Annotated in this window: 36 protein-coding genes and 1 pseudogene; 22 read left to right on the forward strand and 15 right to left on the reverse strand. The window is 45.7% G+C overall.

Going from position 1 to position 48,518, the window contains the following annotated elements; translation table 11 throughout:
- Both BIZ37_RS09390 and BIZ37_RS09395 read right to left on the reverse strand, forming a co-directional pair.
- Positions 1-334 (reverse strand): annotated as a pseudogene (locus tag BIZ37_RS09390) (calcium:proton antiporter); the annotation flags it as partial.
- 279 nt (positions 335-613) lie between these two features.
- Positions 614-1,066: a nuclear transport factor 2 family protein gene (locus BIZ37_RS09395; protein WP_222939630.1), complete on the reverse strand. Its 453-nt coding sequence runs from the start codon at positions 1,064-1,066 to the stop codon at positions 614-616.
- 62 nt (positions 1,067-1,128) lie between these two features.
- Here BIZ37_RS09395 and BIZ37_RS09400 point away from each other — a divergent pair, with 62 nt between their 5' ends.
- On the forward strand, positions 1,129-2,022 hold the full coding sequence (locus tag BIZ37_RS09400; protein ID WP_187461281.1) for a LysR family transcriptional regulator: 894 nt from the start codon (positions 1,129-1,131) through the stop codon (positions 2,020-2,022).
- A gap of 10 nt (positions 2,023-2,032) precedes the next feature.
- Here BIZ37_RS09400 and BIZ37_RS09405 read toward each other — a convergent pair whose 3' ends face one another.
- A complete protein-coding gene (locus BIZ37_RS09405) occupies positions 2,033-2,662 on the reverse strand; it encodes an SOS response-associated peptidase (RefSeq protein WP_187461282.1) in 630 nt (209 codons plus the stop codon).
- 131 nt (positions 2,663-2,793) lie between these two features.
- On the opposite strand from BIZ37_RS09405, the gene umuD reads away from it, so the two are divergent.
- The 4 genes from umuD to BIZ37_RS09425 all read left to right on the forward strand — a co-directional run bounded on the left by umuD (position 2,794) and on the right by BIZ37_RS09425 (position 6,148).
- On the forward strand, positions 2,794-3,201 hold the full coding sequence (gene umuD, locus BIZ37_RS09410) for a translesion error-prone DNA polymerase V autoproteolytic subunit (RefSeq protein ID WP_187461283.1): 408 nt from the start codon (positions 2,794-2,796) through the stop codon (positions 3,199-3,201).
- A 51-nt stretch (positions 3,202-3,252) separates the two neighbouring features.
- The gene (locus BIZ37_RS09415) at positions 3,253-4,509 is read left to right on the forward strand and encodes a Y-family DNA polymerase (protein ID WP_187461284.1); all 1,257 of its coding nucleotides are present in this window, start codon (positions 3,253-3,255) and stop codon (positions 4,507-4,509) included.
- 112 nt (positions 4,510-4,621) lie between these two features.
- On the forward strand, positions 4,622-5,152 hold the full coding sequence (locus tag BIZ37_RS09420) for a chorismate mutase (protein ID WP_187461285.1): 531 nt from the start codon (positions 4,622-4,624) through the stop codon (positions 5,150-5,152).
- Positions 5,153-5,233: 81 nt separating this feature from the next.
- Positions 5,234-6,148: a LysR family transcriptional regulator gene (locus BIZ37_RS09425; RefSeq protein ID WP_187461286.1), complete on the forward strand. Its 915-nt coding sequence runs from the start codon at positions 5,234-5,236 to the stop codon at positions 6,146-6,148.
- 52 nt (positions 6,149-6,200) lie between these two features.
- Here the strand turns inward: BIZ37_RS09425 and BIZ37_RS09430 are convergent, their stop codons facing one another.
- The 6 genes from BIZ37_RS09430 to BIZ37_RS09455 all read right to left on the reverse strand — a co-directional run bounded on the left by BIZ37_RS09430 (position 6,201) and on the right by BIZ37_RS09455 (position 13,129).
- Complete coding sequence (locus BIZ37_RS09430; RefSeq protein WP_187461287.1) at positions 6,201-7,073, reverse strand: radical SAM protein; 873 nt, start codon at positions 7,071-7,073, stop codon at positions 6,201-6,203.
- Between the two features lie 231 nt (positions 7,074-7,304).
- Entirely contained in the window at positions 7,305-8,111 is an 807-nt protein-coding gene (locus tag BIZ37_RS09435; RefSeq protein WP_187461288.1) for an SDR family NAD(P)-dependent oxidoreductase, read from the reverse strand.
- Between the two features lie 233 nt (positions 8,112-8,344).
- On the reverse strand, positions 8,345-9,358 hold the full coding sequence (locus BIZ37_RS09440; RefSeq protein WP_187461289.1) for a DUF2860 family protein: 1,014 nt from the start codon (positions 9,356-9,358) through the stop codon (positions 8,345-8,347).
- A gap of 211 nt (positions 9,359-9,569) precedes the next feature.
- Positions 9,570-12,035, reverse strand: coding sequence for an ATP-binding protein (locus tag BIZ37_RS09445; protein WP_187461290.1), 2,466 nt, complete (start codon positions 12,033-12,035; stop codon positions 9,570-9,572).
- A 221-nt stretch (positions 12,036-12,256) separates the two neighbouring features.
- Positions 12,257-12,466: a cold-shock protein gene (locus BIZ37_RS09450; protein WP_036830632.1), complete on the reverse strand. Its 210-nt coding sequence runs from the start codon at positions 12,464-12,466 to the stop codon at positions 12,257-12,259.
- Between the two features lie 453 nt (positions 12,467-12,919).
- Complete coding sequence (locus BIZ37_RS09455; protein ID WP_039461130.1) at positions 12,920-13,129, reverse strand: cold-shock protein; 210 nt, start codon at positions 13,127-13,129, stop codon at positions 12,920-12,922.
- A 510-nt stretch (positions 13,130-13,639) separates the two neighbouring features.
- Here BIZ37_RS09455 and BIZ37_RS09460 point away from each other — a divergent pair.
- Positions 13,640-13,948 (forward strand): DUF496 family protein, encoded by a 309-nt coding sequence (locus BIZ37_RS09460; protein WP_039461131.1) that lies wholly within the window; start codon positions 13,640-13,642, stop codon positions 13,946-13,948.
- 248 nt (positions 13,949-14,196) lie between these two features.
- Complete coding sequence (locus BIZ37_RS09465; RefSeq protein WP_370577325.1) at positions 14,197-15,456, forward strand: MipA/OmpV family protein; 1,260 nt, start codon at positions 14,197-14,199, stop codon at positions 15,454-15,456.
- Positions 15,457-15,587: 131 nt separating this feature from the next.
- Here the strand turns inward: BIZ37_RS09465 and BIZ37_RS09470 are convergent, their stop codons facing one another.
- Positions 15,588-16,175 (reverse strand): FMN-dependent NADH-azoreductase, encoded by a 588-nt coding sequence (locus BIZ37_RS09470; RefSeq protein ID WP_187461291.1) that lies wholly within the window; start codon positions 16,173-16,175, stop codon positions 15,588-15,590.
- A 10-nt stretch (positions 16,176-16,185) separates the two neighbouring features.
- On the opposite strand from BIZ37_RS09470, the gene BIZ37_RS09475 reads away from it, so the two are divergent.
- Complete coding sequence (locus BIZ37_RS09475) at positions 16,186-16,410, forward strand: hypothetical protein (protein ID WP_187461292.1); 225 nt, start codon at positions 16,186-16,188, stop codon at positions 16,408-16,410.
- A gap of 261 nt (positions 16,411-16,671) precedes the next feature.
- Here the strand turns inward: BIZ37_RS09475 and rsmF are convergent, their stop codons facing one another.
- From rsmF to BIZ37_RS09495, 4 genes are all read right to left on the reverse strand, one after another.
- On the reverse strand, positions 16,672-18,102 hold the full coding sequence (rsmF, locus tag BIZ37_RS09480; RefSeq protein WP_187461293.1) for a 16S rRNA (cytosine(1407)-C(5))-methyltransferase RsmF: 1,431 nt from the start codon (positions 18,100-18,102) through the stop codon (positions 16,672-16,674).
- A 198-nt stretch (positions 18,103-18,300) separates the two neighbouring features.
- The gene (locus BIZ37_RS09485; RefSeq protein ID WP_187461294.1) at positions 18,301-20,928 is read right to left on the reverse strand and encodes an MlaD family protein; all 2,628 of its coding nucleotides are present in this window, start codon (positions 20,926-20,928) and stop codon (positions 18,301-18,303) included.
- Entirely contained in the window at positions 20,909-22,105 is a 1,197-nt protein-coding gene (locus tag BIZ37_RS09490) for a paraquat-inducible protein A (protein ID WP_107298193.1), read from the reverse strand. The genes BIZ37_RS09485 and BIZ37_RS09490 overlap by 20 nt, the downstream gene beginning before the upstream one ends.
- Positions 22,106-22,151: 46 nt before the next feature.
- Entirely contained in the window at positions 22,152-23,981 is a 1,830-nt protein-coding gene (locus BIZ37_RS09495; RefSeq protein ID WP_187461307.1) for an ABC transporter ATP-binding protein, read from the reverse strand.
- Between the two features lie 88 nt (positions 23,982-24,069).
- On the opposite strand from BIZ37_RS09495, the gene BIZ37_RS09500 reads away from it, so the two are divergent.
- The 4 genes from BIZ37_RS09500 (at position 24,070) to BIZ37_RS09515 (ending at position 28,181) form a co-directional block, all read left to right on the forward strand.
- The gene (locus tag BIZ37_RS09500) at positions 24,070-24,522 is read left to right on the forward strand and encodes a GAF domain-containing protein (protein ID WP_370577326.1); all 453 of its coding nucleotides are present in this window, start codon (positions 24,070-24,072) and stop codon (positions 24,520-24,522) included.
- Positions 24,523-24,630: 108 nt separating this feature from the next.
- Positions 24,631-25,275: an RNA chaperone ProQ gene (gene proQ, locus BIZ37_RS09505; RefSeq protein ID WP_107298191.1), complete on the forward strand. Its 645-nt coding sequence runs from the start codon at positions 24,631-24,633 to the stop codon at positions 25,273-25,275.
- 17 nt (positions 25,276-25,292) lie between these two features.
- Positions 25,293-27,293 carry a carboxy terminal-processing peptidase gene (gene prc, locus BIZ37_RS09510; RefSeq protein ID WP_187461296.1) on the forward strand — a complete coding sequence of 667 codons (2,001 nt, stop codon included), beginning with the start codon at positions 25,293-25,295 and terminating at the stop codon, positions 27,291-27,293.
- Positions 27,294-27,518: 225 nt separating this feature from the next.
- Positions 27,519-28,181 (forward strand): lipocalin family protein, encoded by a 663-nt coding sequence (locus BIZ37_RS09515; protein WP_187461297.1) that lies wholly within the window; start codon positions 27,519-27,521, stop codon positions 28,179-28,181.
- Between the two features lie 73 nt (positions 28,182-28,254).
- On the opposite strand, the gene pncB is transcribed toward BIZ37_RS09515, so the two are convergent.
- Positions 28,255-29,454 (reverse strand): nicotinate phosphoribosyltransferase, encoded by a 1,200-nt coding sequence (gene pncB / locus BIZ37_RS09520; protein WP_187461298.1) that lies wholly within the window; start codon positions 29,452-29,454, stop codon positions 28,255-28,257.
- A 433-nt stretch (positions 29,455-29,887) separates the two neighbouring features.
- Between pncB and pepN the strand changes: the two genes are divergently transcribed.
- From pepN to rmf, 10 genes are all read left to right on the forward strand, one after another.
- Positions 29,888-32,509 (forward strand): aminopeptidase N, encoded by a 2,622-nt coding sequence (pepN, locus tag BIZ37_RS09525; protein ID WP_187461299.1) that lies wholly within the window; start codon positions 29,888-29,890, stop codon positions 32,507-32,509.
- Between the two features lie 96 nt (positions 32,510-32,605).
- The gene (locus BIZ37_RS09530; protein ID WP_187461300.1) at positions 32,606-32,827 is read left to right on the forward strand and encodes a DUF2835 domain-containing protein; all 222 of its coding nucleotides are present in this window, start codon (positions 32,606-32,608) and stop codon (positions 32,825-32,827) included.
- Between the two features lie 416 nt (positions 32,828-33,243).
- Positions 33,244-38,073 (forward strand): NAD-glutamate dehydrogenase, encoded by a 4,830-nt coding sequence (locus BIZ37_RS09535; protein WP_187461301.1) that lies wholly within the window; start codon positions 33,244-33,246, stop codon positions 38,071-38,073.
- Positions 38,074-38,366: 293 nt separating this feature from the next.
- The gene (pyrD, locus tag BIZ37_RS09540) at positions 38,367-39,377 is read left to right on the forward strand and encodes a quinone-dependent dihydroorotate dehydrogenase (protein WP_107298184.1); all 1,011 of its coding nucleotides are present in this window, start codon (positions 38,367-38,369) and stop codon (positions 39,375-39,377) included.
- Positions 39,378-39,631: 254 nt separating this feature from the next.
- Positions 39,632-40,177, forward strand: coding sequence for a cell division protein ZapC (locus BIZ37_RS09545; RefSeq protein WP_187461302.1), 546 nt, complete (start codon positions 39,632-39,634; stop codon positions 40,175-40,177).
- Positions 40,178-41,378: 1,201 nt separating this feature from the next.
- The gene (gene rlmKL, locus BIZ37_RS09550) at positions 41,379-43,517 is read left to right on the forward strand and encodes a bifunctional 23S rRNA (guanine(2069)-N(7))-methyltransferase RlmK/23S rRNA (guanine(2445)-N(2))-methyltransferase RlmL (protein WP_187461303.1); all 2,139 of its coding nucleotides are present in this window, start codon (positions 41,379-41,381) and stop codon (positions 43,515-43,517) included.
- Positions 43,518-43,775: a glutaredoxin family protein gene (locus BIZ37_RS09555; RefSeq protein ID WP_107298180.1), complete on the forward strand. Its 258-nt coding sequence runs from the start codon at positions 43,518-43,520 to the stop codon at positions 43,773-43,775. It begins immediately after the preceding gene.
- A complete protein-coding gene (locus BIZ37_RS09560; RefSeq protein ID WP_187461304.1) occupies positions 43,762-45,684 on the forward strand; it encodes an ABC transporter ATP-binding protein in 1,923 nt (640 codons plus the stop codon). Before BIZ37_RS09555 ends, BIZ37_RS09560 begins: the two co-directional genes overlap by 14 nt.
- Positions 45,684-47,747 carry a DUF3466 family protein gene (locus tag BIZ37_RS09565; RefSeq protein WP_187461305.1) on the forward strand — a complete coding sequence of 688 codons (2,064 nt, stop codon included), beginning with the start codon at positions 45,684-45,686 and terminating at the stop codon, positions 47,745-47,747. The genes BIZ37_RS09560 and BIZ37_RS09565 overlap by 1 nt, the downstream gene beginning before the upstream one ends.
- A gap of 170 nt (positions 47,748-47,917) precedes the next feature.
- Positions 47,918-48,091, forward strand: a complete 174-nt coding sequence (gene rmf / locus BIZ37_RS09570) for a ribosome modulation factor (RefSeq protein WP_082008520.1) — start codon at positions 47,918-47,920, stop codon at positions 48,089-48,091.
- Positions 48,092-48,518 lie beyond the last annotated feature (427 nt).

Genomic DNA, 48,518 nt, shown 5'->3' on the forward strand with positions numbered 1-48,518 from the left:
CCATTATCAAGGCAAACAAGGTATCCCTTGCCAATACTGGGTTCGAGTCACCTGTGAGCATCAATGATGAAAGCATAATGACTTTAAGTACGACGACAGATAGCGTCAAAATAAGCGTGCCGTAGGGATCACCGAGCCGAATTGCCATGGCATCGGAGTGGCGAACAACGGCAAAAATAGCGGTCATTACCACGTAAAATAATATGCCTGTGGTGAGCAAGTATAAAATAGGGGAGTTATTTCCACCTAGCAGGGTATTGCCAGCCATTTTAAAAAATAAAATGGCAAGCATACCGACAACCAGAGTGTATTCTTGTTTTAGTATTTTTAACATATCAGCCTTTCGAAGGTATCCCTACCGCGCGTTACCATCCTTTAGCGAGGTAATAGGGCTGGAAAGCTACTGATTCCATTCCAGTAGTACTTAAGGCGTACATTAGAGAGGTTGGGGGAGTGAGGCGATGAATTAGTGAAATTCATTCATGACGCTACTGCAGGTTGGAAAAATACAGTTCGTTACTATTATCTTGCTGTGCTCAAATAGGTTTTTATATCCAAAACGGTACAGACCACCGTTGTGAACGGCGGTCTTCTGATAACCTACCCAGCCATTTTAGGCTTCAGATAGTGGGCGAAGAAAGATCTGCTCTCGAAGAACTTGCCAGCGATCCTCTTCAAATCGTAATTCGATATTGCAGAGTAACTTCATTTCTTCACCGTTCATTCCACTGTGTTTACGACTCAATACGCATACAGCCGAGTCACCTAAAATGTGAAAATCATGCCATTCCGCCCAAGTGTTAAGCTGCTGGCTGCCTTCTTGTGCTTGCTTGGCAAAGTGTGCTTTGAACTCTGCCTTATTGAAGGTCTGAACTGTGCTATCAGGCATGATTAAAGTGGTGTGAAAATCTTTGTGATAGATGGTCTCGAGCGCTTCAATATCAAAATTTGTTGCGCGGTCGATAAGATGATCCATTGCTTCACGAATTGCTTGTTTAGTATGGGTGGGTTTCATGCTGTTTCTCTCTTCATATTCGATGTTGTTGACGAAGAGAATCATAACCATGATGGTTTTGTTATAGAAGTAAGATAAAATGAACAGTATCTATTCCAAAATCGAATGATAGTATGGATCAACTTGGTGCAATGCGTGTTTTTCTACGCGTTATACAGACCGGAAGCTTCTCGGCTGCAGCGAGAGAGCAAAACAGCTCTCAAGCTACGGTGAGTAAAAAAATTGCAGCTTTGGAAGAGCGGTTAGGGGTTAAGCTCATAACACGTACCAGCCGTGAATTATCACTCACTCAAGCGGGTCAGGAATATTATGACCATTGTGTCAGTATTTTGCAGGAAATCGATGAGGTTGAGGCAAATGTGCGCTCTCAAGTATCTTTACCCAAAGGCACTCTTCGTATCGCAGCCCCAGCACCGCTTGCGCGAATATTGTTAGCGCCACTAATCGCCGAGTTTTTGCATGAGTATCCAGACATTGAGGTGGATATGGTGATTGGAGAGCGGCCTATAGATCTCGTCGCCGAGGGCATTGATATTGCAATTCGAGCTAAAAAACTGGAGGACTCATCGTTAATAGCAAGGCCTCTGTTCGACAACCCGCTACAGTTGGTGGCATCACCAAAGTACCTGGATAAACATGGCATACCAGCCACACCTAACGATCTAAAAAATCACCACTGTATCGTTTATACCTATAACCGCTCACTCAATAACTGGCATTTCAAAGAGAACGACAAAGAGGTTTCTGTTTCAGTTCAGGGTGCCTTTCGAAGTAACAGCGGTGAAACCAATTTGGAAATGGCGCTCGCAGGATTAGGTATCACCCAACTACCCATTTGGATGACAGAGCAACACCTGGAAACGGGAGCACTAGTTCAAGTATTGGAGGGCTTCCCCAGTGATACTGTGCCAATTAACGTAATCTATCCCCATAGCCGCCATATCCCTTTAAAAGTGCGCTGCTTTGTCGATTATGTACAGAGTAGGCTACGGGCTAAGTATCCGTGATATAACGATTTCATGCTGGCACATTGGTTGGGTTAATTGACAAAAGAGTATGGTTGCTAGCTCGGTTTTGAGCTTGGCTTAATTGATCCAGTAGCAACTCAATCGGTTTCTGGTTTCCTAGCCAGTCTTCAATTTCGTTAACGCTAACCAACAACGGCATCCGGTGGTGGTAAGGTTGGCAAACTGTATTCGCCGCAGTGGTTAGGGTGACCAGTTCGGGCTGCTCTCCCTCGCTTGGTTCGAACCATAGCCCAGCCATGTACAAGGGCTTGCTTTCGGCATGGCTGAAAAGGTATTTCTGCTTACTGAGCCCGCCTTCATCCCGCCATTCAAACCAGCCAGAGCATGGGACAATACAACGCCTGTGCTGCATTGCGTTGCGCCAGGTGGGTTTTTCCATTGCGGTTTCAACTTGTGCGTTGATCAGTAGTTTTTTCGCCCATGCAGGTTTTATCCCCCATGTCATTTCATATTGCTGCAGGCCGTTGGTACTAGAGCGGGGGCTAAAATTTTTGCAGAGTGTGGTAACGATTTGGCTAGGGCAGAGATCAGGATTGTCGGTGGTGTTGTAGCGCACTCGTAATTCATCAGATACCTGATTATTCAGTATGTTAGCGAGAATGTTTAACCTTCCACACATGATCTTACTTCCTATCGTTCGCTTCGAAAGCCGTGGTGCTTATAAAAGCAGCTATTGATCAAGGTGCATCTTGACCGCTGCTGAGTCTAGGATAACAATAATACTGTATAAATAAACAGTACTCGTGAATTATGAACTTTATTCCATTTTATGCCAGTGCGGGGATCACCGGATTCGAGAGCCCTGCCGCTGATTATCTGCAGCTTCCTTTGTCGTTGGATGAGTTGCTGGTGGAGCACCCCAGTGCCACATATATTGGTTTGGCCCAAGGTAGAAGTATGGAAGGAGTTGGCATCTACGATGGTGATGTGCTGATTGTAGACCGCCATATCGAGGTGAAAGATCACGATGTGGTAGTGGCGAACCTTAACGGGGAGTTTGTCTGCAAGTTGATCGATACCAAGCAGCGACGGCTATTGTCGGCAGCGTCGGGTTATATGCCGGTGTTTGTTTCGCAGCACGATCAGTTCACATTAGAAGGGGTGGTGACGCGTTCAATTCGTTGCCATCGCAAGAGCCTGATCTTTGGTGAAAGTTGATGACTGTCTTTATGAGAGACAATGCTCACGGAAGTATAAGCCGGAGGTGCCATGTACGCGTTGGTAGATGCTAATTCATTCTACTGCTCGGCAGAGCAGGTGTTTAGGCCGGATTGGCGCGGCAAGCCTATGGTTGTGTTGTCGAATAACGATGGGTGTATTGTCGCCGCTAATCGGCAGGCCAGAGAGGCTGGGGTAGAAAAATTCAAAGCCTATTTTGAAATGCGTGGCCTGTGTGAGGCGAAAGGTGTGATCGCCTGCTCGTCGAACTATGAGCTATACGGCGATCTCTCCAGCAAAATGATGGAGGTGATTGGCCGTTTTGCACCTGAGCAGCATGTGTATTCCATTGATGAATCTTTCCTGGCATTTCACCAATGCCGACAAGCTATTCCAGACTTATCCCACCATGCTCAGCGTTTACGAAGAGCGGTCTGGCGAGAGTGCCGGTTGCCTGTTTGCGTGGGAATGGGCCCGACGCTAACGCTTGCCAAGGTAGCTAACCATGCCGCTAAGAAAGTACAGGGCTACCAAGGTGTCTGTGTTATAGATTCCGAGCCTCGGCGCCTAGAAATATTGGCCCAACTGAAAACCTCGGATGTGTGGGGGATTGGCCGCCGGATTGCCAAGCGCTTGGAGTTCATGGGGGTCAATACAGCATTGCAGTTAGCGGCAATGAAGCCGGGGCTAACGAGGAAGTCATTCAACGTTGAGGTCGAGCGGACAGTCCGTGAACTTAATGGCGAGGCGTGCAAAGGCTGGGATCAGACTCGGGCTGATAAGAAGCAGATCTTCTCGACCCGTAGCGTTGGAGAGCGTATTACCTGCCCTGATAGCCTACGCCAAGCCTTATGTAAGCATGTGGGCGTTGCTGCTGAGAAGTTGAGAAAACAACGTTCTCTTGTCCGTGTGATGATGGTGTTTGCCTCGAACTCGCCTTATGACGAAAGGCCGCAGGGCTTCAAGCAAGTTTATCGTTTTGCGTACCCTACCGATGACAGTACCCAGATCACTGCTGCCGTTGCCTCAATGCTTGATCAAATCTATGCGCCGGGAGTGCGATATTACAAAATCGGGGTCGGTTTGATTGATTTGGTTTGTGGGGAACATGCTCAAGGGGACCTTTTCGATGAATCCGCATCCAACCCGGCATTGATGAAGGTATTTGATAGCCTCAACCAGCGCTATGGTAGGGATAGCTTGTTCCTTGCTGCGCAGGGGATTAATCCGAAATGGGCGATGCGGCGGGAACTCCTTTCACCACAATATACTACCCGGTGGCGGGATATTCCTCGGGTCAAATGCTAGCTCAGAGATTCATTGTTATATCCGGCAAGAGGCTCAATAAGCATTGAAATGCATAGTTGCGGCGAATACCATTGGTTTGATGTGTTACTCATTGAACATTAAAGGAATAGTGATGGTTAAAGCAATATTGGTGGGTTTGTTATGTATGGTGTCCGTTCAAGCATTGGCAGCACCTTCTGCCAGTGGGTTGTTTAGTGCAATCGCCCAGCGGTTAAGTTACATGGAAGATGTGGGTCTTTATAAAGCGAATCACAATTTACCCATTGAAGATATTGCACGTGAAGAAGTCGTTATCAGCAAAGCGTCAGAGTCAGCAGCAGAAGTAGGGCTGGATAGCCAGAGTGTTAAAGGCTTCTTCCGGGCCCAGATTTCAGCGGCTAAAGCGATTCAGTATCGTTATCGGGCTGATTTGCTTAATACGCCAACAAACCGTGAACCGAGAGATCTGAAAACGGTTGTGAGGCCAGCGCTAATTACCTTGGGAGAGCAAATCAATCAAGAGGTCCTTGCATATTTGAATGCGGGTGGGCAGTTGTCAGAAAAGGATTGGAATGCCTTCTCTCAGACTCTTGAGCTTAAATACCTCTCCGAAGCCGATAAACGCGCTCTGTTTGATGCGCTTTCGGCGATTAGTTTGAAATAGCGTGTCTTGCCTTTACCCGCTTTGGGGTTGATAATTGATAGTTAATTATCGCAATTATTCGAAATACATTGATAATACCCAATGAATATTGAACATTTGAAATTGTTTGTAAGGCTGGCGACGACCCATAACATCAGTATGGCCGGACAGGAGCTAGGGCTGTCTCCGGCAGTTTCAAGCGCCCATATTAATAAGCTTGAAGAAGGGCTTGGGGTTAGGTTGGTTCACCGCACGACACGTAAAGTATCATTGACTGAAGAAGGACAAGCCTTTTTGCCACATGCCGAAGAAGTCTTGGCAAGTGTTGAAGCGGCAAGGGCTTCTGTTGGTGCAGGGAGTGCATTGCCTGTCGGAACATTACGCGTTACAGCGCCTGCTTCGTTCGGTCGTATGCATCTTATTCCTGCTCTGAAAGGCTTTCTAGCTCGTTACCCTGATTTAACCGTCGATTTTCGCTTTAGCGACACTATCGTCGATATGGTTGAAGGTGGTTTTGATATTGCTATTCGTGATGCAGAGCTACAAGATTCTACACTTATCGCCCGCAAGCTCGCGCCAGATAATCGTATTATCTGTGCCTCTCCAGAATATCTCGAGGCACATGGTGAACCTAAGACACCACACGAGTTGAACGATCATCAATGTGTGAATTTGGCCGGGCTAACTACTTGGGTGTTCGATAGCAAAGACGGCCCGATCAGCGTGAAAACCAAAGGTAGCTTTCGAACGGATAACGGCGATGCGATGCGTGATGCTTGTACCGATGGGCTGGGTATTGCCATTAATTCAACTTGGAGTGTCTACAAGCAATTGGAGCGCGGTGAGTTGGTTCAGATCTTAAAAGACTACCCATTGGTTTCCGACACGGCAATTTGGGCCGTGTATCCAAGTTCTCGTCTACTTGCCCCGAAAGTCAGAGCCTTTATCGATTATTTCAACGACTATTACGGCAGCCCACCATATTGGGATATAGGTTGGGATACAGATGTGATCTAAAGCTTCCTGATTAAACCGGCATTGGGGGGCAATACCCAGTGCCGGTTTTTGCTTACCAAGAAAAGGTTTGAATAACGTTTTCTTGGATGATTGGGTTGGTGGCAATCGCATTGTTAACCTGTCCAAGGAATTGTTTTTGGTAGGTTGGCAGCATGCCTTTTAGAGATACGATGTTGTTACCGTGATCGCCCCAGTACATCGTTTCGAAATCCAGGTTCTCAAGCAGGTACCTTTCTTCTTCGAGGATCTGCAATGGGGTCGGTAATATAAACTCTCCACGGTTTACTTCTTGTTCCAATTCCGTACCCGGTTGAATAGCCAAGGCCATAGGGGCAATTTGTTCTGGCTGCATTAGGTTGAGCAACTTTGTGGTTTCTACGATGTGCTCTTTTGAGCGCTCACGCCCGCCTAAACCAAAGATAAACGATAGCAGCATTTCAATACCGGCTTCTTTAGCCAGCGCCATACCTTCAAGTGCTTGCTCAGGAGTCATGCGTTTTTTGATCCGCTCCAGAACCACTCTGTCACCAGACTCTAATCCCGCATAAGCCATACTTAACCCTGCATGTTTTAACTCTTTGAGTTCCGATGGGGATTTACGTCTGAGATCGTTCAACCCACTGTACAAGGATATCTTTTGGCACTCGGGAAAGGTTGCTTTGATTTTCTCAAAAATTTTGAGCAGAAAATCGGTGCGTGCCGCCATGACATTGCCGTCGATAAGAAAGATAGATTCGACATGGGGGTAGAAGCGCCTAGCAGATTCTATATCTTGGAATATATCGTCGATATCCCGAATCCGGAAGCGCTTGTCGCTGAACATATTACAGAAGGTACAGTGGTTCATGCTGCAGCCTAAAGTCGTCTGGATCAATACGCTGTTTGCTTCAGTCCAAGGACGATAGATTTTGCCCTCGTAGTGCATAGGGAGTCTCCAACTTGCTTTGGGTTAGCACCCCTCACAGGTGAGTGCTGTATTGTGGAAGCAGGATAACAACCTATGTTAACGATGATAATTGGCGTAAGTGGTGAATCAGTTTATAGATAATTTTGATAATTGCTTGGAAATAACAGACAAACAAAAAGCCCATGACCTAATTAGATCATGGGCTTGGCTTTTTAGAGAGCTCAAGCGAATAGCGAAAGCTCAAGGAGATTACTGAAAGCTCGCCAGTGCAGAGTCCATCGCTGTCATTACGGCTTGAACTTTTTGATCGTTCAATGCATCGGGATGCGGTTGACCGAACTGGCCGATGTCGTTGTCGAAGTACAGACCGTGGGCATTAGCAAATTCATCGGACAGTGCACCGCGCACCAAAATATCTGCACCGACACTAAGATCACTACCAGCAATACCAAATGCACTTTTTACCATTTTACTGCCAAGCAGTGACTTGGGATTGACTGACGCGATCATCGGGCCAGATTCTTTCAACGCAAGCCCCATGCTGCGAGACCACATAGTGATAGCCAATTTACTTTGGGCATAAGCGTCACCGGCAGAGAGTGGTTTGTCGCCAGCAAGCGCTGATAGGTCAACAGGTGCTTGGGCCGCAGAGGAGAGGTTAATCACCCGACTATTTTGTCCCAGCAGTGGTAGCAACGCTTTTGTCAGTAGGTATGGGGCAAAGGTGTTCACTGCGTAGCGTACATCAAAACCATCACCGGTGGTTGCAACAGGTGCATTGTAGACACCGGCGTTGTTAATCAAAGCATCTAAGTGGTTATGTTTTGCTGTGATTTCTCTCGCCAGCACGTCAACTTCTGACAGTTTGGACAAATCAGCCACATAGGTTTCTATTTTTGCGTTACCTTGTAACTGCTTGAGCTGTGCTTCCACATCGTTAAGCTTGGCAGGGTTACGGCCATGCAGAAGAACATTGTGGCCTTGAGATACGAGCATTTTCGCTGTTTCAAATCCGATGCCGTCGGTTGAGCCGGTAACAAGAATCACTTTTTGCATTGCTGTATTCCTTGGTGAAGTAATCACATGCTGGATGGATGAATGCGTGGTATCCAGCAGAGCAGTTCGGTAACGCTATGAATAATAGCAGCTTTAAAAAAATTGATAATGATATTGGCTAGCGAAACAGTTTAAACAAAATATTGATAATAGGGGCTAAAGATAATGCCGGATAACTCGACTTAAATGAGGTTATCCGGCAATTAAATAAGGCAGTTTTTGAAACAATGAAATCAGAAGCGATAGAGCAAGCCAACACTGAATAAGCCTACCGAGGAGTCATAGAAGTTAACATCACTGTCTTGATCAAACCAAGCCACCGACCCGTTTGCCAGCCAATTTTTCCAGCCAAATGGACTGGCGTAAAAAGCCGTGAAGCTTGCACCAAATTGGCTGCTGTCTATCTTCCTATCATCAAACAATGGATGCCCTTCGTCAAAGGACAGTTCTGAAATGTAGACGTTTGTTACTAGACGCCAACGATTTACCGAGTAGATATAGTTTGCGCCGAGTGAGTAACCGTCATAAGCCATCGCATCACCGTCGGCATCCAGATCGATGACAGAGAAGAGAGGTACTAGTCGATGTCTAGGTGAGTCCCACGTGAAAGTGTATTGTGCAGTGAAGCGATGAAGATCACCATTACGGTTAAGTAAGGTTACGTCTTCAGACTCTAAGCCTTGCGAAACACCGCTTAGTTCGTCATCGATATCAACATCACGGTATGAGTATCTGAGCTCTAAGCCTGTGCCGTACATCCGATCCCAGATTAATCGATAGCCGTTAGCCGTACGATCCGTTTTTGTTCTCGGGGACCCGGTAAGGAAAGGGTCTGACCATACTTCTGTTGCCAGCGGGGTATATAGAAAGCTCGCACCTAACACACCGGCTTTACCTATTTCCTGCCGGATACCAGCAAGCGTCGAGAAGTCAAACCGGATATAGTCTTCGAGTTGGTTACCGATAAAGACTTGTGTGCGAGAGTTGGCGAAAGTATAGGCAATTTCAGCAGCGATAATCGGTATTGCAGAATCCTCACTACTAGCAGAGCCATCGATTGAGTTAATTGTGCTGTTACTTAAATCAACAGAGCCAAATTGGGCTAAGGTATTCGATTCAACACTCATTCCGCCGACACCGACATTTACAAAGCCAGAAAACCCACTCTCTGTGGGAATAGGCTCTATCGCATAAGCATTGGAGATAAAAGCGGTTGTCATAACTAATGGCAGTACCGGCCGAATCATATTGAAGCTCCAATTAAGTTTTAGAGATAGTGTTAAAAAATTAGGAGAATTTCTCAAAGTTGTAAAATGTAGGGAGTGTAGTTCTTATATTTAATAAAGCTGACTCAAAATTGAGTTCGGAATAAGTTGGAGGGATTTACTGCTGGTGGCTTTGCTTTATCCGTTTACTGGTGAGAAAAAAGCAGGCCAGCGCCTGCTTTTATAGGTTGTATTAGTCCGTGATAAGAGTGGGTGACGAACTTAAGTTGACCTGTTTTTTCAGCTTCTCTAAAAGGACATCTCGTTTGAATGGTTTTGGCAGGTAATCATCCATGCCACAATCAAAGCACTGCTGGATATCATCATCAAGAATAGAAGCGGTGAGCGCGATGATGTGCGTGTTTTTCAAACCATGTTCTTGTTCCCATTCCCGTATTGCTTGCGTGGCCTCAAAGCCGTTCATAACAGGCATCATGCAGTCCATCAAAATTAGCCCAATATCGCCATGGTGTTGTTGGTAGAGGGAAACAGCTTCTTGACCATTATTTGCAATCAGGTAGTCAAAGCCAATGCGCTTTAAATTAATACAGACAACTTGCTGGTTAACTTTATTGTCCTCGACGATAAGAATGGATTGCTTGCCACTTGTAGTGGGCTCGGGAGCATTGATGGCTATGCTCGAAGAGTTTTCAATCGCTTCGGGGGCATGGTTATGAGTAACAAAAGCGGTTTTCAGCATATTGTTTAGACGCATACCAAACAGAGGAGCAGTAACAAGGGCAACAACATTACTCGCCGTATCATTTACTATCTCATTGTTCTGGCGAACATAAACAATGTTGAAGTTTACCAATGTGCTACTTGCTTGTGGTAACAAGCAAGGTTTATCGATAATCACGATGGCATTGGGCCTATTAGCAGCAAGAACCTCATCGACAGTGTGGCAATGCGTTAGTTGATAACCAAAGCGAAGTATTTCACTGACCAGTAAAGCATTGTGCTCTTCTGCCAAATACAGCACTGGCAGGCTAGAGACTTGATCAATAGTCTGCTCGTCATGTAGAAATGACAGTGTAAATGAGAAAGTGCTGCCTACGTGCTTTTGCGATTCAAGTTGGATTTCTCCACCCATCATTTCAACTATCTTGGCGGAGATAGCTAAGCCAAGACCTGTTCCGCCATACTGAGAGGATGTTTGGCTTGTCTCTTGTTTAAACTCCTCAAAGATGTGGGTCTGTTTGTCACTATCAATGCCGATCCCTGAATCTTGGACAGAGAAGAACACCTCTGTGTGTGATGGGGAGTGACTGACTTGCTTGGCTGTAAAAGTAATCGCGCCTGAGTCCGTAAACTTAATGGCATTGGAGGCAAGGTTCATTAATACTTGGCGGACCTTTTGTTCATCTGCTTTTATGTAGTCGGGCAGGGATGTTTCCATGTCGACGACCAAGTCAATGCTCTTTTGTTGGGCCTTGGGTGCGATAAGGGCCGCTGTGTCAAAAATCACTTCTTTAAGGGCACAGGTATGCGGGGCTATCTCCAAATGGCCTGATTCGATTTTGGATAAATCCAAAATATCATTAATAAGCATCAGCAGGGTTTGTGAGGAAGCATTGATCGTTGATAGGTAGTCTTTTTGAACGGCGCTGAGTTTCGAATCCGATAATATTTCCGTCATGCCGAGAATGCCGTTGAGCGGCGTTCGAATTTCATGAGACATATTTGCCAAGAAAGCACTCTTGGCCTTATTTGCTTGTTTTTCATGCTCACGGGCGTTTATCAAGTCCTGCTCTAAACGATGGGTTTGCCGGATGACATAAAGTAGAACGAGAACAATAGCAATACATAGGGCCAGAGCGACCATTTTCTTGTAACTTTCGTATTGGTGCATGGTTATGGCGATCTGTTTCGGTGTCTCGGTAAACAGGTTATTTAAGGTGTCTTCAAGGGAGTGAATGGTATTACGAAGTTCGCCATGCATGCCGTCGTTATGGGAGTAGCCGAATGTTTCGTATGTACGCTGTAATACATAAAAGGCCTGGCTAAATTCCACGAAGCTGGTGGTTGAGAAACGTAACTCAGGTGCCGCTTCAAGTGCCTTTTGAATTTCAGTGAGGTTATTGTCGATATCTGGCAGCAGATTACTGTCAAAGTCATTGAAGAACTGATACATCAAATCCTTTGTTGTGAGGGTGAGGGCATCAATCTCTGGCGCGTTTATACCAATCAGATTTTGCTCGAAAGCAAGGGCGGTATCTTTTAATTGATCGATTAAACTTATCGAGCCATTTTCCCCGAATATATTTTGTACGGTATGACTCATCGCTGAAAATTGCTGGTAATAGCTATCCACATCAGCAATAGCTTGCTGGTTTGAATAGCTAGTTGTAATGTCATGTTCATTGAGCGATTGATTAATGCTTAACAACTCTGATTTCAGTTGAGAGTAAGCACCTTCCATCTTTGATAAATAGCTTGAATCTACTCTGGCGAGGTAATCTTTTTCATGCCGGCGTATCATCAGCATGCTATTTGAGGCTTTTATAATTTTGTGCTGCAAAGACTGAAGCTGGGTGTATTTATTATGAATAACATGATCGGTGATAAAAAAAGCGAGTAGAAGAGACAGTATGCCGATTGCCCCAGTAATAAGCAGGCGCCGGATAGACTGTGTTTGAAGAGTTTGACGTTCTTCCATGTACTTGGATCCCTGAAAACAGAACAACTTAGCTTCAGTGTATGGTTAAAGGGAAGTAAAAGCGTGCTTGATTGAATTTTGTTATCTGATTTATGTCAAAAATGTTACATCTGACAGATTTCGGAAAGTAAGGTGAGCGCAGAAGATAAGAGGTTGAAAAGGATTGAATTAAAAAAGGGCGCCCTAGGGCACCCTTTTGGAATTCTTCACGTTAACGCGAATTAGATGCGCTCAACGTTAGCAGCTTGAGGACCTTTCTGACCTTGTTCGATGTCGAAAGATACTTTCTGGCCTTCAGCTAGAGATTTGAAGCCTTCACCAGCGATAGCACGGAAGTGAACGAATACGTCAGCACCGCCGTTGTCTTGAGTGATGAAACCGAAACCTTTCTCGTCGTTGAACCACTTAACGATACCAGTTGCTTTAGACATGTGATGTCTCCTGAATAAAATAATTAATAAACGCTTGTTGCGTACTTAAGCCATCATAATGAATTACTTATGGACAAAAGAATGTTGAGCTCTTCAGGACAACGTCGCTCGATGAAGCGGTGTAACGAAGTTTTCTATTTCAATTTGTTGCATAAATAGGTCTGCATTTCAGGCCAAGCACATTAGGCCACACGAGAGGGTAGGTGGCAAGCAATTACTTTAAAATTTAATTATTTATATCGAAAAATGTGATTTGTATTGTACTGAAGCCATTGTTTTACTGAGGGTATACAAGAGCTTATCACTGTTTTGGCGGATTTAGCATCAAATTAGAGTGAAAGGTCGAAAATAAAGCGAGAAATTGTATGTGGGTGATATGTGTGCAACTAAGAGGTTAATTTAAAACGTAAAAAAGGGCTTTAACAGCCCTTTTGTCCAAGTGAAAACGAGAAATTAAATCTTTTCTACGTTTGCAGCTTGTAAGCCTTTTGGACCTTGCTCTGTTTCAAAGCTAACTTTTTGACCTTCCGCTAGCGTTTTGAAGCCGTCGCCAGTGATCGCACGGAAGTGAACGAATACATCAGCACCGCCGTTGTCCTGTGTGATGAAACCGAAACCCTTTTCTTCATTGAACCACTTAACGGTACCTGTTGCTTTAGACATGTTGTCTCCTGAATAACTTACATCTGTACATATGCCAATACTATTTAACCGAGGTAACAATTGAATCTTTTTTGCTCCAGTTGGACTTGCAAAATAGTATTGCTAGATGAAGCGATTCAGAAGTCAATGTTGTATCAACGCCAAACATTACTGGTCAATTCAAAGATTAGGCAGCATTGGGCTAATTGCAAATAAAAAAATAAGAAAATTGTGGCGACTTTCACAGGATTTCTAATAACCTGAATCCCCACTGAAATAGTCTCACAAGTTTAACTAAATCTTACTTTCTACTTTCATCAATTTGTGATGTATCAAGTGTATACCTAAGGGATGAGCCGCGTTAAGCCGATGGCGACTCGAAGCCACCAGCGGATACCTTTACCGAAACTGAAATATGTCAAGGAAGCAGCCTGTTTTGGTTTAACTGCTCAAAATGTGACTTGAGTGGCAATACAAGTTTCTGCTATAACGGGGGCAGTTAGGTTTTGTAGATTCATATAAGGACAAACAATGAACACTATCCTAGAGCTAGTTCGTCAAACTCGTCGTAAGAACAAGCTAAAGCGTGAGATCCTAGATAACGACCGTAAAATTCGTGACAACCGTAAGCGTGTTGAATTGCTTGAAAACCTACTTGATTACATCAAAGCTGATATGACTCATGATCAGATCGTTGAAATCGTTGAGAACATGAAAGGCGATTACGAAGATCGTGTAGATGACCACATCATCATCAGCGCTGAGCTTTCTAAAGAGCGTCGCGAAGTGAGCAAGAGCGTTAAAGAATTGAAGAAAGCAGAGATCGCTTCTCACCAGTAATTCTTAAACTGTTTTACAAAAGCCCGATCAATATCGGGCTTTTTTTATGCTTTTTTTACCATGAGACGACAATGATATGGTTAAAAATAGGTATAAACTTAAATAACAATAATTACAGTTCCTGTTATTTTGAGGGTTATTGATTGTCTAAACATTTTGCATTCATCGCTTGCTTGCCATTGGTTGCTATAGCGGCAGAGACAGAGCAGCAAAATCCAGCGAATGAAAATGAAAAACCACTCGGTTTTATCTCGGTTGATGATTTGAGGCAAAAAAGAGATGAGGAAAAGAAGTGGGGGCTAGCTGCTGTGATGCGCAGCGCTTCGATCCCCTATGCGACAGAGTCTGTTGTTGAGGACTCTACGGTCTCCACCTTCGTGCCCATGATGTTCTACCAGGGGAACCGTTTGTTCCTCAATGGAACTGAAGGCGGCCTCAATCTATACCGTGAACAAGACTGGGAAGTGAACGCCCTCGTTCGAATGCACTTTATCGATATTCCTTCTTCTTTTCAGAATGAGATAGGCGGCGACACGGCTGATTACGGTCTGCAATACAAATATCATTGGGACGAAAACTATCATACTGATTTCGAATTACTGTCTGACCCTGATGGCAGGTTCAGCTCACAACTCTCTATCGGTGGGGACTATCAATATAATGATTGGCGTTTCCTTCCCAAAGCCTCTTTGATTTGGAAAGACAGCGATTACAACAGCTATTACTATGGCTTAGACTTTGAAGATATTGATTCTGGCGTCGATGTAAAATTGGGATCTGCTTTCACTTACCACGTCACATCGAACTTGTATATTGTTGGTGGGGCATATGCCCGCTACTTTGATAGCAATACCCGCGATGCTGAATTGATCAGTGATAACTGGCAAGGGGAAGGCTATCTTGGCTTTGGTTTCTTCAATGATGCCAAGAAGCCAAGAAAGGCTACTATTGGCAACAAGCCATATTTGCGAGTGGCTCATGGCTGGGCAACCCCATCGAATATGGGCGATATCTTCACGGGCAAAGGTGAAAAGGATGAGTTTAATAATCAACTGACTTCTGTGTTCTATGGCCACCCGCTAACGGACGAGTTGTTTGGTTTGCCGCTAGATATCTACCTAACCCCAGGTTTTGTTTGGCACTGGCACTCCGACGTTCAAAGCTCAAGCCAAGAATATATCATGGCGATAAAAGCCTACTATACCTTTACCTGGCCAGTTGAGTGGCGGTTTGGTGTCGCGGAAGGCTTGTCGTATGTTAACCGAATTACATACATAGAGCAGGCTGAAATGGACCGTAAAGGTTATGAGCCAAGTAAATTGCTCAACTACCTCGATTTCTCTTTTGATGTGAATTTGGGAGATGTGTTTAACCATAAGCCATTGGATGGAGTATGGTTGGGGTACAGCTTGCACCATCGCTCAGCAATCTTTGAGAACGCATCCCAGTTTGGGCGTATCAAAGGTGGAAGTAACTATAACACCGTGTATCTGCAGTTTGATTTCTAGAGTGAGATAAGCTGTTTCGACATTCAAGAATAAAAAAGCCTTACCCATCAGTTAAACACAGTAGCGAGAATGGGTAAGGCAAGATGTGGGGCAGTGCCGCGAGAAGACACTGCCTGACTCTTCTAAATTGATTATTGAGCTAGGCTCTCTAGCTCTAACTTCGCTTGGGCAATACCTTTCGCTGCCATTTCATCACCCATTGCCAGTGCTTCGCTGTATACCACTTCCACATCGGTTAGGCCTACAAAACCGAGGAAGGTTTTTAGGTAAGGCACCATGATGTCAGTGTCACCACCTTTGTGCATACCGCCACGAGTCGTTACGACAATCACTTTTTTACCTGTTAGTAGGCCAACAGGACCATTTTCTGTGTAGCTAAAAGTTACGCCAGCACGGGCAATCAAGTCGAACCAGTTCTTAAGCTGAGTCGGGATAGAAAAGTTATACATTGGCGCACCGATAACCAAGGTATCGCTGGCTTTGATCTCATCGATTAGCTGATCAGAAAGTGCAATGGCTTTAAGCTGCTTCTCGCTGAGGTTGTCACCACCGCGAAGACCGCCAGCAATTTCACCATCCAGAACCGGCAATGGCTGAGCGGCTAGGTCACGCTCAATAATAGAGCTGGTGTTCATCGAATTTACCAAGTGGTCGATAAGACCGTTTGATTGTGAGTAGTCACCGAGAATGCTTGATTTTAGTACTAGAACGTTTGACATAGTGTGCTCCTTGAAATGCATTGCCGTTTGGCTTGGAACTAACTATACGAATGGACAGCATAAGAAGATAGCGGAAAAAATCGGTGAAGATATTCGAAAAAATCGAATAGGGGATTTGTGGTATAAGGTGCTGATTTTATGTGTTTTTATTTTTGGTGGTAATTTGATGGATGAATTTTGCTTGGGGTTTGAACAAAAACATCAACAAGTTGATGCTGATACTTGTCTAAAGTGAGATAGACAAAAAATAGCCCGAAACGACTCCTGTTTCGGGCTTAGGGGAATGGCTCGTGAGAGCCTTGCGCTAACTGGTTAGTAAATGGAGATCAATTACACTTTCAATGTTAGTTCAAGCAGTATGATTTGCCAGTTTTACCACTAAGAATGTTATTCATCTCTGATACTTAACAAAAATGTCCTGTTCTCTGAGCAATTATGTTGCAGTTACTTAATGCTAGTAGTAACAGCGATAAAATACTTGCTCATAAACTGGAAATTAGATGTCAAATAAGTTGGTATCTCTTACCAGTTCGCGAGGCAATCCATTTTTAATGCGGTTACCGACCCATTTGCCAATACCGATCGGGTAGTCACGGTAAGTAACAATGACCTCACCTTTACCGGATAGGTCTTCTGGACGAATATCTCGTCCCATAAACCATTCTTTGGCTTGCGCAGCATTTAGTGCTATGGCGGTTTTCTCTTGACCCGTGGCCAAGGTCATAATGGCCTCGTGTTGCCAGCGGTAACCTTTCTTGTGCTGCTCGGCAAGCTTGATGCCGATACGCTGGAAGCGAATCTCACTAAGAAGCTTGTGAAGTTTTGCCGGGAACAGCCAGACTTCTTTGTCACGTAGCCAGATTTCACTGTCAGCAGGAATATCCAAGTCAATGTCTTGTTTGAATGCTTGGGTAATGGCTTGGCTATCTTTGCTACTTGCTAGGCTGAATGGGAATTTACCTTTGCGCTTTTTGACCGCCGGTGATTCAACGCTAGCCAGTTTGCGGATACGAGCGACAAAGAAGCCTTCACTGTCGAAGATCTGCGGGTAGACATGCAGGAAGCCTTCTTCAGTCAGGGCCTTATCTGCACCATCGAACAAATCAGACAGTGATTCAAACTCAACAGCATCACCAAAAGTGTCTTTCAAATGCTGGCAGACTTTTTGGTTTTCACTGAGGTTCAACGTACAGGTGGAGTAAACCATTACGCCGCCGGGTTTCAGGGCTTGGAAACCGCTAATGATCAGGTCACGCTGAACAGCGGCAATCTCTTCCACAGATGCCAAGCTCCAGTTAGCCATTGCATCATCATCTTTGCGAATTGCGCCTTCTCCTGAGCACGGAGCATCTAGGAGGATAGAATCGAAAGACTCTGGGGCCCAACCACCAAATACGCAGCCGTCGAAGTGGGTAAGGGCGGCATTGAATACGCCACAGCGTTGAAGGTTAGAGTGGAGTACTTTGATTCGGCTTGCTGCCAACTCATTGGCAACCAAAGCCCCTTCATTTTTCATTGCACAGGCAATCTGAGTCGTCTTTGAACCGGGTGCAGAGGCCATATCAAGGACGCAATCAAGCTTGTCGTTATCTTTCAAAAGCGCGACAACAGGCATCATAGAGCTGGCTTCTTGAATATAGAACAGGCCAGCCATGTGCTCTGCGGTATTGCCTAGCGAGACCGACTCTTCATCTTCACGCTCAATCCAGAATCCAGTATCACACCAAGGAACAGGCGTGAGGGTCCAACCTTTGTCAGCAACACGGTTGAGAAAGTCTTCCACACTGATCTTTAGGGTGTTTACGCGAATACTACGACGCAGAGGGGTTTTACAAATAGCAATGAATTCATCCATGCTCAGGTGTTCTGGCATGATTTGGCGAATTTGCTCGATGAATGCGTCTGGGATATGAATATTAGGATGCAAGGGAATGTCTCGATTATCTAGCAGTTGGGCGGGAGTCTACCATTTGTGGGTAGATAGGTAAAAGGAGGATGCTTGGCGATGGGCGATGGGCGATGGGCGATGGGCGATGGGCGATGGGCTTGTGGTTAAGTCTGAGTTCATCAGATCAGATTTCAAGATAAAAAAGGAGCATTGCTGCTCCTTTTCTATCATATGGGGTTAGTGTTTCGGGATGGCGGTGCGCCAGGTCTTCCACTCTGGTTTGGCTGTATCGTGCAGCAAGAAGTGGCTGTCGCTCTTGGCAATTGGCGAGAGTGGTTGGCTTTCCGGTGTGGCGAAAGCAATGCCACCACGGATCAGGCTGTCCACCGTACCGCTCTGTAAAGTTGCACCTGTCAGGCCAATGGTGACGTCGATACCGGAGACATTCCAAAACACACTGTCTGTGCGGACTAGGTGGCTGTAGCTCTGTTCAACTTGGGCTTCGATAATGACCCTGTCTGCCAGTTCACCCAGGCTCACTTTCACCACTTCGCCTACCTGGATATCGCGGTATAGCAACGGCGTGCCTTCGCTGATCGAGTTGCGTTTTTCGGTTTCCAAAATCACGCTCAAGCCTTTGTTCTGCAATTGGGCATTGCCAAGTGTGAAGCTTTGTGAGTAATGACCCTTACCCGGCGTGACAGCAATATAACTGCTAAGCAGTGTATCTAGGTTCTTGGCCCCAGTGATGCTGATTTTCGGGCTGACAATCCAGAATTGGCTATCAACTTTTGCCAGCAGCTCGGCGTATTTCGGGAACAGGCGAGCTTTGACGATAACCTTACCAGTATTGAAGTCGGGTTCGATTTCAACCACTTTACCGACATTGACGCCTTGGTAGCGGATATCAGTACTGACCTTAATGGTTTTTGCATCAGCTGCAATCATGGTTACTAGCAGGCCGTAATCTTTGGCTTCTTTATAACTCTTATAAAGCTTATAACGGTTGCCATTGCGGTTGGTAACACCTTCAAGCTCATCAAAAGCGATACCACCTTTGATTAGGGTGCTGATTGGGTCCGCCTTGACATGCACGCCATCCAACCCAGCTTCTACCTCTACGCCAGAGCGGTTCCAGAATACCGTGTTTGCTGAAATAAGGTGGCGGTATTTATTATCGACCTTTAGCTTTATCGTGACGCCGTCACGTGTTAATTCATAGCTAGCCACTTCACCCACTTCCATGTTGCGGTATAGGACAGGGCTGCCCTCTGAAATAGGTGGAAGCTCATCGGCATACAAACTAATCGCTGCAAACCCTTTGGCTTTTTCTGCGGCTAGGGTGGCAAGTTGACGGCTCTTGTAAAGCGGGTATTGGCTGAGCACTTTGCTAGAGCCCCCACTAGTAAAGCTGATGCTTTGACTGATCAGCTGATCAGCCGGTGGGACAGAGACATCAAGCCCTTGGCTGCTCAGATTGGCTTGAATACCGCCATCAATATAGAAGCGGCTACCAGAGCGAACTAACTTGGTATATTGAGGCTGAACAATAACATTGAAGCGAACTTTAGAGCCATCAAGCCTGACCGATTTAACACGGCCAACTTCCAAGCCTCGGTGTTTGAGTTTAGTTCCTCGTTTGATGCCGTAGCTATCATCTGCATAGAGGGCAAAAGAGGCAACGCCAGGCTGCTGCTCCTGAAGTTCATCTTGGTTAATCGCAACAAATTGACGGCTAGTTTCGCCATTACCCGGGATCAGGGTCAGGAAGTTACCACGCAGAAGGTTGCCTATGTTCTTCACACCATTGAGAGAGAGTTCGGCTTCTTCAAGCAGCATCTTTGAACCTGTGGTTAGCAGATCACTCATCATAGGCTCAATGGCCGCATGAGCGACAATGGTCCCTCGCTCTTTATCAAGCCGTATATCGGAAATCTGACCAATCTGCAGGCCGCGATACACAATCGGTGCGCCACTTGCACTAATGTTACTGTTCTCTGGCAGGTCGATAGTAATGGCGATCCCTCGACCCGCAGTGTTCAGATCAGGATAAAGGCGGAAGAGGTGATCAGGTTCAATAGGTAATCCTTTATCGGGGGAGTCAAAAGCTATCGCGCCACTGATCATGGCTGATAGGCTTTCAAACTGAACATCAACACCGTTGAAGCCAATGTTGGCACTCATGCCACTGACATTCCAAAAACGACTTTTGTTCGTCACCAAGTTGGCGTATTGCGGCTTGATCAAGACATCAATAATGACTTGTTTGTTGTTCTGGCTGAGGCTGTGGTTGTATACCTCACCGACAGGGATTTTCTTGTAGAGAACCTGCGAGCCAATATTGATTGAGCCTAAATGGGGTGCACGCAGTTGGATCTTTAAGCCTTCGCCAACAGGCGTATCGGCAGGTTGGTTATCAAGGGCGTCGAATTCATTGGCAAATTTCCCTTCACCCGGCTGCAATGCAATGTAGTTACCGGAGACGAGGGCATCAAGGCCTGAGATACCTGTGATAGAGGCTTTAGGTTTGACTAACCAAAAGCGTGTCCCTGAACGAAGGGTTTGTACGGCTTCGGGGTAGATATCCGCTTCGACATAAATACTCTTAAGATCGTCTGATAGGTTCACGTCACGGACGATACCCACTTCTAACCCTTGGTAACGGATTGTCGTCCGTCCTGCCACTAAGCCTGCAGCATCGTTGAAGTGAATTTTGATCCGTTCACCGGCCTCATTGACGGCTTTGAAAACCAGCCATCCTGCGAGAACCAAGGCTAGCACGGGGAGAATCCATAGCGGGGAAATCCCGCGATCGCGCTTTATATTGACCGGTGTAGGTTGTTGATTATTTGGTCCGTTGTTCATAGTTGTCCCATATCAGACGAGAATCCAAGCTTTCAGCGGCAAGCATTGTCAGCACCACCACGACACCAAAGGCAATAGCACCAGGGCCTGGGGTGAAGTCGAGCAATTGATCACGGTCGATTAACGTTACCATGATCGAAATAACGAAGAGATCCATCATTGACCATTTGCCGATCCATTGGATAAAGCGGTATAGCTTCATGCGCTGAAGGTGATTAACACTGCGCTTGAACTGGATGGTCAATAGGATGAAGGCCAATCCAAGGATTTTGGCAACTGGCACAACAATACTGGCAATGAAAATAATGATGGCAATGCCGAGCATATCTGAGTTCACCAACGAGGCGACTCCGGAGAAGATGGTATCTTCAACCCGCTTGCCATTATTAAGAAAGATCGAAATCGGATACAGGTTCGCAGGGAAGATGAAGACCGTCGCTGCGATGAGGTATGCCCAGGTTTTCTGGATAGACTGGGGCATGCGCTTGTGAAGCGGGAAGTCGCATCGCACACAGTTTTCATGCTCATCTTGCGTCATGTGGCAATGATGGCAGTGCCTCGCATGGCTGTACTTCTTGTGCTCGGTTTCTGGTTGCCATGCTTCCCAGTAGCGGTTGATACTGATACGGGTTAGGAGCAGGGCTGTTAGCAGTTGTAGTAGCACCAATGAATATAAACCGGGGCCGACAAAGATGTCCGCATAGTCTTGAACTTTAAAGCAAGAAATTCCTAGGCTAACAAGGAAGACATCGAACATCGCCCAGTGCTTGAGGTGTTCAATAATCCAAAGTGAGCGGCGAAACAATTTGATTCGGCGGAACCGCAAACCAAGTTGCGCACCTAAAACTGAACCACAAACCAGTAAAGGGGCAATAGAACTACAAAATAGGATAAGTAAGGCGACGGCTGGAAAGTTAGGCGCAAGAGAGAAAGTGCCAGAAGTCAGCGTTGCCGGGATCATGACCCCGAATAGGCGGATAGTGATCAGGGGAAAAATATGCGCTGGGATAAAAAGGATAAGACAGGCTAGGGCAATCGCTAGTTCACTGGAAAAACGAAAATGACCACCTCGGTACAACCGGGTGTTACAGCGTGGGCAATACGCACTTTGTCCCTGTTCAGCGACCTGCGGAAGCAAAGGTAAATCGCAACCGGGGCATAGTCTCGCTGTGGTCATTAACGTTTATTCCTTTAAAGTATTAATCTAAATGAACGGTATTTTATTATTTTAGGTTCATTCTGGCTACAGGTACTTGTGTCATCGAATCATTTTGATTTTCAGCAGATTGTACAGAACCATACAATGTTTGGTACAAGCCTTCTTCGTTCACTAACTCGTGGTGCGTACCACTTTGGCTAACCTGCCCATCTTCGAGCACGTAGATTACATCAGCTTGTTTAACCGCAGATAAACGGTGAGCAACAATCAGCGTTGTTCTATTTGCAAGAAATTGATTTAGGGCCGTATGCAATGCCGCTTCTGTTGCGGTATCTAATGCTGAGGTCGCCTCATCCAGAATAACAAACTCAGGGTTGGTCAGCACCATACGGGCAATAGCAAGTCTTTGTCGTTGTCCCCCGGACAATTTAATTCCTTGTCGGCCTATTTCTGTGTCCAATCCTTCAGTTAAGCGCTGGGTGACATCGGTCATTTGGGCGATCTCAAGTGCCTGCCATAACTGCTCGTCAGTGTATTCACCACCTAACGTCAGGTTGTGGCGCATAGTATCATTAAATAATACAGGCTGTTGTAGGACCACTGCCATTTTGTTGCGTAGTGCCTCGTAGCTCACATCTTCTATCGGGTATCCATTAACCAGTATGTCACCTGCGTCTTTTTGATAGATGCCAAGTAGGAGCTGGATTAGGGTTGATTTGCCGCCACCGGAAGAGCCGACCAATGCAACACGTTTACCCGCAGGAATACTCAAACTCATCCCACGTAAGACTTCTTTATCTTCATCATAGGCAAAATGGATGTTTTTTATTTCAATATCAAGGCTATGGTCACCATTGAACGGATTAACTTTTTGTACTGGGCGCATTTCTTCTTCGATAGCGATAAGGCCATTAAGGCGCTGCATAGCCGCAGATGCGCTGTACCAAGCAAACTGGATGCCTAATAGTTCCTGTACAGGGCCGAGCATGAACCATAGGTAGCCGAATACTGCGAACATCTGACCGACACTGAGATCAGTAAACAGCACCATAATCATGGCCATGGCACGAAAGAGCTCGAAGCCGACGAGAAACAGTAAGAAAGAAATGCGGCCTGCCGCTTCAGATTGCCACGCATATTTGTCGGCATCATGACGGATATCGTCGGCATTTGACTTTAGCTGGGTCAGGAAATCACGCTCACGGTTTGCGGCACGCAGTTGGTAAATACCGTCTAGCGTTTCCACTAAGCGTTGCTGGAAGCGTTCAAAGGCTTGGTTTTCTTTTTTCTTTAGGGTTTTTACTCGGTTACCCATCAGTTTGGACGCATAAACCACAATAGGGTTCACTAATAAAATGAACAAACCAAGTTGCCAGTTCAGCCATAACAGGATGGCTGCTGTACCAATTACGGTAAGGAAACCCACCAAGAAGCGGCTTAGGGTATCACCGACAAACTTATCGATGGTTTCGACATCAGTAATAAGGTGGGAAGTGATACCGCCGCTGCCACGTTCCTCATACTGACGCATGCTGATACGGCCTAATTTGTCGATCAGGTGTTGCCGCATGTTGAAGGTAATATCTTTGGCAACCAAGGTGAACTGACGGCTTTGCAGGATGTTTAGTGCTTGGCTAGCGACACGCATCAAAACAACAAAGAGCAGTACCAGCAAAATATAAGCAGTAGGCTGTTTCAGGGAATCAGGTAAAAAGTGGTTTAGGAATTCGATGCCGCCGGCAGGCTTGTCGAGCAAGATTTCATCGACCATTAAAGGCATTAACAGTGGAATAGGGACACTGATAAGGGTCGCAATGAGCGCAATAATATTGGCTGCAATTAAGCGGGGACGATGATTTTTCGCTTGCTTTAGCAGCCAAGACCAGTTAATCATTTGGTTTGAATCGTTTTTCACAATGATAATGATTCCCATTATTGATAAAAAGCCATTTTAGCGGCTATAAAAGGAGTAAGCCATGGAAATTGGATCAGTGAATTACCAAACGCTGACGAAACAATCGATCGCACTGGTTGAGGGTGAGACTGATCTCATTGCTAATATGTCTAATATTAGTGCCTTACTGGCCATGGAGTTAGAAGAGATTAACTGGGTTGGGTTTTATATCTTAAAAGGAGACCAACTTGTCCTGGGTCCATTCCAGGGTAAACCGGCTTGCGTAAGGATTCCTGTAGGGCGTGGTGTATGCGGTACGGCGATTGCCGAGAACCGTGTTCAGCGTGTTGAGGATGTCCATCAATTCGAAGGGCATATTGCCTGTGATGCGGCGAGTAACTCTGAGATTGTTATCCCGTTCACGGTAAAAGGGGAATTGTACGGTGTGTTGGATATTGATAGCCCAATCTTATCAAGATTTAGTCAATCCGACGAAGATGGACTGGTTTCTTTGTTAGAAGAACTACAAAAAAGGCTCTAATTGCATGCTTTCGGTGGTTTTTCAGCGTTAGGTAACTATAATAGCGGAACAATTTCTTTTTGATTAAAGTACTAACGGCGAGGAAACTCGCTTTTGTCAGGAAAGTCCATGGAAAACTCTGAAAAGCTAACGAACAGTAAAGAAGTCATTGCCTACATTGCTGAGCGTTTCCCAAAATGTTTTACTGTTGAAGGTGAAGCGAAGCCACTTAAGATTGGTATCTTCCAAGATTTGGCTGAGCGTCTAAGCGAAGACCCTAAAGTAAGTAAAACTCAACTGCGTACCGCTCTGCGTCAATACACTTCTTCCTGGCGTTATCTTCACGGTGTGAAAGCGGGTGCAAACCGCGTTGACCTTGATGGCAACGATTGTGGTGTATTAGAACAAGAACACGTAGATCACGCGAAACAAGCACTTGAAGAAAGCAAGGCTAAAGTACGCGCGCGTCGTAAAGAGCAAGCAGAAGCGAAAGCGGCTGCTGGCAAGGATGGTGAAGCGAAGGCGAAAAAAATTCGTCCAAAAACTGCTAAACCAAAGAACACTAAACAAAAAACGACTAAGCTAAATAAAAAGCCTGCAGAAACGACCCGTGCACTGACTGCTGATGAAGTCGTCGTTGGCAAGAACGTTAGTGTTAACATGGGCAACGGAAACATGCCGGCAACTATCGTTGAAATTAATAAGGACGATGTGCGTGTTCGCCTATCAAATGGTCTAACCATGGTAGTTAAAGCGGAGCACCTGCGTTCGTAAAGGAGAATGCTCGACGCATGAAAGGTCGATTCCGTTTCTCACTGATCGCTGCTGGCATGATGCTAGCAGCTTCAGCACAAGCCCTAGAGGCGACATACACGTTAAGTGATCTACCGCAGCTGGCTCCAGAAAAACAGCATGCGACAGCTAGTAAACGAGTGGCTTCACGCTTTACTCGTTCACATTACAAGCAATTTTCACTTGATGACGAATTTTCTTCCAGTGTCTTCACGCGCTATATCGAGATGCTGGACTTCAACAAAAGCTTCCTCACTGCTTCCGATATTCGGCAGTTTGAAAAATGGGAAGACCAGTTGGACGATCAGCTCAAAAGGGGTGACACGTCGGCGGCCTTCGATATTTTCAATACCTTGCTGAAACGTCGCTATGACCGCTACCAATACGCGCTGACCTTACTTGATCGTGAAATCACTTTTGATGCCGATGAAGATATGGTGTTAGACCGTTCCGAACTGGATTGGCCTAAAGATCGTAACGAGCTTAATGAAATTTGGCGTAAACGTGTCAAATACGATGCGCTGAATTTAACGCTTGCTGGTAAAGAGTGGGACGAGATTAAAGAGACGCTAGGCAAGCGTTACAACAACGCCCTCAAGCGCCTAACTCAAACTCACAGCGAAGATGTATTCCAGATCTACATGAATGCCTTTGCCCGTGAAGTTGACCCTCATACCAGTTATTTGTCACCGCGTAACGCAGAGCAGTTCCAGTCAGAGATGAACCTTTCTTTGGAAGGTATTGGTGCTGTGCTGCAAGTAGTTGATGATTATACTGTAATCCGCTCTTTGGTGGCGGGTGGCCCAGCCTCTGCTTCGAAGAAACTGACAGCAGGCGATAGAATCATTGGCGTCGCTCAAGACGGCAAAGAAATGGTCGATGTGATTGGCTGGCGATTGGATGATGTCGTACAGCTCATCAAAGGGCCTAAAGGCAGTAAAGTTGTTCTGGAGATTCTTCCAGAGGGGAATAACGCAAAAAGTTACGATGTCACTATTGTTCGTGACAAAATCCGCCTAGAAGATCGTGCAGCTAAATCTTCGGTAGAAACGGCAAACGGTAAGAAAATTGGGGTAATTGAAATCCCGAGCTTCTACGTCGGTTTGTCTGAGGATACCAAGAAAGAGTTGGCGAAACTGAATGACCAGCAGGTTGACGGTGTGGTTATCGACCTGCGCAACAATGGTGGTGGTGCGCTTACCGAAGCGACAGCACTTACTGGGTTGTTTATCAACAGCGGTCCGGTTGTTCAGGTACGTGATAGCTACGGAAGAGTGAAGGTAAATGGCGATTCTGATGATCGTGTTTACTTTGATGGTCCACTAACTGTTCTGGTAAACCGCTATAGCGCATCGGCATCAGAAATTTTTGCCGCAGCGATGCAGGATTACGGACGTGCAGTTATTCTCGGTGAGCAATCATTTGGTAAGGGTACGGTACAGCAACACCGTTCGCTGAACCATATCTATGATTTGTTCGACAAGCCATTGGGGCATGTCCAATACACCATTCAGAAGTTCTACCGCATCAATGGTGGTAGCACCCAGAATCTTGGTGTAGTGCCAGACCTTGCATTCCCGACGGCTGTTGATCCATCTGAAACGGGTGAAAGCGTTGAAGATAATGCATTGCCTTGGGATAGCATCAAGGCTGCGGATTATCAGAAGCTCTATAACTTCTCTGCTGTTCTGCCTTCATTGAAGACGAAGCATGATCAGCGTATCAGCAAGGATATGGAGTTCGGCTTTATCCAAGATGACATTGCCAAGTATCACAAAGAGAAAGACATCAATACTATTTCTCTGAATGAGAAGAAGCGAATTGCTGAGCAAGATCAGGAAGACGCAGATCGTTTGGCAAGGTTGAACCAACGACAGAAAGCGGCAGGTGAAAAAGCTTTTGCAACATTGGATGATGTTCCAAAAGACTATGAAGCGCCTGATGCTTACCTTGAAGAAGCGGTTGCTATTACCTCTGATTTAGCGAGAGCGCAAAGCTAGATCGTGAGGATAGGCAAGACCTTTTGAAAACGGCACCTTTAGGTGCCGTTTTTTTATTGGGTAACTAACTACAGGGTAACTCGATATTCTTTATGGGATTCTACGTGTTTCACCCCTGAGACAGGGTATAGATTAGCGCTGATCTTCTCCAACTTTTTTATGCTAGCGGCTGATAGCCGACTAGGGTTAAGAGTAGGTGATCAATTCTGGTGTTAGGGGAATGCTATGCTGAAACATGTAATTCTTGCGGTAACCCTGTTTTTATCGACATTTGCAATTCATGCACGTGCCTCAAATTTAACAGAATTTGATTATCCATTATTGCTGGGAGATTGGTACTGGTTCAGTAATAGCGACGAGGGGGTAGAGAGCGAAGGTGCGAACTATCGCGCGATGAACATTAAGTTCAAATCTAACTACCGCTTCGTGATTCGTCTCCTTCAGACTGATGGAAATGTTGAAGAGTGGGACGGGACTTACGATATTGATGAAACAACAGTCACTTTCTTGTCCAATGGGCAACCAGAGCAACAGCATAGTTACATGTTAAGCTACAACCAATTCTTACTCGATGGTGCCCGTTTTACTAAGTTGGCGCCGGAAAATCTACCAGGAAAGTGGCGTTCTTCTCAGATATCAGGACAAGATGTGGGTGAAAGTGTTTCAGAAATCGCTTTATCACTGCGTCCTGACTTTTTGTTCTCTGCAGAAGTCTCGGGAAAGAATGGTAAGAAGAAAGAACACCGTGGTATCTATTTCATTGAAGATGACCGTATTGTGCTGATTTATGAAGATGGCCAGCAAGATAGCCAATTCCGTCTCGGTAGCAATACGCTAACTCTGAGTAACAAACAGTTTGGGATGGAAGCGGTAATGAGAAGGGAGTAACGTACTTGCTTCCTGAAACTGAATAGATAAAAAAAGCGAGGTGAATACCTCGCTTTTTAGCTTTTATATAAGACTAGCCGACAATTTTAAATGCTTGTCTAAGCTGTGATAGGTAGTTCTCATCACGACAAATGCTCTTACCGGGCTCGTCAGAAATCTTGGCGACAGGTCGGCCTTCACATTCGGTCAGTTTCAGCACTACATTCAATGTTTTCACACCAGGTAAATCACACGTTAGCTGGGTACCAATACCGAAGCTGATATTAATGCGATGGGCAAAGTGCTTATAGATGGTGAGTGCTTTATCTAACGTCAGGCTATCAGAGAAAACCAACGATTTAGTTTTCGGGTCAATACCCAGTGACTCGTAATGAGCAATCGCTTTTTCACCCCAAGTAATTGGGTCACCACTGTCATGGCGCAAACCGATGAAACGCTCTGATAATCGAAGATCGAAGTCACGCAGGAAGGCATCCATATTGATGCAGTCGGTGAGGGCAATGCCTAAGGAATCAGGGTACTCCTGCAGCCAACGGTTTAGTGCTAACTGTTGTGAGTCAGCCAGTTCACCGGCGAGTTGCTGATGGGCCTGGAACCATTCATGGGCTTGAGTACCAACTGGCGTTAGATCTCGGGTACGTGCCAAGTGGTAGTTAGACGTGCCTTTGAATTCTGGCATGTGGTCTTTCAGGTAATCAACCACTTCATGGTGGACATCACGTGAGAAACGACGGCGTGAACCAAAGTCGACTAAAGAGAAGGCATCAAGGTCGATATTTTCATCTTTGGCTCTCTGATAAAAGTCAGCCAGTTTCAGTTGCAATGAACCGAGTGCATCTTCAACGGTTGCTTCAGGGTAGCAACGTTGGCAGCGAACTTCACAGATGATCGCCAATAATGGCACTTCCCAAAGGATAATATCGATCCATTTACCGGTGATGGTGATGGCTAGTTGCTCACCCGATGTATCAATACTGACCTGCTTGCTATCGAGCTTGAATGACGCAAGGTACTCCAGGAAGTCAGCCTTGAAGAAGGTCAACGTAGACAGGTAGTCAATTTCTTCCTGAGTGAAAGAAAGATCAGCTAGCCTATCAATATGCTCTTGAATCTCTTGGCTGTACGGACGGAGATCTTCGTCACTCCGGCAATGAAACTCGGCAACAGCCTCAACATTGGGGTATTGATGAAAAATGGCTTGCTGCATGTGCAGTTTGTATGCATCGGTATCGAGCAGGGAGTCGATGATCCCATTGTGTCCAAAATGATTCATAACTAATTTGGTTGTTTTTTGCAATCCGGATATTTTACCCTATTTTGAGCCTAGGTTGTCTCAAAATGTTTCAGATCGTTGAAAAATTTAGGGGCAGTACGATACGCGTAAATGCCGCAAACGACAAGCCTACAGAGGACATTTTGTGTTTTTTAGAGGCGTTCTGTTAACGCTTTGCGTGTGCGGTGATCTTGCTGTAAAGCGGAATTTAGGTAACCATTACTGCTTGTAAGCTAAGTATAGTAAAGATGATAAGCTAGTCTTCATAGCACAACCAGCAAAATTATCGCTCGGATGTGCATAAAATGACCGTGTGGACGGGCAATTGAGAAACATATCGCCAAATCCAAGTAATAAGCTTGTCTGCTCTGGCTTAACGCAGAATAATGGAAACATACCGCGACACTATATAGCGGAAAAATAAGGAATAAACATGGCCGATCAACCAACAATCCAGCCAACGGCAAAGTACCGTTCAGATTATAAAGCACCAGAATTTACGATTACTGATCTCTCCCTTGAGTTTGACCTGCATGACACTGCCACTCACGTAGTGGCCGTTAGCAAGGTTGAGCAGCAGGTGGAAGGTGCGACAACTTTAGAGCTTGATGGTGATGCGCTAACCTTGGTTCGAATTGAAATCAATGGTGATAGCTGGACTAATTATGTAGAGAGCGAAGGTAAGTTAACCATCAACGGTTTACCAGCCTCGTTCGATATGCTGATTGAAACTGAAATCAACCCTGAAGCAAACACCTTGCTGGAAGGCTTATACAAGTCCGGCGGTGCATACTGCACCCAGTGTGAAGCAGAGGGTTTCCGCCGTATCACTTATTACCTAGACCGTCCTGATGTGCTGGCGCGATTCACCACCAAAGTGATCGCCGACAAAGCGCAATACCCGTATCTACTGAGTAACGGTAACCGCGTTGATAGCGGTGACCTAGAAAATGGTCGCCACTGGGTGCAGTGGGAAGACCCGTTCCCGAAACCGAGTTACCTGTTTGCTTTGGTTGCAGGGGACTTCGATGTCTTACGCGATAAGTACACAACAGTGAGTGGTCGTGATGTCGACCTTGAGATTTTTGTCGATAAAGGCAACCTTGATCGTGCCGAATATGCGATGACCTCTTTGATTAACTCAATGAAGTGGGACGAAGAGCGTTTCGGCCTAGAGTACGATCTTGATATCTACATGATCGTTGCCGTTGATTTCTTCAACATGGGTGCGATGGAAAACAAAGGCTTGAACGTCTTTAACTCTAAATTCGTATTGGCAAATGCGAAGACGGCAACCGATACCGACTACCAAGGTATTGAAGCTGTTATCGGTCACGAGTATTTCCATAACTGGACCGGTAACCGCGTGACCTGTCGTGACTGGTTCCAACTCAGCTTGAAAGAAGGCCTGACCGTTTTCCGTGATCAGGAGTTCTCTTCAGATCTGGGTTCTCGCCCAGTAAACCGTATCAACAATGTTCGTATAATGCGTGGCCCGCAGTTCTCTGAAGATCGCGGTCCGATGTCTCATCCAATCCGTCCAGAAAAAGTTATCGAGATGAATAACTTCTACACCCTGACCGTCTATGAGAAGGGCAGTGAAGTGATTCGAATGATGCACACTTTGCTTGGCGAGCAGAACTTCCAGGCCGGCATGAAGTTGTACTTCGAGCGCCACGATGGTACAGCGGCAACCTGTGATGATTTCGTTCAGGCTATGGAAGATGCCTCTGGCATCAGCCTTGAGAAGTTCCGTGGTTGGTATAGCCAGTCCGGTACACCTGTTGTGCAGGTTGAGACAGAATTCCTCGCTGATGAAAAGAGTTACCGTGTCACAATTAAGCAGCACACGGCACCAACTCCAGGCCAGGAAGAGAAACACCCTCTACATATCCCGTTCGATATCGAGCTTTATGACGCAAAAGGCAACGTTCTTCCGTTACAGTGTAATGGCGAAGCCGTGCACAATGTGTTGGATGTGACGGAAGCTGAGCAAGTATTCGTGTTTGAAGGTATTGAAGAACAACCTGTTATTTCAATGCTGCGCGAGTTTTCAGCACCAGTCATCCTTGAGTACGACTATTCAGATGAAGAGCTGACCTTCCTGATGGTTCATGCCCGCAATGAGTTTGCCCGTTGGGATGCAGGCCAAATCTTATTGGCTAAATACATCAAACAGAATGTTGTTCGTTGCCAGAAGGGTGAAGCGTTTGCATTGCCGGAAGCTGTGGTTGATGCATTTCGTGGTGTGTTGCTGGATGAAAAACTCGATCCTGCCTTTATTGCAGAAATGCTGACGCTGCCAAGTGAAAACGAAGTAGCGGGTTGGTATGAAACTGTTGATGTTGACGCGATCAACACGGTTGTCGGTGAGCTTGAAAAAGCGCTTGCAGTGGCAATGGAAGATGAGTTCAGTGCTATTTACCATTCCCTAACTCAAGCCGCTTACACTATCGAACATGAAGCAATGGCAAAACGTTCGCTGCGTAATACTTGTTTGGGTTACCTAGCATTTACCGAACAAGGTAATAGTCTAGCGGCTAAGCAGTACGAAGTCTCTGACAATATGACAGATACCATGGCGGCAATGGCAGTGGCGAATAATGCTGAACTGGCTTGTCGTGCCGAGCAAATGGCAGACTTCAGTGAGAAGTGGACCCATGACGGTTTGGTGATGGATAAGTGGTTTATGCTGCAAGGTAAAAACCCAGCAGAGAACGCACTTGATAATGTGCGTGACACCATGAAGCATAAAGCCTTTGATATCAAGAACCCTAACCGTACCCGCAGTTTGGTAGCTAGTTTCTGTGCCAACAACCCAGTACGTTTCCATGCCAAAGACGGGTCGGGATACCAGTTCTTGACTGAAATCCTGACAATTTTGAACACTAGCAACCCGCAAGTTGCTTCGCGTTTGATTGAACCTTTCTTGAAGTACCGCCAGTATGACGAGCAGCGCCAGGCACTGATGCGTGCTGAGCTTGAAAAACTATCTCAGCTAGACAACCTAGCAAAAGACCTGTTCGAGAAAGTACAGAAAGCGTTAGAGCTTTAAGCTGAAGAACACCTAGAAAAGGGGCAAGCTAGCTTGCCCCTTATTTTGTCCACATCATACATTCTGAAACGAAGCAGTTATAACGAACACTCTGATATGAAATCTTATACCTTCTCGATGCACATTACTTACCAGCAATTCCTCCACCATTATTCGGGTGCAGCGAGCAATGTTTTGGTATTGACAGATAATGGTCTGCGTCTGCAATTACCCGCTTCACGCATGCGGCCTTTCTTGACACAAATTGGTATTCGGGGGCGATTTCGGGTCACGGTTTCTGACGCCAACAAGCTTCAGGCAATAGAGCAAATCATGTAATCGGAAATTGATGAAAATGTAACATCTGTTTTCGGCAAGCATATAAAACCTTTCACCCGTGAAGTAGGGTTATACCTATTTCGTATAGTTTTGACATTAGATTTAATAATCTTTGGCACTAAGAAAAATAACCTTAAAAATAAATGGTTATACCAATTCACATCGGCTTAGCGCTATCTTGATGTTAATTTCACCAACCCCAGATTATCCCGCCAGCCAAAATATCTACATTAGTCACATATTCGATTTTTTCCTGTATACCTAGAGTAATTAGCGTAACCATCTCGCAACAAAACACCCTACAATAGCAGTCACGCAGGAGAGCGTCTTCCGACGGTATGTTCCCCAATAAGCAACCGTTGGATGCTATATAAAAACTCTATACTTGATTGATAATATAACGATGGAGCATTGCTATGACCGCACCTGACCCTATAGTGCCGGTACTGCTTGAGAAAGTGTATAACTTAATCCAGGACAAGATTGAGACACCCCAGCAGTCATTAGTAGAAGTGTTTGCTCAGCGATTGTTAGGACAACTTGCAGATGATGATCTGCTTCAACGGAATGAATCTGACCTTTATGGTGCTGTACTGAGTTTATGGCATCACCTTGTACAAAATAAGCCAGACCAGATCTCTGTTCGTGTCTACAACCCAACCTTAAGCCGCTACGGTTGGCAGTCCCCTCATACAGTGGTCGAGATCATTACACCGGATCGTCCTTTCCTTGTTGATTCTGTTCGAATGACCTTAACCCGTTTGGGTATTACCAGCCACATGATGCTAAATGGCCCGTATTTCTTTAAACGAAATGGGGAAGGCACGATTACTGAGGCGTGTGGTAAAGATGGCGACCTACAGACGCTATTCCATATCGAAGTTGACCGTCTAAATGACAAGAAAGAGCTTGAAGCACTAAAAAAAGAACTAGAACAAGTGCTTGAAGATGTCGATCTTGTCGTGAATGACTGGCAGTCGATGCAAACCAAGATGCAGAAGATCGTCAAAGATCTTAAGAAGGCGGATCTTCCCGTTAATAAAGAGCACCGAGAAGAAGCGATCGCTTTCTTGGACTGGGTGACTCATCACAACTTCACTTTCATGGGCTACCACAAGTACGATCTTGTGCCGATTGAAGGTGACTATGAATTGCGCCCGTGCGATGAGCCGGGGCTAGGGCTTTTAAGCAATACCAATAAAGTCAGAACTCTTCGCCTGTCACAGCTTCCCGAGTCTGCCCGCATTGAAGCCCGCAAACCTGACTTGCTTATCCTAACAAAAAGCAATGGCAAGTCGAAAATCCACCGTCCGGCTTATACCGATTACATTGGTATCAAGCGCTTTGATAAAGACGGTAATGTTATCGGTGAGCACCGCTTTACCGGTCTGTATGCATCGACGGCTTATCACCAGTCGACCATGAATATCCCGCTGATCAGCAATAAGGTGACGCGGATATTGGAAGAAAGCCGATACCCAGCAGGCTCCCATTCGTGGAAGGCCCTGAATAACTTACTTGAAACGTACCCACGTGACGAGCTTATTCAGGCCAACGAAAAAGAGATGTTGGACGTTGGCTGTGGTGTGGTTCGGATGCAAGACCGGGATTTGCTGCGTCTATTCGTTCGCCGTGATCCATTCGGTCGCTTCTTCTCTTGCATGGTGTATGTAACCAAAGAACGTTACAACACTGAGCTACGCCGCAAGACACAGGAAGTGCTCAAAGACTACTTTGCATCAGAACAGGATGTCGAATTCACCACCTTCTTCTCAGAAAGTCCGCTGGCGAGAACGCATTACATCGTGCGAGTAGATAATAATAATTTTGATGTGGATATCAAAGCTATCGAACATAATCTCGTTGAAGCCGCTGCATCGTGGGATGATCGCTTGAGTGCATCGCTTATCGCTAACTTTGGCGAAAGTAATGGTACATCGCTGGCGAAAAACTATGGCAGCGCATTCCCTCGCTCCTATAAAGAGCAGATGTTGCCTGGCTCTGCTGTGGCGGATATCGAACAGCTTGAGAACCTCAGCGAAGATAACAAGCTGGGCATGCTGTTCTACCGCCCGCAGGAAGAGGCCAGTGATTCACGCTTTGTGAAACTGAAGCTGTTCCATCGCGATGAGCCTATTCATCTTTCTGATGTCATGCCGATGTTGGAAAACCTAGGACTTCGTGTGATTGGGGAATCGCCATACCAAGTGATTACCAAGAGCGGAACGGTTTACTGGATCCTTGATTTTGCCATGCTGCATAACGCCTGTACTGGGATCGATTTGGGTGAAGCCCGTGATCGTTTCCAAGAGGCGTTCTCGGCCATTTGGCATGGAGCCTTGGAAAGTGATGGCTTTAACCGCTTGGTACTGTGCGCTGGGTTAACCGGACGCGAAATTACCATTTTGCGAAGCTTTGCCCGTTACATGCGCCAAGTAGGCTTCCCATTCAGTCAGCACTACATTGAAGAAACACTATCGAGCCACAGTGATTTGGCTCGATCTCTGGTTGAGCTGTTCTCGCTTCGCTTCGATCCAAGCCGTAAGCACTCTGAAGCGGCAGAGAAGACGTTGATCGCTAAGCTCAATGATAAGCTTGAGCATGTAGAGAGTTTGGATGATGACCGTATCATCCGTCGTTACATGGAAATGATCCTTGCGACCCAACGTACCAACTACTATCAGCTTGATACAAACGGTAAGCCGAAACCGTGGTTATCACTCAAACTGCGCCCATCTGAGATCCCTGAGATCCCAGCGCCGGTACCGTTCTTCGAAATCTTTGTTTATGCACCGGATATCGAAGGGGTTCACTTGCGTGGCGGTAAAGTAGCCCGCGGTGGCTTGCGTTGGTCGGATCGACAAGAAGATTTCCGTACTGAGATCCTTGGCCTAGTTAAAGCACAGCAGGTGAAAAATACCGTGATTGTGCCGGTAGGTGCGAAAGGTGGTTTTGTCTGTAAGCGACAGCCGCAGCTATCGACTCGTGAAGAAATTTGGGCTGAAGGACAGCGTTGTTACAAGCGCTTCATCCGTGCTCTGTTGGATGTCACAGACAACATTATTGATGGTGAGCTAAACCCACCAGCCAATGTCGTTCGTCATGATGAAGATGATCCATATTTGGTTGTAGCGGCTGATAAGGGGACTGCGACATTCTCTGATTTGGCCAACTCGGTGTCAGAAGATTACAACTTCTGGTTGGGTGATGCCTTTGCATCTGGTGGTTCTAACGGTTATGACCACAAACAGATGGGGATCACTGCCAAAGGTGGCTGGGAATCGGTTAAGCGTCACTTCCGCGAATTGGGTATAAACTGCCAAACAACGGACTTTACATGTGCTGGTATCGGCGACATGGCGGGTGACGTGTTCGGTAACGGTATGTTGCTATCCAAGCATATCCGCTTGGTTGCCGCCTTTAACCATATGCACATCTTCCTAGATCCTAATCCTGATGCGGCGAAAGGCTGGAAAGAGCGAGAGCGCTTGTTCAACCTGCCTCGTTCTAGCTGGGAAGACTATGATGCTCAGCTGATTTCTGAGGGGGGCGGTATCTTCTCCCGCCGCAGTAAGTCAATCAAACTGACACCGCAGATCCAAAAACTGCTGGGCACGCGTAAGCAGAGCCTGCCACCAAACGAAGTGATTCGCTTGATCCTGAAAATGGAAGTGGATCTATTGTGGAATGGCGGTATCGGTACTTACGTTAAATCTGAATCGGAAACCCATACCGATGTTGGCGACCGTGCCAATGATGCTTTGCGTATCAACGGTAGTGAGTTGCGTGCCAGTGTTGTTGGTGAAGGGGGTAACCTTGGTTTGACCCAACTAGGCCGCGTCGAGTTCTCGAAGAATGGCGGACTGGTTAATACCGACTTTATCGATAACGTCGGTGGTGTGGATTGTTCGGATAACGAAGTGAACATCAAGATCCTACTTAATTCACTAGTGGCTAGTGGTGATCTGACATACAAGCAGCGAAATGAACTGCTAGAACGTATGGAAGACGAAGTGGGTGAAATTGTTCTTGATGACGCGTATTGCCAGAGCGAATCTATTTCTGTCACTCAGCAGCAGCAGGTGCAACTACTCAAAGAGCAGATCCGCTTCATTCACCACCTTGAAAAAGAAGGTAAGTTGGATCGTGTGCTGGAATACTTGCCTGATGACGATACGCTTGCCGAGCGCGAAAAAGCTGGAATGGGGTTAACCCGTCCTGAGCTAGCGGTATTGGTAGCCTACGGCAAAATGGTATTGAAAGAAGAGTTGGTGACAGAAGAAGTCGCCGATGATCCTTACCATGCACGACTATTGCCAGCATACTTCCCGAAAGAGTTGCAACAGCAATACCGTAGCCACATGGAACATCATCCATTGCGCAAAGAGCTGATTGCTACTTCACTGGCCAATCAGATGTCCAATGAAATGGGTTGTAACTTCGTTACCCGCCTTCAAGAGGAGACTGGGGCGACGGTTGCAGAGATTTCTTCGGCATACTCGGTAGGACGTGAAGTCTTCAACTTCGAGCAGTACTTTGATCAAGTTCGAGCGTTGGATAACGTTATCCCTGCAGAAGTACAGTATGAAGTGCTCTACCGTTGCCGCCGGATGCTACGCCGGGCGACTCGTTGGATCTTGCGTAACCGTGATAGAAAACTGGGCATCGAGCAGTTGATTGCTTTCTACCAGCCAATTGTGAACAAGCTACGTGAGAACCTTGAACGTTACCTTGTCACAGAAGAGGTTCAAGAGCATAACGAGCAGGCAGATGCGATGATCAAGCAGGGTATACCTGAAAACCTAGCGCATAACATTGCTCGTTTAAGTAGCTTGTACTCAGCGATGGACATCGCACAGATCGCAACAGATTCTGATAAAGATCTCGATTTTATCTCTCGTGTCTACTTCGTTGTCGGTGCTGATTTGTCGTTGCACTGGTTCCTCAAGCAGGTACACAACCAGCCAGTAGAGAACCACTGGCAGGCACTGGCTCGCGCTTCGTTCCGTGAAGATCTTGATTGGCAGCAACGCCAGTTAACCCTCGCGGTAATCAGTAGTGGGCTAGAGGCACCAGACGCAGAAAGCTTGATTGAAAACTGGATGGATGAGCATAAGTCGGCAATTCAGCGTTGGAATACCGTGTTGGCAGAATTCAAAGTGGGAACAACCCATGAATTTGCCAAGTTCTCTGTTGCACTTCGTGAGCTTATGTTGCTGAATTTAAACTGCCAAACAGTAGCATAACAATAAAAATAAGCCTTTTGGTTATTATGTATCTATAAGGGCTTTAAATTACATAAAATGCAGATGAAAAAGCCACCATTGCTGAAATGGTGGCTTTTTTCTGCTTTGAACCACACGATATAAACGTTTGCTTTCTTGGGCGGGAAATAAAAGTAACTATTTCAACTATCTAACCATATATTTAAGAGGATAGGGGTATTTTTTAAATATAAATTGAAATTAGTGATTGAAATAATACGGCAAAGTGTGAATAATATCCTCCCGTTTATACGGGGCTTTTATTAGGAGGTACAATGCTTTACCGCCTCGCTCGATCCGCTATTTTCAAGCTTGATGCAGAAAAAGCGCACGATCTAGCTATTCAGAACTTTTCTCGCTTTACTGGCACTCCTCTTGATCTTTTCTATCGCCAACACGTTCCTGATCGTCCTGTTGAAGTGATGGGTATCAAATTCAAAAACCCTGTTGGTCTAGCTGCTGGCCTTGATAAAAACGGCGAATGTATTGAAGCATTTGGCGCGATGGGTTTCGGTTTTGTAGAAGTTGGAACCGTAACTCCACGACCACAACCAGGTAACGATAAGCCTCGTCTGTTCCGTGTTATTCCTGCTGAAGGCATTATTAACCGCTTTGGGTTCAACAACCTGGGTGTAGATAACCTGGTTGAGAATGTAAAGAAAGCCAAATACGACGGCGTTATCGGAATCAACATCGGCAAGAACAAAGACACGCCGATTGAGAAGGGCGCAGAAGATTACCTTATCTGTATGGATAAGGTATATGAGCATGCTGGCTATATCACGGTAAACATCTCTTCGCCGAATACTCCAGGTCTACGTACACTTCAGTACGGTGAAATGTTAGATGATCTGCTTGCTCAACTAAAAGAGAAGCAGAAAGAACTGGCTGAAAAACACGGCAAGTACGTACCTCTAACGTTAAAGATCGCGCCGGATCTAGAAGATCATGAGATCAAGCAGATCGCTGAGTCGTTGATCAAAAATAACATCGATGGTGTTATTGCTACGAACACCACGTTGGATCGCTCTCTGGTAAAAGATATGCCGCATTGCGATGAGGCAGGTGGCCTAAGCGGTCGTCCACTACAGAACCGCAGTACCGAAGTCATTCGAATGCTGGCGGAAGAATTAGATGGCGCACTGCCAATTATCGGTGTGGGCGGTATTGATTCAGCCGTATCTGCACGTGAAAAGATGGCAGCAGGGGCAAGTTTGGTACAGATTTACTCTGGTTTCATCTACCACGGCCCTAAACTTGTAAAAGATATCGTCACTAATATCTAAGCAAGTGAAGTAACTAAAAAAGACATATGATATTGAGTGCCTGCAGGAGTATTTTTGCAGGCACTTTTTTTATGTCGATTTCATGACGAGCACCTTATCAATAGCAACATTGTCAAACTTTCAGCTTTTTTATACTGAAAATCCCAATTTCCTTCCTCTTTTTATTTGCAAATAGGGCAGTAGAATTTGCTCTAAAGTTTTGTTTGTTGTAGTGGATAAGCTTTGTAACGGACTACGGATATGGAGCGGTACTTATGTTGAAACCCAATAACTCATGGATGTGGTATTACGACCAGAAGTACGATGCTCTAATGTTGGACCTTGGAGACGACATGGTTTTCCGGGTAGCTGTTCCTACTAAAAACTTAATTCCTTGTGCCTTTGCTCGTTCAACGTTCACGGTTGACGATGCATCTGCCTATCAATCCTTCCTCGAAGGGATGTCCATTCTGGAGCTTTCTGCTCCACGAAAAGCAGAACTTGCCCTTAATGCTGTCGCTGCAAGTCGCTTCCACAAACCTCTAATGCCAAAAAGTTGGTTCTTTAACCAGCAAAGTGGTGACCATTCACCTCAGTTAGGTGACATTGTCACTCTAAATACCGATCTAGGTGAAGGCCAGTTCCTAATTATTGAAAACAGTGGCACTGCTAGCCTTTGCATGATGGCTGATACTGCCTCGTTGCAACTCAATGCTGCTAAAGAGATGTCTTTCTGTGAAACCATTAAGGTCATGAACGATCGAATGACGGCTTATGAAGGGGCTGTAGAAGCGCCTATCACGCTTGCCCTTGTTGGTTAGAGAAATGGAAATTTACGGCGCTGAATAGCGCTAGTAGCTGTTTTACAGCGTATTTCTCTGCACTCTACATCCCACTATCTTCATTGTTCCATCACTTCTTTCTTATTCTGTAGATTTGTTGATGTCTTAAAGCGTTAGTTCGCTGTCGCCGTTATATCTGTAATTCTTCTGATCCCTTGTCCCAGAAGCACTTTAAGAGTGCTGTAACTTATCTTGTTACCTTCATCCAGTTCTCTCCAATGCGTTCTTATTCTCCCTAGAAGCGCCATGGCCAGCAGAGTATTTCATAGGGTTGGTACTAATATACCTTTTGCCATATTGCACCTTTTGATTATCAGCTGTTTATTTCAGGTTGTCTCTTATTCGCTGCTGGGATCTGGTCTATTCAGATTGATTGAAGATGGCATTGAATGGGTGATTAAATCAGCAATTAAGATTGTTCTTTGTCGAGATACTTGCAGGATATTTCTAAATCTGGGAGCAAGTTCAATAGAGGATGTGATGCGGTTCAAGGACAAGAACGGCGTTTTCCTTAATTTTTCTGTTTAATAAAGCGACATTCTAAGTGATGTGAGTCTAATTATTTTAACTTTTTATCACTTTTTTTCTGCCTCATTTTGCTGTGTTTGCATAAAAAAACACCATAATTTTGCACCTGAAAACACAGTGATTAATCAGTAAATTCCTCATTTTCCGCCTTTATGTAATTTATTTACAATGATATTTAATGATACCCGTGATGGAGATTAAGTCCCAGTGGTCATTATTTCCACTTGGGAAATTATAGGGGCGTTAGATATGTTCCTTTCCTTGGTGCTTAGTTTAAATGGGGTGTGAGGTAAGCGAGCACATACTGATTGTTGGAGTTTTTATGTCAGAATCTTGAGTCTAACTTACTGATATTAATCGCATCTTTCTTTTTGTTTCTTGGCGTGAACAATGTATTGTTGTGTGATGGTAGGCTAAACGTGATCGGTTGTTTACAGCTGTGCACAATTTAATTTTGTTGATTGTTTACATATGGAAACTCTTGGCGCTATTGAAAAGCCAAGGTGTTCGCCTTTAGGAAACAGTAATGTGGCATTGCAGGCATTTGACTGCTGTTTTTTTAGCTAAATAGCCAAGGAAACGCCTTTTATGACAAGGTATTTACGGGGTTTTCAGTTATAATTCACCGCAACATAAGTGTGAAAAGAACTCCATGAATCAATATTTAGCTATCACTTCACGAGGTCTTGAGAACCTCCTTGCAGAAGAACTTAAGCAACTTGGCGCTGAAAGCGTTCAGGTTGTCCATGCTGGCGTCCGTTTTAAAGCTGAACAAGCAACAGCTTACCGTTGCTGTCTTTGGACACGTATCGCATCACGAATCATTTTGGTACTGAGCGAATTTAACGTTCGTGATGACATGGATCTGTATTTAGGCGCGGCAGCAATCAACTGGCCGAACTATTTTGGCAGTGATACCCGTATCATCGTTGACTTCAATGGTACTAACCGTGAAATCCGCAATAGCCAGTATGGTGCGATGAAAGTGAAAGACGCCATTGTCGACCGCTTCACCAAGGCAGATTTGCGTCGCCCTAGCATTGACCGTGAGCGCCCAGAGCTTCGTATTCATATGCGTCTTTCAGGTGAGAAAGGTGTACTGGGCCTTGATATGGCGGGTAGTGGCCTGCATCAACGTGGTTACCGTAGTGAATCGGGTAAAGCACCGCTTCGTGAGACCCATGCTGCAGCATTGGTAATGAAATCTGGCTGGACGCCTGAAAAGCCGTTACTCGATCCAATGTGTGGCTCTGGTACATTGTTGATTGAGGCTGCTCTGATTGCGGCTGATATTGCACCGGGTATCAAGCGCAAGCGCTGGGGTTTTGAAGCGATCAAAGATTTCGACCGTGAAGGTTGGCTAGAAATTCACGCTGAAGCCAAAGTGAAAGCTCGCCGTGGCCCAAGCAAGGTAACGACTAAGTTCTTTGGTCGTGAAATGGACCGCCGCGTGCTGAGTATTGCCCGTGACAATGCTGGTCGTGCAGGTGTTAAAGACCTGATTGATTTTGAATACGGTGATGCGACTCAACTGACTTGTCCGGAAGGTTTCTCTGAAGGTGTTATCTTGTGTAACCCTCCATATGGTGAGCGTCTGGGTACAACTCCAGAGTTGATCTCTCTATACAGTGAACTGGGTAACCGCTTGAAGCTTGCGTTTGCAGGTTCGACAGCTTCTATCTATTCATCTTCCAATGAGCTACTAAGCTGCTTGCGTATGCGTGCAGACAAGCAGTTTAAGCTACGTAACGGTGCACTGGATTGTGTACTGAAGACTTACTTGATCACTGCTGGTGGTGTTAAGCATGTTGAAGGTGAAGCAGAAGGCCGCATTGAAGAGGCCGAAGTAGCGCCAGATTTTGCCAACCGCTTGAAAAAGAACATTACCAAACTTGGTAAGTGGGCCAAGAAAGAAGGTCTTGAATGTTACCGTCTGTACGATGCAGACTTGCCTAACTACAATGCAGCGATTGACAAATATAAAGATTATTTGATTATCCAAGAGTACGCAGCGCCTAAGTCTGTTCCTGAAGAGACCGCTCGTCGCCGTCTGATGGATATCATGCGAGCCACTATTCAGGTAACCGGCGTTGAGAACAACAAGGTTATCTTGAAAGTGCGTGAGCGCCAAAAGGGTAAGAGCCAGTACCAGAAGCTATCTAGTGCAGAACGTCATATGGTAGTGAATGAGTACGGTGTTGATCTAAAAGTTAACCTATACGATTACTTAGATACCGGTCTGTTCCTTGATCACAAGATAACTCGTCGCCAGCTGGGTAAGATGGCGGCAGGTAAAGACTTCCTTAACCTGTTTGCTTACACTGGCTCGGCAACTTGTCATGCCGCGTGTGGTGGTGCTAAGTCGACGACAACAGTTGATATGTCTAACACATACCTACGCTGGGCACAGGAGAACATGGAACTGAATGGTCAGGTTGGCCGTCAGCACCAGTTTGTCCAGGCGGATTGCTTACAGTGGCTGCAAGAAGCCGATGGTGAGTTTGACCTTATCTTTATCGATCCACCGACATTCTCTAACTCCAAGCGTATGAAGCAGAGCTTCGATGTTCAGCGTGACCACATCATGCTACTTGAGAACTTGAAGCGTATGCTTCGTCCAAATGGTGAAATTGTTTTCTCGAATAACAAGCGCCATTTCAAGATGGATTTCGAGAAACTTGAAGAGCTTGGCTTACAAGCGAAGAACATTTCTGATAAAACGTTGCCAATGGATTTTAGTCGCAACAAACAGATTCATAATTGCTGGATCATTACCCACAAGGAAGGTTAAGTGCTAATTACTCTGTATAGCACAGAAGGGTGTCATCTTTGCGAGCAGGCTTATAGCCTGCTCGTACAAGCCGGTGTCGAAGAGCGCGTTCAGGTGGTGGATATCGCCTTTGATGATGCGCTCTTTTCTCGTTACGGCGTCACAATTCCTGTGCTTTCTATCCTCAATCCTGATTCAGATTCAAATAGCCCTGAACTCGGTTGGCCTTTTGATGCTGACGAGCTGGCTCAATGGTTAAACAACAATGGCATTAATTAATATCAGTAACGCCCAGTTGGCGTACGGCGATCATGCACTGCTAGATAAAGCAGAGTTTCTTCTACAACCCAACGAACGTGTTTGTTTGGTAGGCCGTAACGGAGCGGGTAAATCCACTTTGATGAAAGTGATTGCCGGTGATGTACTGCTTGATGATGGCAGTATTCAGCGCGAGTCAGAATTGCGTGTTTCGCGTCTGGAGCAGGATCCACCGCGAGATGCAGAAGGGACCGTGTTTGATTTTGTTTCAGAAGGTTTGGCTGAAATTGGTCAGGTACTTAAAGAGTACCACCGCCTGTTGGACTTGATCACCAGTGACCCATCAGAGTCAAACTTTGCGAAATTGAATCGTGCACAAGAGAAGATCGATCATGCCGATGCGTGGCAGTTTGATAACAAGATCACTTCGGTACTGGAACACTTGCAGCTCCAACCGCAAACCTTGCTGAAAGATTTGTCGGGTGGCTGGCAGCGTAAGGCCGCTTTGGCCCGTGCTCTGGTATGTGACCCAGATATCCTGTTGCTTGATGAGCCAACTAACCACTTGGATGTATCGACTATCGAGTGGCTCGAAGGCTTCCTGAAAGAGTTTAGAGGCGCAATCGTGTTTATCTCGCACGACCGTGCCTTTATTCGTTCAATGGCAACGCGTATTGTCGATCTTGACCGTGGCCAGCTTGTTTCTTTCCCGGGTGATTACGACAAGTACCTTGAAGAAAAAGAAGAGCTACTGCGGGTAGAAGCCGAGCAGAACGCTGAGTTCGATAAAAAGCTGGCGCAAGAAGAAGTCTGGATCCGGCAGGGTATCAAGGCTCGCCGTACTCGTAACGAAGGTCGCGTAAGGGCCCTGAAGCAATTGCGTCGTGAACGCAGCGAGCGCCGTGAAGTGGTGGGCAAAGCCGACATGCAGCTTCAGGAAGCACAGCGTTCGGGCAAGATTGTGTTTGAAGCAGAAAACATCAGCTATAGCTATGGTGATAAGTCAATTATCAAAGATTTCAGCTTCAATGTTATGCGTGGTGATCGTATCGCGCTTATCGGCCCTAACGGCTGTGGTAAGAGTACGCTGCTCAAGATCATGCTGGGTGACTTGAAGTCACAGGGTCACTTCCACTGTGGTACCAAGATTGAGGTCGCTTATTTTGACCAGTACCGTGAAGTGCTAGACCCTGAAAAGACAGTTATGGATAACCTTGCCGATGGTAAGCAGGAAGTCACGGTAAATGGCCGTACTCGCCATGCGCTAGGCTACCTCCAGGACTTCCTTTTCCACCCGCGCCGTGCCCGTACACCGGTGAAAGCACTATCTGGTGGTGAGAAAAACCGTCTGTTGTTGGCGAAACTTTTCCTTAAGCCTAATAATTTATTGGTGCTTGATGAACCAACTAACGATTTAGATATCGAAACATTGGAACTTTTGGAAGAAATTCTTGCCAACTATCAGGGTACTTTGTTGTTGGTAAGCCACGACCGTCAGTTTGTTGATAATACAGTGACAACAAGCTGGATTTTTGAAGGAAACGGTGTCATTGACGAATACGTTGGCGGCTACCATGATGCTCAGGAACAACGCGCTAATTCGCTAAGTCAAATTGCGAAAGAGCAGGCTGCTCAAATTGAAGCAGCGAAAAAGAAAGAAGAGAACAAGCAGCGCCAGGCTGCCCGTCCTAAAACAGGTAAGAAGCTCTCTTACAAGTTGCAGAAGGAATTGGAAGACCTGCCGCTACGAATTGAAGAACTGGAAAACGAAATTGCGCAATTGCAGGAATTAATTAACGATCCTGCTTTCTTCCAGGACGTGAAAAATGACACTCAAGGCACACTAAACCGCTTGGCGGAAGCAGAGGCCGAGTTTGAGCAGGCATTTGAACGTTGGGAAGAGCTTGAAGCAATGCAGAAGGAAGCTTAATGCAACATAAGACTTTAAAACTGTCTGCACTGGCCGTATTGGTAGCCGGTGCAACAGGTGCCAACGCCGCTGTTTACCGTGTGGTTGAAATCGATAGTAGCGCAACAGGTATTGCAGCACAGCAATACTACCCTGAGGTAGACCAATCACAAATTAGTCAACGTTTAGAGTTCTACGGTCAGGGCATTACAGCTTCTGGTGTGGGTGAGAACTGTTTTGCAAATAGTTGTGGTGATGAAGAGTTCACAGTATTTGGCGAAAGCCGCTTCGGCTCAGACGGCGTTAATTACCGTGATGAAACTGCATATATTCTGGATAACTTACAGCGTATAAACGATGTAAGGCGTTTTGAAAGCTACTGTAACAGCAACCTTGGCCCAAATACCTGTGAGGATTGGGCTCGCACTCAATATTACGGTAAAGGCTACAACACCACAGATATTAATGATAGAAGCGGCTTTGGTGGCTTGGTTCGTGAGCATGAAGCGTGGACCGAGGGCTTTTTCTCAAATGCGACGGCAATCAGTGGGGCATCATCGTTTCTAGAAGTTGAAACATTTGCTGATTCGCCAGAGGGGTATGACCCGTCAGTTCGTTCCGCATTGGGTACAATTGTCGATTCAGGCAACCTTAAAACGACCAACGGTGTGATCAATGCCCAAGGCGCTTCTGGCCTTGGGGAGTATACACTTGGTATTTCCAGTGGTGCTTACTTCACTGATGGCGCGAGAAATGCCCGTCAGTTTAATAAGCGTGGTTTTGTAAACCTAGGCACCAATAAGTTGGGTCTTGACCCTGTTGCCGGTGACGAGCTCACTCAGACAGCTGGACAGTCTTTGGCTTGGGATGCGGTTGAATATAATGGTCAGCTGTTGGTCGTTGGCAGCGCATCTTATGACCGAAGTGATTTTAGTGATTCAGATAATAAAGTACCAAGCGATATCAACAGAGATGATCCGGTATTTTCTGACTCGGCTTTCCGTAATTGCCCACAAACATTTGGTTCAGGTGATGCAACGGGTTTGAGCAACTTCTACGGCACTAAAGAATGTCAGCTCTCTGTGTTTGCTAATGACGGTGTGTTTTGGTCACTAGGTGGTGATTCATCGGGTAACGTCGCAGCCAAGTTGCTTGCTGTAAATGATTTGAATACGCTAGATCCAGATGAAAGTGATCGTTCTTTCCAGGCGAGTGCGCGTGCGATTGAGTTAGTCAACAACCAACCTGTTGTTGTTGGATATACCACAGATCGCTATGACAATGATTATTATGCAATGCGTGCATCTGTTTGGGAGTTGACGGGGGATGTTAATGGTGACACGCCGTTTACCCGTAAGCTGATCCCAGGCCTTGAGCTTGAAAGAAGCAGTGACCGAGTACTGACGTATACGCTAGCGACAGACATTAACGCCAATAACAAAGTAGTGGGTGTAGCAAAGAGTTTCCGTGCCGAGAACCGCTCTTATGCCGAGCGTATGTTTGTCTACGACAACAATACAGGTGCTAATGCTCAATACTTGGATTCATCCATTTCTTCGCTGTTCTTTACTGGCTCAAATGGTTTCCCTGCTGCGATTAACAACAATAACCAGATTGTAGGTCGTTTGGATGCTGAGTCTGTCAATCAGGTCAATGGTCGTTTCCGCCGCCAACGTGCATTTACTTACGCAATGGGCGATATCCCAGGTTCCGCTGCATTGAAGCAGGGCGATGTGTATTTCTTGGATGATTTGACCAATGGTGGTCAGTTCTCTGATGAAGCCAACCAATACCGTATCTTCGAAGCAACAGGCATTAATGACGCTGGCGTTATTTCTGCAACGGCTTATAAGTGTGAAGGTGGTTACGACGATCTGACTAAGGAATCATTCTGTCAGGGCGGTCAGCCTGATGTGGAGCGCATTGTAGCTGTTAAGCTAATCCCAATTGATGCGAATGCTGCAGTTGCGCCTGAAATTGAACTTCGCCCAACTGCTGAGAGCAGTGTGGAGCGTCAGGGTGCATCTCTGGGCATGCTGGCGTTAGGTTTCCTTGGCTTCCTAGGGTTCCGTCGAAGAAAGTAATTTTTTGTCAAAATTGGTTAAATTACACTCAGGCTCACAATTTGTGAGCCTGTTTTATTTTGACAGTTGATCTCCGCTTCTATTTAGCTAATTCTTAATAGTGGAGACACAACATCTCCATCATTATGCAATAGTAATGAATGTAAATGATAAGGATGAGGATCGAACTTATGAAGAGACAAAAGCGGGATCGTCTGGAGCGCGCACAATCTCAAGGCTATAAGGCTGGCATAAATGGTCGTTCCAGTGAAGACTGTCCGTACCAATCGACAGAGGCCCGTACAAACTGGCTAGGTGGCTGGCGAGAAGCAAGAGAAGATCTGCAATCTGGCCTGTTTAAATAATAAACCTCCCTTCATATCTCCCTTATTGAGCCCCTCTTAGGAACAGGGGCTCTTTCTATATGTGAGGTCCTAGGTTACTTGGTCCTGGGTTCTAGGGAGTCTAAAACAAAGCTACAGTGATTACTTCGTGACAATCTAGTCTAATGTCCTAATTCTCCTTGGAACGAGGACCTAGGCACTCGGAAAAGAGCAGCTAAAAAAGGGCCAAGTTGACGGTGTTACAGATCTTATTGTGACGTCTAAATTATCAGAATTGAAAAGAGTGGGTAAGGCAACAAAATTTAGTGTTTAATCCGTGACAACGTAATGAAGTTAAAGCTATTCTCGCACCCAGGACCTGAAGTGACCCCCTAAAAGTAGACACCTCTTTATTAGGAATAAGAGGTGTTTATATGAAAGTTGTTACTAGACGTAGCTTTACCGACGA

Source organism: Photobacterium sp. BZF1 (assembly GCF_014349205.1).
Lineage (GTDB): Bacteria > Pseudomonadota > Gammaproteobacteria > Enterobacterales > Vibrionaceae > Photobacterium.

Coding starts and splice junctions, on each gene's coding strand:
- BIZ37_RS09405 (WP_187461282.1), bottom strand. CDS start 2,662: ATGTGTGGAAGGTTAAACATTCTCGCTAACATACTGAATAATCAGGTA.
- BIZ37_RS09495 (WP_187461307.1), bottom strand. CDS start 23,981: ATGATTAACTGGTCTTGGCTGCTAAAGCAAGCGAAAAATCATCGTCCC.
- BIZ37_RS09490 (WP_107298193.1), bottom strand. CDS start 22,105: ATGACCACAGCGAGACTATGCCCCGGTTGCGATTTACCTTTGCTTCCG.
- BIZ37_RS09545 (WP_187461302.1), top strand. CDS start 39,632: ATGTTGAAACCCAATAACTCATGGATGTGGTATTACGACCAGAAGTAC.
- BIZ37_RS09470 (WP_187461291.1), bottom strand. CDS start 16,175: ATGTCAAACGTTCTAGTACTAAAATCAAGCATTCTCGGTGACTACTCA.
- BIZ37_RS09485 (WP_187461294.1), bottom strand. CDS start 20,928: ATGAACAACGGACCAAATAATCAACAACCTACACCGGTCAATATAAAG.
- proQ (WP_107298191.1), top strand. CDS start 24,631: ATGGAAAACTCTGAAAAGCTAACGAACAGTAAAGAAGTCATTGCCTAC.
- BIZ37_RS09395 (WP_222939630.1), bottom strand. CDS start 1,066: ATGGTTATGATTCTCTTCGTCAACAACATCGAATATGAAGAGAGAAAC.
- BIZ37_RS09430 (WP_187461287.1), bottom strand. CDS start 7,073: ATGCACTACGAGGGCAAAATCTATCGTCCTTGGACTGAAGCAAACAGC.
- prc (WP_187461296.1), top strand. CDS start 25,293: ATGAAAGGTCGATTCCGTTTCTCACTGATCGCTGCTGGCATGATGCTA.
- BIZ37_RS09455 (WP_039461130.1), bottom strand. CDS start 13,129: ATGTCTAAAGCAACAGGTACCGTTAAGTGGTTCAATGAAGAAAAGGGT.
- BIZ37_RS09420 (WP_187461285.1), top strand. CDS start 4,622: ATGGTTAAAGCAATATTGGTGGGTTTGTTATGTATGGTGTCCGTTCAA.
- pepN (WP_187461299.1), top strand. CDS start 29,888: ATGGCCGATCAACCAACAATCCAGCCAACGGCAAAGTACCGTTCAGAT.
- BIZ37_RS09515 (WP_187461297.1), top strand. CDS start 27,519: ATGCTGAAACATGTAATTCTTGCGGTAACCCTGTTTTTATCGACATTT.
- BIZ37_RS09440 (WP_187461289.1), bottom strand. CDS start 9,358: ATGATTCGGCCGGTACTGCCATTAGTTATGACAACCGCTTTTATCTCC.
- rmf (WP_082008520.1), top strand. CDS start 47,918: ATGAAGAGACAAAAGCGGGATCGTCTGGAGCGCGCACAATCTCAAGGC.
- rlmKL (WP_187461303.1), top strand. CDS start 41,379: ATGAATCAATATTTAGCTATCACTTCACGAGGTCTTGAGAACCTCCTT.
- BIZ37_RS09450 (WP_036830632.1), bottom strand. CDS start 12,466: ATGTCTAAAGCAACTGGTATCGTTAAGTGGTTCAACGACGAGAAAGGT.
- BIZ37_RS09425 (WP_187461286.1), top strand. CDS start 5,234: ATGAATATTGAACATTTGAAATTGTTTGTAAGGCTGGCGACGACCCAT.
- pyrD (WP_107298184.1), top strand. CDS start 38,367: ATGCTTTACCGCCTCGCTCGATCCGCTATTTTCAAGCTTGATGCAGAA.
- BIZ37_RS09530 (WP_187461300.1), top strand. CDS start 32,606: ATGAAATCTTATACCTTCTCGATGCACATTACTTACCAGCAATTCCTC.
- umuD (WP_187461283.1), top strand. CDS start 2,794: ATGAACTTTATTCCATTTTATGCCAGTGCGGGGATCACCGGATTCGAG.
- pncB (WP_187461298.1), bottom strand. CDS start 29,454: ATGAATCATTTTGGACACAATGGGATCATCGACTCCCTGCTCGATACC.
- BIZ37_RS09560 (WP_187461304.1), top strand. CDS start 43,762: ATGGCATTAATTAATATCAGTAACGCCCAGTTGGCGTACGGCGATCAT.
- BIZ37_RS09435 (WP_187461288.1), bottom strand. CDS start 8,111: ATGCAAAAAGTGATTCTTGTTACCGGCTCAACCGACGGCATCGGATTT.
- BIZ37_RS09565 (WP_187461305.1), top strand. CDS start 45,684: ATGCAACATAAGACTTTAAAACTGTCTGCACTGGCCGTATTGGTAGCC.
- BIZ37_RS09535 (WP_187461301.1), top strand. CDS start 33,244: ATGACCGCACCTGACCCTATAGTGCCGGTACTGCTTGAGAAAGTGTAT.
- BIZ37_RS09445 (WP_187461290.1), bottom strand. CDS start 12,035: ATGGAAGAACGTCAAACTCTTCAAACACAGTCTATCCGGCGCCTGCTT.
- BIZ37_RS09400 (WP_187461281.1), top strand. CDS start 1,129: ATGGATCAACTTGGTGCAATGCGTGTTTTTCTACGCGTTATACAGACC.
- BIZ37_RS09415 (WP_187461284.1), top strand. CDS start 3,253: ATGTACGCGTTGGTAGATGCTAATTCATTCTACTGCTCGGCAGAGCAG.
- BIZ37_RS09460 (WP_039461131.1), top strand. CDS start 13,640: ATGAACACTATCCTAGAGCTAGTTCGTCAAACTCGTCGTAAGAACAAG.